Annotated in this window: 40 protein-coding genes and 4 pseudogenes; 20 read left to right on the top strand and 24 right to left on the bottom strand. The window is 43.0% G+C overall.

The window, feature by feature from the left end; translation table 11 throughout:
- Positions 1–276: 276 nt before the first annotated feature.
- Positions 277–456, bottom strand: a complete 180-nt coding sequence (locus ACM0OZ_RS34295; RefSeq protein ID WP_414587298.1) for a hypothetical protein — start codon at positions 454–456, stop codon at positions 277–279.
- 82 nt (positions 457–538) lie between these two features.
- Between ACM0OZ_RS34295 and ACM0OZ_RS34290 the strand changes: the two genes are divergently transcribed.
- Positions 539–745, top strand: coding sequence for a hypothetical protein (locus ACM0OZ_RS34290; protein WP_041041270.1), 207 nt, complete (start codon positions 539–541; stop codon positions 743–745).
- Positions 746–1081: 336 nt separating this feature from the next.
- Here the strand turns inward: ACM0OZ_RS34290 and ACM0OZ_RS34285 are convergent, their stop codons facing one another.
- Both ACM0OZ_RS34285 and ACM0OZ_RS34280 read right to left on the bottom strand, forming a co-directional pair.
- The gene (locus ACM0OZ_RS34285; protein WP_414587297.1) at positions 1082–1285 is read right to left on the bottom strand and encodes a hypothetical protein; all 204 of its coding nucleotides are present in this window, start codon (positions 1283–1285) and stop codon (positions 1082–1084) included.
- A gap of 487 nt (positions 1286–1772) precedes the next feature.
- Positions 1773–1955, bottom strand: a complete 183-nt coding sequence (locus ACM0OZ_RS34280) for a hypothetical protein (protein ID WP_414587296.1) — start codon at positions 1953–1955, stop codon at positions 1773–1775.
- Positions 1956–2208: 253 nt separating this feature from the next.
- On the opposite strand from ACM0OZ_RS34280, the gene purM reads away from it, so the two are divergent.
- Positions 2209–3234: a phosphoribosylformylglycinamidine cyclo-ligase gene (gene purM, locus ACM0OZ_RS34275; protein WP_414587295.1), complete on the top strand. Its 1026-nt coding sequence runs from the start codon at positions 2209–2211 to the stop codon at positions 3232–3234.
- A 339-nt stretch (positions 3235–3573) separates the two neighbouring features.
- Entirely contained in the window at positions 3574–4260 is a 687-nt protein-coding gene (locus tag ACM0OZ_RS34270) for a PHP domain-containing protein (RefSeq protein ID WP_414587294.1), read from the top strand.
- Between the two features lie 241 nt (positions 4261–4501).
- Here the strand turns inward: ACM0OZ_RS34270 and ACM0OZ_RS34265 are convergent, their stop codons facing one another.
- The 4 genes from ACM0OZ_RS34265 to ACM0OZ_RS34250 form a co-directional block, all read right to left on the bottom strand.
- On the bottom strand, positions 4502–5977 hold the full coding sequence (locus ACM0OZ_RS34265) for a hypothetical protein (RefSeq protein WP_414587293.1): 1476 nt from the start codon (positions 5975–5977) through the stop codon (positions 4502–4504).
- A gap of 180 nt (positions 5978–6157) precedes the next feature.
- Positions 6158–6778 carry an IS607 family transposase gene (locus ACM0OZ_RS34260; protein ID WP_414587292.1) on the bottom strand — a complete coding sequence of 207 codons (621 nt, stop codon included), beginning with the start codon at positions 6776–6778 and terminating at the stop codon, positions 6158–6160.
- 80 nt (positions 6779–6858) lie between these two features.
- Entirely contained in the window at positions 6859–7476 is a 618-nt protein-coding gene (locus tag ACM0OZ_RS34255; RefSeq protein WP_414587291.1) for a Uma2 family endonuclease, read from the bottom strand.
- 28 nt (positions 7477–7504) lie between these two features.
- Positions 7505–8422: a LysR family transcriptional regulator gene (locus ACM0OZ_RS34250; RefSeq protein WP_414587290.1), complete on the bottom strand. Its 918-nt coding sequence runs from the start codon at positions 8420–8422 to the stop codon at positions 7505–7507.
- Positions 8423–8696: 274 nt separating this feature from the next.
- On the opposite strand from ACM0OZ_RS34250, the gene ACM0OZ_RS34245 reads away from it, so the two are divergent.
- Positions 8697–9371, top strand: coding sequence for a cysteine hydrolase family protein (locus ACM0OZ_RS34245; RefSeq protein WP_414587289.1), 675 nt, complete (start codon positions 8697–8699; stop codon positions 9369–9371).
- 13 nt (positions 9372–9384) lie between these two features.
- Entirely contained in the window at positions 9385–10854 is a 1470-nt protein-coding gene (locus ACM0OZ_RS34240) for a ketol-acid reductoisomerase (RefSeq protein ID WP_414587288.1), read from the top strand.
- A 143-nt stretch (positions 10855–10997) separates the two neighbouring features.
- Here the strand turns inward: ACM0OZ_RS34240 and ACM0OZ_RS34235 are convergent, their stop codons facing one another.
- From ACM0OZ_RS34235 to ACM0OZ_RS34225, 3 genes are all read right to left on the bottom strand, one after another.
- Entirely contained in the window at positions 10998–11861 is an 864-nt protein-coding gene (locus tag ACM0OZ_RS34235) for a DUF5895 domain-containing protein (RefSeq protein ID WP_414587287.1), read from the bottom strand.
- A 331-nt stretch (positions 11862–12192) separates the two neighbouring features.
- Positions 12193–13797: a bifunctional pantoate--beta-alanine ligase/(d)CMP kinase gene (locus tag ACM0OZ_RS34230; protein ID WP_414587286.1), complete on the bottom strand. Its 1605-nt coding sequence runs from the start codon at positions 13795–13797 to the stop codon at positions 12193–12195.
- Positions 13798–14056: 259 nt separating this feature from the next.
- Positions 14057–15166, bottom strand: a complete 1110-nt coding sequence (locus tag ACM0OZ_RS34225) for a septal ring lytic transglycosylase RlpA family protein (protein WP_414587300.1) — start codon at positions 15164–15166, stop codon at positions 14057–14059.
- Between the two features lie 863 nt (positions 15167–16029).
- Here ACM0OZ_RS34225 and glsA point away from each other — a divergent pair.
- The 7 genes and pseudogenes from glsA to ACM0OZ_RS34190 all read left to right on the top strand — a co-directional run.
- Positions 16030–16992 carry a glutaminase A gene (gene glsA, locus ACM0OZ_RS34220; protein WP_414587285.1) on the top strand — a complete coding sequence of 321 codons (963 nt, stop codon included), beginning with the start codon at positions 16030–16032 and terminating at the stop codon, positions 16990–16992.
- A 535-nt stretch (positions 16993–17527) separates the two neighbouring features.
- Positions 17528–17962 (top strand): response regulator, encoded by a 435-nt coding sequence (locus ACM0OZ_RS34215; RefSeq protein ID WP_414587284.1) that lies wholly within the window; start codon positions 17528–17530, stop codon positions 17960–17962.
- Positions 17963–18374: 412 nt separating this feature from the next.
- Positions 18375–18632, top strand: a complete 258-nt coding sequence (locus ACM0OZ_RS34210; protein ID WP_414587283.1) for a hypothetical protein — start codon at positions 18375–18377, stop codon at positions 18630–18632.
- Positions 18633–18833: 201 nt separating this feature from the next.
- Entirely contained in the window at positions 18834–20135 is a 1302-nt protein-coding gene (gene iscB, locus ACM0OZ_RS34205; protein ID WP_414587282.1) for an RNA-guided endonuclease IscB, read from the top strand.
- Entirely contained in the window at positions 20132–21097 is a 966-nt protein-coding gene (locus ACM0OZ_RS34200) for an ATP-binding protein (RefSeq protein ID WP_414587281.1), read from the top strand. The genes iscB and ACM0OZ_RS34200 overlap by 4 nt, the downstream gene beginning before the upstream one ends.
- 4 nt (positions 21098–21101) lie before the next feature.
- Complete coding sequence (locus ACM0OZ_RS34195; RefSeq protein WP_414587280.1) at positions 21102–24428, top strand: tetratricopeptide repeat protein; 3327 nt, start codon at positions 21102–21104, stop codon at positions 24426–24428.
- Positions 24429–24869: 441 nt separating this feature from the next.
- Positions 24870–25049, top strand: a pseudogene (locus ACM0OZ_RS34190) (hypothetical protein); the annotation flags it as partial.
- 139 nt (positions 25050–25188) lie between these two features.
- Here the strand turns inward: ACM0OZ_RS34190 and ACM0OZ_RS34185 are convergent.
- Positions 25189–25476, bottom strand: coding sequence for a DUF6679 family protein (locus tag ACM0OZ_RS34185; protein WP_414587279.1), 288 nt, complete (start codon positions 25474–25476; stop codon positions 25189–25191).
- Positions 25477–25729: 253 nt separating this feature from the next.
- Here ACM0OZ_RS34185 and glgA point away from each other — a divergent pair, with 253 nt between their 5' ends.
- The 3 genes from glgA to ACM0OZ_RS34170 all read left to right on the top strand — a co-directional run bounded on the left by glgA (position 25730) and on the right by ACM0OZ_RS34170 (position 29005).
- Positions 25730–27208 carry a glycogen synthase GlgA gene (gene glgA / locus ACM0OZ_RS34180; protein ID WP_414587278.1) on the top strand — a complete coding sequence of 493 codons (1479 nt, stop codon included), beginning with the start codon at positions 25730–25732 and terminating at the stop codon, positions 27206–27208.
- Positions 27209–27311: 103 nt separating this feature from the next.
- Positions 27312–28073, top strand: a complete 762-nt coding sequence (locus ACM0OZ_RS34175; protein WP_414587277.1) for a protein-L-isoaspartate(D-aspartate) O-methyltransferase — start codon at positions 27312–27314, stop codon at positions 28071–28073.
- Between the two features lie 74 nt (positions 28074–28147).
- On the top strand, positions 28148–29005 hold the full coding sequence (locus ACM0OZ_RS34170; RefSeq protein WP_414587276.1) for a macro domain-containing protein: 858 nt from the start codon (positions 28148–28150) through the stop codon (positions 29003–29005).
- A 55-nt stretch (positions 29006–29060) separates the two neighbouring features.
- Here ACM0OZ_RS34170 and ACM0OZ_RS34165 read toward each other — a convergent pair whose 3' ends face one another.
- From ACM0OZ_RS34165 to ACM0OZ_RS34155, 3 genes are all read right to left on the bottom strand, one after another.
- Positions 29061–30497 carry a hypothetical protein gene (locus tag ACM0OZ_RS34165; RefSeq protein ID WP_414587275.1) on the bottom strand — a complete coding sequence of 479 codons (1437 nt, stop codon included), beginning with the start codon at positions 30495–30497 and terminating at the stop codon, positions 29061–29063.
- A 93-nt stretch (positions 30498–30590) separates the two neighbouring features.
- Positions 30591–31568 carry a 2-hydroxyacid dehydrogenase gene (locus ACM0OZ_RS34160; protein WP_414587274.1) on the bottom strand — a complete coding sequence of 326 codons (978 nt, stop codon included), beginning with the start codon at positions 31566–31568 and terminating at the stop codon, positions 30591–30593.
- A gap of 623 nt (positions 31569–32191) precedes the next feature.
- The gene (locus ACM0OZ_RS34155) at positions 32192–33028 is read right to left on the bottom strand and encodes a uroporphyrinogen-III synthase (RefSeq protein ID WP_414587299.1); all 837 of its coding nucleotides are present in this window, start codon (positions 33026–33028) and stop codon (positions 32192–32194) included.
- A 147-nt stretch (positions 33029–33175) separates the two neighbouring features.
- On the opposite strand from ACM0OZ_RS34155, the gene ACM0OZ_RS34150 reads away from it, so the two are divergent.
- Complete coding sequence (locus tag ACM0OZ_RS34150) at positions 33176–34591, top strand: 1-acyl-sn-glycerol-3-phosphate acyltransferase (RefSeq protein ID WP_414587273.1); 1416 nt, start codon at positions 33176–33178, stop codon at positions 34589–34591.
- Between the two features lie 129 nt (positions 34592–34720).
- Here the strand turns inward: ACM0OZ_RS34150 and ACM0OZ_RS34145 are convergent, their stop codons facing one another.
- Entirely contained in the window at positions 34721–36271 is a 1551-nt protein-coding gene (locus ACM0OZ_RS34145; protein ID WP_414587272.1) for a GMC oxidoreductase, read from the bottom strand.
- A gap of 336 nt (positions 36272–36607) precedes the next feature.
- The gene (locus ACM0OZ_RS34140; RefSeq protein WP_414587271.1) at positions 36608–37705 is read right to left on the bottom strand and encodes a serine/threonine protein kinase; all 1098 of its coding nucleotides are present in this window, start codon (positions 37703–37705) and stop codon (positions 36608–36610) included.
- Positions 37706–38358: 653 nt separating this feature from the next.
- Between ACM0OZ_RS34140 and ACM0OZ_RS34135 the strand changes: the two genes are divergently transcribed.
- Positions 38359–38598 carry a hypothetical protein gene (locus ACM0OZ_RS34135; RefSeq protein WP_414587270.1) on the top strand — a complete coding sequence of 80 codons (240 nt, stop codon included), beginning with the start codon at positions 38359–38361 and terminating at the stop codon, positions 38596–38598.
- Positions 38599–38726: 128 nt separating this feature from the next.
- On the opposite strand, the gene ACM0OZ_RS34130 is transcribed toward ACM0OZ_RS34135, so the two are convergent.
- The gene (locus ACM0OZ_RS34130; protein ID WP_414587269.1) at positions 38727–39200 is read right to left on the bottom strand and encodes a peptidoglycan-binding domain-containing protein; all 474 of its coding nucleotides are present in this window, start codon (positions 39198–39200) and stop codon (positions 38727–38729) included.
- Positions 39201–39304: 104 nt separating this feature from the next.
- Between ACM0OZ_RS34130 and ACM0OZ_RS34125 the strand changes: the two genes are divergently transcribed.
- On the top strand, positions 39305–39487 hold the full coding sequence (locus ACM0OZ_RS34125; protein WP_414587268.1) for a hypothetical protein: 183 nt from the start codon (positions 39305–39307) through the stop codon (positions 39485–39487).
- Between the two features lie 75 nt (positions 39488–39562).
- Here the strand turns inward: ACM0OZ_RS34125 and ACM0OZ_RS34120 are convergent, their stop codons facing one another.
- The gene (locus tag ACM0OZ_RS34120; RefSeq protein ID WP_414587267.1) at positions 39563–40819 is read right to left on the bottom strand and encodes an RNA-guided endonuclease InsQ/TnpB family protein; all 1257 of its coding nucleotides are present in this window, start codon (positions 40817–40819) and stop codon (positions 39563–39565) included.
- Between the two features lie 181 nt (positions 40820–41000).
- Between ACM0OZ_RS34120 and ACM0OZ_RS34115 the strand changes: the two are divergent.
- A pseudogene (locus ACM0OZ_RS34115) lies at positions 41001–41603 on the top strand (hypothetical protein).
- 193 nt (positions 41604–41796) lie between these two features.
- On the opposite strand, the gene ACM0OZ_RS34110 reads toward ACM0OZ_RS34115, so the two are convergent.
- The 4 genes from ACM0OZ_RS34110 to ACM0OZ_RS34095 all read right to left on the bottom strand — a co-directional run bounded on the left by ACM0OZ_RS34110 (position 41797) and on the right by ACM0OZ_RS34095 (position 46623).
- Entirely contained in the window at positions 41797–43386 is a 1590-nt protein-coding gene (locus ACM0OZ_RS34110; protein WP_414587266.1) for an alkaline phosphatase D family protein, read from the bottom strand.
- Between the two features lie 597 nt (positions 43387–43983).
- Positions 43984–44754, bottom strand: coding sequence for an SDR family NAD(P)-dependent oxidoreductase (locus ACM0OZ_RS34105; protein ID WP_414587265.1), 771 nt, complete (start codon positions 44752–44754; stop codon positions 43984–43986).
- Positions 44755–44964: 210 nt separating this feature from the next.
- Positions 44965–46347, bottom strand: a complete 1383-nt coding sequence (gene mnmE, locus ACM0OZ_RS34100) for a tRNA uridine-5-carboxymethylaminomethyl(34) synthesis GTPase MnmE (protein WP_414587264.1) — start codon at positions 46345–46347, stop codon at positions 44965–44967.
- Positions 46348–46395: 48 nt separating this feature from the next.
- A complete protein-coding gene (locus tag ACM0OZ_RS34095; protein ID WP_414587263.1) occupies positions 46396–46623 on the bottom strand; it encodes a hypothetical protein in 228 nt (75 codons plus the stop codon).
- Positions 46624–46881: 258 nt separating this feature from the next.
- Between ACM0OZ_RS34095 and ACM0OZ_RS34090 the strand changes: the two genes are divergently transcribed.
- Positions 46882–47073, top strand: coding sequence for a hypothetical protein (locus ACM0OZ_RS34090; protein WP_414587262.1), 192 nt, complete (start codon positions 46882–46884; stop codon positions 47071–47073).
- 74 nt (positions 47074–47147) lie between these two features.
- On the opposite strand, the pseudogene ACM0OZ_RS34085 reads toward ACM0OZ_RS34090, so the two are convergent.
- Both ACM0OZ_RS34085 and ACM0OZ_RS34080 read right to left on the bottom strand, forming a co-directional pair.
- Positions 47148–47323, bottom strand: a pseudogene (locus ACM0OZ_RS34085) (RNA-guided endonuclease TnpB family protein); the annotation flags it as partial.
- Positions 47324–47595: 272 nt separating this feature from the next.
- Positions 47596–48468, bottom strand: a pseudogene (locus ACM0OZ_RS34080) (DUF3387 domain-containing protein).
- Positions 48469–48523 lie beyond the last annotated feature (55 nt).

Below are 48523 nucleotides of genomic sequence, written 5' to 3'. Positions count from 1 at the left end.
CTCACGAGATTCTGATACTCACTCACGAGTATAAAAGACTCGCTCACCAGGTTCTAACACTCGCTCACGAGTATAAAAGACTCGCTCACCAGCTTCTGATACTCACTCACGAGATTCTAATACTCCCTCATGAATATAAAAGACTCGCTCACGAGATTCTGATACTCACTCACGAGTATAAAAGACTCGCTCACCAGGTTCTGATACTCGTTCACGAGTATAAAAGACTCGCTCACCAGGTTCTAACACTCGCTCATAAATATAAAAGTACTAGGTTTATTCCGAAAAACTGGTAGATGCTAGGGTATATTCTGTAATACAGAAATATTTAGTGTTCGATGAGTGTCCATCTGTGGTTCCTATTTCCTGATGTATTGCACTCAACCCCCGAACCACTATATAAGTGACACTAACAATCAGATGCAGCCGACTCGCCATCAGAATGTCGATGATCATATCATGATCACTGGGGGCGGCTTAACTAGGTGGAATGACTTTTAGCAAAGCCCATGCAAAATCTACAAATTCAAAATGGCATATGGATAGTACAAATCTAGCGCAATACATCGAAGCAACTGGCAGTATTGCCAAACCTTGGCTATTAGTGCAACTGCGACTGAAAAAACTTCAAGAGTGTCGAGCCACACTTTCAGAAAATGAGTACGCTCAACAGCTAGAAGACATTCACCAAGACTTGATGAATTTGGGGGAATGGTGGCGCGGTATCGAAGATGAGGTATTTTAACTGATTCGGCAAGAAGTCCCCCACTTGACGTTGGTTAGTGGTGGGATGAATTGTTTGTTTGGTAACATGAATATATCTTCAGCAGGTCTACATGGTGATGCATGGGCTGATGACAGTCGCGCTAGGTGTGCGCGAGAAGTAGTCCTTGCACGTTGATGTTAGCGTTCGCGCAGCGTGTGCCAAAGGCACTCAGCTCCTCACGAAGTGAAGCACTCGCCCACCGTTTGCCAATAGGCATCCAGAAAACAAGAGTGCAAGATGCCTATTGGCATTACTTGGTTGTTATAAAGGGTAGGTTGAAAACCCTGTGGCTTTAGCCCAGGGATGAAAACCACTTTAAGGTAGGCTAAAGCCTACCGTGATGCAATGTTTTCTAATTAACTCTTCAAGGTATTCGCTAGCGCTAACTTTTTGTTTTACGGCTAATTCTTGCACCGAGTACCATGCATCGTCTGTTAACCAAATCGTATGTTTTCTTTTTGGTTGGTTATGTAAAACCGGAATATTTCTTACCCTTTTTTTGCCTTTTCCTGTTGCCATGTATAGAACCAACTGCTATACTAAAACTATAGCACAGGTAGAATATCCGCTAGCACGTGACTATACAAACCTGGGGTGTCTCCACACGACTGGCTAGGAAACAAAAATGCTCGGAGGGTAGGGAAAGTCCTCCTAAAAAACCCAGTCGCTACCTAATAAGTTGCGCGTGAACCTAGAAAAGAAACAACTTAAACAACAGCGTACGGCGTGCCCCGCCGGAACGTAGGGAAAAGAGAGGAACACGCTAAATAGCGCACTCTCAACAAAGTACCTGAAAGCTTGGGGACAGATGCCCTCTAGGTATGAGCGTGAACTGGCTCAACATTTGGTCAACTACACGACGGATGTTTGGTTTAGATATTGCCCGTGTACCAGTCGGCGACTGGGAATAGGGACACGTTCGCGCAGCGTCTCCGTCAGGAGAAGGTTTACGGCTTGCTGGACGAACCAAGAATCCCCTGGCTTTTCGTTAAGATGAGCGCAAGCGTTATCTTAACAGCCAGGGGAGTGTCAATACAACCGCAGTCCGCAAAAACCAAGCGGCACGAACAAAAATCAATATCTGCCAAGGGATACGCAGGGCGGCTGCGCGGGTTCCTCCGTGAGAGGATAAACGGCTTTCATCCGAGAGACGCTGTGTAAGACCATCACCGGATTTGGTTCCGGACATTTAGCGATAAATGTACCTAACGTGGCAACGGTGAAGCAGCGCTGAAGACGGGTTTCCCGTCGCAGGCGACTGCTGAACCCGAAGGGCGAATGAGACGCGTATCTCTTTCAGAGACGCTGAGCGCAAAGCGCACGCTCCGCGAACGCGAAGCATGCGCCGTCTTCGCTTAGCCCCCACCATACCGCTTGCGCTTGGTGGGTACTTCACACTTATGATTATTGATTAACTTTAATTAATAGCGGTGTTTTAACTGATGGATTATAAAGATGCTGGAGTTGATGTTGAGGCTGGTCGAGAGTTTGTCAACCAAATTCGTAATTTAGTTCACAGCACCTTTAGACCGGAAGTTGTTGGTGGATTGGGTGGCTTTAGTGGCGGCTTTCAACTACCAAGTGGTTACAAGGAACCTGTTTTGGTTTCTGGGACTGATGGTGTGGGAACAAAGCTGAAAATCGCTCATGCTCTCAATCGTCACGACACCGTTGGCATTGATTTAGTAGCGATGTGTGTTAACGATGTGTTGACATCTGGCGCAGAACCGCTATTTTTTTTGGATTATCTGGCGACAGGTAAACTAGACCAAGAGCAGCTCACAGGAGTGGTTGCAGGTATAGCCTCTGGGTGTCAGCAGGCGGGTTGCGCTTTACTAGGAGGAGAAACCGCAGAAATGCCGGGTTTTTACCAGGTTGGTGAGTATGATTTAGCTGGGTTTTGTGTAGGAATTGTGGAAAAAAGCCAGATGCTGGATGGTTCCCAGGTACAAGTGGGAGATGTGGCGATCGCACTGGCTAGCAGTGGTGTACACAGCAATGGCTTTAGTTTAGTCAGGAAAATTGTCAGCGAAAAAGAATTTTCCTGGAGCGATCGCCTAGAAATATTTGATTCACAAACATTAGGAGAAATTTTCCTCACACCCACGCGTATTTACGTCAAACCCGTACTTGCTGCGCGTCAAACGGGTTTAGAAATTCATGGTATGGCTCATATCACGGGTGGAGGATTGCCAGAAAATTTACCTCGTTGTTTAGGTAAAGGACAAGCTATTAAGATTGAGGGCGATTGGTCTATCCCACCTGTATTTCAGTGGTTGGCGGAAGCTGGCTCAGTCAGTCCGCAAGCTATGTATAACACTTTCAATATGGGGGTAGGATTTGTGCTGCTAGTACCTCCCCATCAGGTACAACAAGCAATAACCTACTTTGATTCACAAAACGTAACAGCTTTTACAATTGGTGAGGTAATTAGTGGCTCAGGTGAATTAATTGGATTGCCAACATAAGTGATAAGATTTATACACTATAGAATTGATTCTTTTTTGTGTTTTAAAGTGCTTATTTGCACTATATTTAATATTTATTAAATATTTGTCAAGGTAGGAAAATGTGGATTTAACCGGCATGAGTTGCAACATTTCTTACTTTTGCTTATAAAACGAATCGAAAATACGCATGATCGTTAGGCTTTGAATTTGCTAACGTAGTCTTAACATATTGAAAAATTTTGCCAATGATGCCCAGAAAATAGGTACCACCACTCGTTTGCGGTGCTGGTGCATTCTGGGCTGTTGATGTCGCGCTTTTTCGTGTAAAAAATCACCTAATACAGAAAAGAGGGGGTTATGACTGTCAATATTGTTGAGGTATTTACCTCTAGTGAACGATTAAAGCAAGTATTCCAGAGCATTGATGCAAAAAGTTGCCCGACGTGTTTCAACTTTCACATGCACACTGTCCACTCAGATGGCAGGTTGCACCCCTTTGCATTGATGGAGCAAGCTGTCACCATAGGTCTAAAAGGGCTTGCGATTACCGACCATCATAGTATAAGTGGCTACGAAGCAGCTTTAGACTGGTTGGAAAACTGGAAGTGGAACAACCCAGGCGCAAACGCTCCTCACCTCTGGAGTGGCGTAGAAATTCATGCCAATCTTTTAGATATTGAAGTTCATATTTTGGGTTATTCTTTCGAGCCAGAACACCCCAGTATGAAACCATACATCCAAAGAAAAATTACTACAGGTGAAGAATATCAAGCAGCTAACGTAATTGCTGCCATCCAGAAAGCGGGGGGACTGGCGGTACTAGCTCACCCAGCTCGTTATAGGCGATCGCATTTTGACTTGATTCCTGCTGCTGCACAACTGGGTATCAATGGCGTTGAAACTTTTTACGCCTACAACAACCCCAACCCTTGGAAACCTAGTGCCGTAGAATCGATGCAGGTGCAACAATTGGCTAGTGAATACGGTCTTTTGAACACCTGTGGTACCGATACTCACGGTTTAAACCTGCTCCAGCGGTTGTAAACATGGAGTTTAGTGTTTTAGCAATACTCCTGGTTCAACAAGCCAGGGGCTAAAAACAGATTATTATATTGGATTTGAGATGATCGATTGTAAAAGTTAGAGTTAGAATTTTGCTAAATTATTGCTGAAATTGGGATAGTAACCAAGCACCCACCGCTTCTAAAAATCTACGCATATCTGGGCAATAATCCACAAATCTCTGCAGAGGGAAGTTAGCGGTTTATCTTCCTTGAAATCATCTTTAGCGCTTTGGCTTACTCTGAACAGATTGTTCTGCCCATTGTTTGACCAAAGACCCCCAGTTAGAGACAGCATAGAAGTTGTGACGCTTCATGCCGGATTTCTTAATTGCGTTATTCAGTTGATTCCACTGTGACCATACGTGCTTTCTATCCTTCACGGGCAGATAGGCGGTTATGGTCACAGGAATATTTTCAGTCAATCTCATGGCACGTCGTGCGATAGCCATAGCAGCAGCTTCATCACTGGCTAGACCATATTGGCGAGCATACTTCACCAATCCAATAATACTGGTGTAGGCGGGATTCACCTTCATGAGATAAATCCCCCGATTACTTAAAATACTTTCTAGCAACTCGTAGAATCGGCTATAAGCCCAGCCTGAGAGCATTCGAGCGTATTTTCGTCCTCGTTCGCACAAGAGCTCTTTCTTGGCAGAAAAGTCCAGCCTTTCGCAAGCAACGGGACACGCGAAGGTCTCACCTAAAGTTGCCAATTGCAAGCAAGCATCGACAATTTGAGCATCTTGTAAGCCAGACGGCAGTCCCATCTGTAACGGTATTTGTCCATGAGCTTTCAGATTGCCGTTAGCGTCCACATATGCCCAACCAATCGATCCGGGATTCATATCAATCCCAATACAGCCATAAGCGGAGTGTCTGGAAACACGTTCTACAGGCGCTGGAGTAAACTGCACTGCGGCATTCCATTTCCCGTCCTTGCGGAAGAACTGCCAGGTCTTAGAACCATCTTTGGGCAATCTGTTGATTTTGCGTTCAAAGTTACCTAATTTGGTTTGAACATATTTCCCAAACTTAGCTTCTAGGCAGGCAGGCACACGAAACTTGAGGATATCTCCATCCCATTGACAAGCTTGATTACCAAACGATTCATCTCTAGAACCAACTACAAATACTTGTGATTTTGAGACGACGGTTTGAATGGGCGCTGTCTTTAAATGCTCTAGCTGTTTGGTTAATTGGTAAGCACGACGCTTCTTGTTATGAATTTGAAATCGGAGGTTTTTCCAGTTAGTGTATCGAAATTTCAGCGAATATGATATCGGGAATCTACATCCGGTTTTAGATTTCTGCCAGTTCTTTTTAGCATAAAATTTGACAGCATCGTCTAGCTTTTTCTCTGATTTAGTAATCCATGAATTGATGGATTTTAGCTTACCCTCTAATGTTTTAATATGCCGTTGCCGATGCTCAATTGAAGCATCCACAGCGCCTTGAGCGTGACTAATTATGCCGTTAGCATGACGTTTTGAGATTCCGTAAGTTACTTGTAAATAACTGTTCCAGCCCGATTTCTCGAAGGTATCGACTGATTTAAGATGATTAACCGTCTCACACGCTGCTTTGTGGAATACCGGACTGTATGCAGAGAGGAACATCTCAAAATCAGTCATTCCCAAACTATTCAATTCTTCTGCTGGTGTCGGTAAACCTTTAACATACGTGAGAGTCGTCATTTATTTTACCTCATCAATAATACTGGATATCCCGTCGATTAGTTTTTGGTTTTTACGGCTTCTTGCCTCAGATCTTGCACCAATAAAAATTGATTTAATTTAATTACTCCGTATTAAATTAAAAGCCTTAATTTAGCGATAAAAACCGATAAAAATCAGGTAGCCTTATCGCGCATCTTTTTAGCTTATACGGTTTTTTACGGTTAGGTGCAAGATCTGAGTTGCGCCGTAAAGACGCGCTGAAAATACTGTCACTAGTTCAATCATGTCTTGTACTAGTTCTTGCTCGAAGGTAATTTCTTCAGTGGATTTATTGATAATTACTACTTCGGTCTCCATCTCCTCGCAGATAGCAAATACTAACTCAGAACCGAATCGTAACAGTCTATCTTTATGAGTCAATACGAGTCTACCAACATCCCCTTTTAGTATGCGACCAATAAGCTTCTTAATTCCTTTTTTGTTATAATTCAGACCACTTCCTAAATCTTGAATGGTTTCAAACTGCCAACCATTAGATCCGCTAAAAGCTTCTAAAACTTGAATTTGTCGGACTAAATCGTTTTTTTGGTCATGACCTGAGACTCTAGCATAGTTAATCGTTATGCGCTCATCCAACTTCTGCAAGTCTCTGGGTGTAATTCGTTTAATGTCTGCCAAATAAAAGCGTCGATGTCCGCTAGGAGCACGTTCATAACGTAGCTTTCCTTGGTCTGCCCATCTCCTAATTGTGTCTACCGAAACTCCTAATTCTTTAGCAGCATCCCCGATGCTAATTGTCACTGATTGAATGTCTCCCATATTGCTATTTCTGTGAGAGAATACATTCAATTATATGGGTATTCCGGAAGATTTACCAAGATATACCCAGATATTTTTATTCAGCTACTAGCCCTTCCGTGATTCATTTCACGAGTACGGCGGAAAGCTTCTTCCAGAAGAGAAATTGCTAACCCAGGTAGAACTTGAGACTGAGAAATTTTCCGACTCCCACCATTTTCTACAGCAAAAGCAATAACTTGAACATTTTGTACATCTATAATCCAGTATTCACCTACTCCTAATTCCTCATACAGAAGGCGCTTGTCACCTTTATCATCTGCAACAGAAGTATTTGCAACTTCAATAACCAAATCAGGGGCTGGATAGATATCAAGTTGGATTATCGAAGTACCCCAAGGAATAACTTCCGCGTTTTTACCAATGTAGAACGACGCATCAGGTTGCGCATCGTTATAGCCTGTTTTCCGGTAGGTGCAGTTATCATTGCCGTTCAAATCAATACCTTTGATGCTGGCAAACAGATGTACGGCATAAATAACAATCGAGTGGTCTCGTGAATGGTCATTACCTACTGGTGGGATCTCAATCCTCATTTTGCGGTTGTAGTAATAGCTCTTGGCTTTTTCATATACTGGATTTTCAATCGCCTGAAGATATTCATTCCAACTAGCTGCTACCCATGTATCAGTTGGTAATTTTGTTTGAAGGTTACTCATAAATCACCATATTGAGTTAAGGCTGTTGTTATATTGTGTCTTGAGCAGCATCTTCACAGGAACTTTGACTCACAACTTCTTTCATAACTTCAAGGAAGGTCTGCAAAACTGGTAATGGCTCATCTTGTTGCCACACTGCTACTAGCTGCACCTCTGCGTTTAATATATTGAGACTAATGTAGACAACCCCTACCCTGTGAATGTTACGGATAGAGGCAGGAGCGAGGGAAACACCCATACCAGCAGAGACAAGACCAAGGATGGTCTGCTTTTGGCTGGCTTTTTGCACCACTTTAGGGGTGAAACCTGCTTGTTGGAACAAACTGATGCACTGGTCGTAGTAGCCAGGTTCTAAGTGACGTGATACTAGAATGAAAGACTCGTTAGCCAGCATCGGTAATGCTAACTCTGGCTGAGTTGCTAGTAGATGAGTTTCTGGCAATATGACAACAAGTGGCTCTCGTAGAATTGGTTGAAAACTCAAGGTGGTGTCAGGTATAGGCGGAATCATTAAACCAAGATGGATTTGCTGCTCTTGCAGTGCCTGTACTTGAGCAGTCGTTGTCATTTCCTCCAACTCCAGTTCCACGCGTGGAAAGCGCTCTCGAAAAATCCTCAAAGCTTTAGGTAAAACGCTATAGGTAGCAAAACCAGAGAATCCTACCTTCAGCCGTCCACTCTCTCCGTGAGCCACTTGCCTTGCTATCTCTACAGCCTGAGCGGCTTTTAACAGAATCTGGCGTGCTTCTACCAAAAAAGCTTTTCCTGGTTCCGTTAACTGAACTCGCCGCTTAGTACGGTGAAACAAGAGTACGCCTAATTCATCCTCCAATTGGCGGATTTGTTGGCTTAGAGGTTGCTGAGTCATGTGCAGCCGTTCTGCAGCTCGACCAAAGTGCAGATCTTCTGCCACAGCAACAAAATAGCGTAAATGTCGCAGCTCCATTTGAATGTTTTAAGTGTTAATTGTCTATAAAAAATGTGTTAGACAGTGAAAAAAATAGCACTTATATTAATAATTAACAACGTGAACGGACAAGAAACTAGCATCAATAATATTTTTTTAAAGATAGTTACTAAAAATTTAAAACTACAGAAACACACAGATTAACAGAAAAAATATCTGTGTCTATCTGTGTCCATCTGTGGTTAATTTTCCCTAAAAATCGTTTTTAAAACATTAAATATTCAAAAATTCCAAGATTTCAGGATTTCATTTCATGACAGACGATACTAGTCCTTATTGGGAAAATGCTGCTTTGCTTACTATAGATGTGCAAAATTCTTTCGCACTACCGGGAGCTTGTGCAGAAATTCCTGGCACATGGGAAGTGATACCTAAAATTCAGCAGTTAGTACAAGCATTTAGACAAAGCAATAAACCAATTATCCATGTTATCAGGATTTATTTACCTGATGGTTCTAACGTGGACTTGTGTCGCAGACAAGACATTAGAAATGGTAAGCAAGTCGCACTTTTTAGTAGCGATGGAGTAGAACTTGTGAACGAATTAAAACCATCAACTCAAATCATCCTTGATGTGGATAAGCTCATGTCTGGAACTTTTCAAGCAATGAGTCATCATGAATGGATTATGTACAAACCAAGATGGGGGGCTTTTTATCAAACCTCTCTTGAAAAACATTTACGTGAGTCTTTCATTAACACTTTAGTGGTGTGCGGTTGTAACTTTCCTAACTGCCCACGCACTACGATTTATGAGGCGAGTGAACGAGATTTTCGAGTCGTTTTCATTCCAGATGCCACATCTCAAGTTTACGAACGAGGTTTGCAAGAGCTAAGGAATATTGGCGTGAGTTTGGTGAGTGCTGAAGAGTGTATTGCTAAAGTTATGCAAACTGTAAAAATATCCTGTAAAAACTTTCATCAATGAAGAGAGTCTGACTATGAATTTGGAATTTAGCACGAATACTTTTGAAAAAGAGAAGATTGTCTTAGCAGGTACAGAAGAATATATCGTTCGAGGAGGACGTCATCTTTTTCCAATTTTACCTAAAGCTTTTGAAGGGATTCAGCAAATCGGAGTGATTGGTTGGTCATCTCAAGGTCCTGCTCAAGCACAGAACTTAAGAGATTCTCTGGCAGATAGTAACATTAAAGTCAAAGTAGGTCTTCGGAAAAATTCTTCTTCTATTCCATTGGCAGAAAAAGCTGGCTTTACTAGAGAGAACGGCACATTAGGAGAAATGTATGAAGTGATTTTCGAGTCGGAACTATCAATCATTCTTATTTCCGATGCTGCACAGGCAGAAAATTACCAGCAGATTTTTGAGGCAACACGTTCAGGAGCAACACTTGGATTGTCTCATGGATTTTTGCTCGGACATTTAAAAAACATTGGTGAATCATTTCCTGAAAATATTAATGTAATTGCTGTTTGTCCCAAAGGTATGGGATCTTCTGTTAGGCGACTTTATGAACAAGGCAAACAAATTAACGGAGCAGGTATTAACTCCAGCTTTGCAATTCATCAGGATATCAATGGAAAAGCAACAGATTATGCACTTGGATGGGCAGTTGCAATTGGTTCTCCGACAATTTTCCAAACGACCCTTGAATCAGAATATAAATCTGATATTTTTGGAGAAAGAGGAATTCTGTTAGGAGCGATTTATGGCATTGTAGAAAGTTTATATCGTTGGTTTATTCATCATGGATATTCTCAGGAAGCAGCTTATGTAAATTCTGTTGAATCTCTCACAGGAACAATCACCAGGATAATTTCTAAAAACGGAATCTTGTCTGTTTATGAATCTCTCAATGATACCGACAAAGAAACCTTTAAGAAAGCTTACTGTGCTGCTTATCATCCGGCTTTTGAAATTTTAATGGAAATTTATGATGAAGTTGCTTCTGGAAACGAAATTCGCAGCGTTATTGCAGCAACTCATCGTCATCAGCGTTACCCTTTAGGAAAAATTGACGGCACACAAATGTGGCAAGTTGGCATTCATGTTCGTACCAACAGACAATCCGAAAAACTTGCCATTCATCCTGTAGCTGCTGGAGTTTATATCGCTACTATGATGGCTCAAGTAGACTTACTCAAGGAAAAGGGGCACCTTTATTCTGAAATTGTGAATGAATCGATCATTGAAGCTGTGGATTCTCTAAACCCTTATATGCATCAAAAAGGAGTTGCTTTTATGGTTGATAATTGCTCTATCACAGCACGGCTTGGAGCTAGAAAATGGGCACCACGGTTTGATTACGTATTATGTCAACAGGCTTTTACTGCATTGGATGATGATAAACAAGTAGATGAAAGACTATTTGACAACTTTTTGAGGAATGACATTCACCAAGCTTTCTCAGTTTGCGCCCAGTTACGACCTTCTGTTGATATTTTTGCATAAAATATAGCAATCCCGAACAACAAGATTCCCGACTTCTTAAAGAAGTCGGGAATCTGAACATACGCGATTTTTACAAGTCTTTTAAAAAAGATTGTCGCTAGTTCTCTTCCTCCGTGAAGTTTGAATTTTGAATTTTGAATTGCTTAATATGGTGGATAATCATCTTCATCAGAGTAAACGTAGGAACTAGAAACCCCCGCCATCTCCATCCGAGGTGTTTCTGCTTTCATCGTTTCCTTACCAAAGTCCTTATACTCTTCAAAAGTCTTACAGATAATTCCAGACTCTTGCGAGTCTGAAGCAATCAGGTACTGTGTTAAGGTAGCGACTGTAGGATGTTTATAGTCCACAGTTGAAGCTACTAAAACTATATTCGGTTCAATTCCTCTTTCTTCACAGTTAATAATCGGGGAGAAAATTCCGTGGGCGTGGAATAGGGAACCTTTTGGTGTGAGAGGCTGCTTGCGGTATCCAGCATAAGCCTTTTCTAATTCGGCAAGGAAACCACCAGTGACTCTACCTTGTTGGTATTCACAGTAAGCTTTACTGAAACTTGCTCCTGCGGCTCCATTTACAGTTAGCTGTAGCGGTGATTCATGTAAGAAATTTTTATCTTCTCCTACTAAATAAATTAAATAGCGAGTAAATGTTTTAAATTTAAGTTTGTCTGCTAAAAAAGCATCGTAATTGTCTTTGAGTGTACCCAATTTTACTCCAGTTTCCCGGTCTTTGACAGATAACGGTCCCCGACGGACTACGACTAACCGTGGAGTGGTGGTCATATATACCGTTTCGACTCCGGAGCTAAATTCATGCTCGATTTGCTGCCAATTGTCGTCGGGCTGAAAGCCTACAGCGTTGGCGTTATCCAGCTTAATTGCCAAACCGTGAGGTTGTAACCCATTTGTGCCATAGCGAGGATTTATCATCTGACACCAAGGGAGTACTTGAGAAGCTGGTGCGTTGTACTTCTCGTCCTCAAAGTCGAATTTTGCAGATAATTTCATCGTCTTAGGCGGTTGTCAATGTTTTGCAGATCAAGTTTACACGGTTTAGCAATGCTTGAGACTTCGATGCAGTTAGTGGCTTTAGACACAATTGATCTAAAAGTGAAAATACTCTATCACTTATTCAAGAAGTCACGCACAATCTAAACCTGATTTTAACAACTGCCTGTCAAAGCGCCCATGTAGAGTATTTTTGGCGCAGATGGGTAAATGCGCTACAATCAGTTGAATAAACCCGATTTCTAAGAAACCGGGCTTTTATGCTTTGAGCCAGAAATCAAATCAACACTGTATTTGTGGCATTCGGTTGAAAATTAACAGCAGGGGCAAACTATTGAGATAATCGCTGCTGGTAATAGTCAACAATTTGTTCTGTGACTTCAGAAACGCTCAAACCATCAGTTTTAATTTCAACGGCATCTGGTGCTTTTTTTAAGGGGGAAACTTTACGCGTGGTGTCTTTCCAGTCGCGTTCAGCGATGTCCTTTTCCATCTGCTCTAAACTCACTTCAGGTTGACCCTGTTTTTTAAAGTCTTGCAGGCGGCGACGTGCACGTTCACTGACAGAAGCAGTTAGAAAGATTTTCAGTTCGGCATCGGGGAAGACGTGAGTACCTATATCCCGTCCTTCTGCAACCAAACCACCTTTTTTGCCCCAGCTATGCTGTTGTTTAACCAGTGCTTGACGCACGGGGGTCTGTGCTGCTACTGCTGAAACTTTAGATGTCACTTCTAGAGTGCGAATTGCTTGTGTAACATCAGTCCCATTAATCCAAACCCGCATCGGTGATTGCAAGTTCTCGGTAGGAGTCAGTTCAATGACACAGTGGTTAGCTAATTCAGCGATCGCACACTCGTCGTCAAGGGCAATTCCCTTTTGCAGTACCAGCCAAGTGACAGCGCGGTACATTGCTCCTGAATCTAAATACACTAGACCCAGGTTTGCCGCTACTTGACGAGCAACAGTGGATTTTCCAGCTCCTGCTGGTCCATCTATAGCGATGATCGGCTTGCGATCGCGCAGAATGGTATTATCAATCAAACGTGTAGAACCTAGGCGAGCGGCGATCGCAAGCATTCCTTCCTCCTGAACTTTTTCTTCTATAAGCATCAACGTATTTGGTTCAACCAATTCAATATATTCCACTAAGACAGAACTAACCATTGCCACTTCTTGCTGCACCACTCCTATAAGCGCTTTTGCATCGCGTTCTCCTGCTTTGAAAGCTGTTTGCGCCTTCTGCAAGCCACCATACAACACTGCTGCTTGCTGCTTTTGTGTTGCAGTCAAATATTGGTTGCGAGAACTTATAGCAAGACCAGATGCTTCTCGCACCGTAGGACAACCAACAATTTCTATCGGAAAATTCAAATCAGCGACCAGCCGTTTAATAATGGCAAGCTGCTGACCGTCTTTTTGACCGAAGTAGGCTCGATCAGGCTGTACCAAGTTGAAAAGCTTGGTCACAATCGTAGCTACACCCTGAAAGTGACCCAGCCGAGAACGACCACACAAGCCAGATATCATAGCAGATGGTGGAATAACTTGTGTAACTTTTAATTCTTGTATATTCTTCTCGGCAACTCCTACCTCTTCCGGAGTAGGAGCAAAAATTGCATTTACCCCTGCTTGTTCGCAAAGTAATTGGTCCTGGTCAAAAGTGCGAGGATAGCGTTGGTAATCTTCGTTGGGACCAAATTGCAGCGGATTAACGAAGATACTCACAATCACCGTGGCATTTTCGTGCCGCGCCCGTTGAATCAAGCTTAAATGACCTTCATGCAACGCTCCCATTGTCGGAACCAAACCAACTGCTGTCTTGGATCTACCAGTCACCTCAAATGGCAACGGCTGCGGTTGATCCACAAGCTGGTTTTCAAAACGGTGTTTAGCTAAATAGCAGCGTAAAGCTGCGACTGTTCTCAACAGGCGCACAAAAATACCCCTAGTTTTCTCTAGCTCTCCCCGTTAGTTTATATCTGAAAGCGAGGAAGAGACCAGCAACTAGGGGAACGAGGAATAAGAAGGTGAGGGAATGAGGGAATGAGGGAGTGAGGGAAGTGAGGGAGATGAGGGAGATGAGGGAGATGAGGGGGACAAGGGGATAAGGAGGTGTTTTCTCCCTTGTCTTCCCTGTCTTCCCCTGCTAAAAAACTGCTTCCTCTGGTCAAGAGCTCCCTTACTCCCTATACTCTTACCTACCTAGGATTTCTACCCGCACTGGTGCAACGCCACTGCCCATCATTCCCAAAATCCGTGCGGCGGCAACAGAAAGGTCAATAATTCGACCACGAATGAAGGGTCCTCTGTCATTAATCCGCACCACTACAGAACGACCATTGCGGGTGTTGGTAACGCGGACTCGCGTACCAAAGGGTAAGTGGCGATGGGCAGCTGTTAATCCTTCTGGATTAAACCTCTCACCGGTGGCGGTACGATTGCCAGAACCATCATAGCCGTAATAAGAAGCCATACCTTTAGCGCTGGCTATCACTTGTCCGGCAATCTGTTGTGGCAAATTTGGTAGAGATATTGGCGATGAGCGCTGGGGTAAATTGGCAATTTCGTTCATAGGAGATGCATTGCCTATGAGTCTGCGCAAGCGATTTGTTGCTTGCAGTGCATCTTTTGCTCGATCATTGGTTGTATCTGCAAGCCGTGTATCGCCATCGATTTCCACGATTTCTTCGCCATTTGCCTTGATGATATAGCGACCTTGTGGCCGTTGCTCACCAAGTTGGTTGTTTTTCTGCTGGCTCTCATTGGCTGTGGATTCGCCTCCTGCTTTCCAACTGACTGTAATCTTGCTGGCGTCCACCTTGTCCCAGATCAGCTGGTTTATCCTAGCTGCTACAACTGTTGCCCTCTGAATTGGGTCATCTTTGGTAGAGTTAGCCTGGTTATTAATATCCACGCTTGCCCCAATTGATGCTACCTTCGTTGGGCTGCTTGCATTTGTACTGACAAGCTGTGCGCCGTTCTCGTTACCAAATGCACCCATTTTTGTCTCTGAACTGGCAACTGACTTGTCACCAACAAAGGTAAGAACGGGGATGTTGCGAATATAGAGCGTTGCCGCCTGACGCCCTGCCACTTGATGAGTATGAATTTCAGTCATCACAGCAGCATCTGAAGCAGGGTTCTCTGCTGGGGATTTATACTCTCCTACTTTCACCACATCACCAGAGGCAATAGGTAGCGAAGATGGAGCCGCTTTCTTGGCCGTCTGAGCGCGACCTACTGACGGTATCCCAAGAACAGTAGAAAATAGAGCGACAACAGTCCACAAATGTTTTTGATTCATGCGTCCGATATTAAAGCGACTGAAGAACAAAAGTTCCATAAATTGGCGGGATTTTGCACCACTGATGAGTGACATATCCCTAAAACTCCAACTCGTTCTGCTTTCACTTTTTGCTTTTAACTGCAACAGACTACCACGAACCTATAGGGTTGCGGATCGGGGATCTAGCGTAATCCTTGGTAAATTTATCAAATTCAAACTCACCTTTTAAGCCCAAAACCTTACTCAAAACAGCTTTTTGGCTGTGTAACAGTTTTTTGTTTGATTAAAAATTTTATTATTAAAAGCTAACAATATTTGGTAATTAAATTGTTCAGGGTAGCGTACGCGCTTGTTTATAAAGAGAATTAATGGTATTTGCTTTCAACAGCGGCTTATACTACCATACTTTCACTTAATTTCCAGTAGTTTTACTTGAACAATAAGTTTCAAGATAAAATCAATATTTTTAGTTATTTTGATAACTAGATATAAACTATATGTTTAAGTATCGTTGGCTAAGTACTAGCTTTTAAGCCCTTGTTCAGGCTTTGTTTGCAAGCAATTACCCTGTTTTCGCTTCAAATAATGACAGCAGTATTCAAGTTAACTTTAAAATAATTATCATTTGTAACTAGCTGGATATTAGATGAGTGATAATGTGCATGTTTCTTAAACCTTCTTGAAATTTTAGTAAAATAAATTACATAGTATCTGAACTGACAAAACACGAGGCTAGATGTTACTTGCATGAATATTTTTGACCGTAAAAGCAAAATTCCTGATGAGAATATTAACTAGATTGGCTTATGCAAATCGGATACATCAAAATATGTAAAGTATAGAAGAAAAAGCGTAATTTTTAACACCCAACTGTCAGTTTCATGGCAAAGCAAGAAGATTCACAATTTCAATCTTTTGTTGAGGACTTGCATTCAAAGTACCAGTCCCTACAGGATGGAACTGTAGCAAACTACATTCCTGAACTAGCAAAAGTCAATCCAGACTTGTTTAGCATTTGCATCGCGACCGTCAATGGCGACCTTTACGAAGTTGGGGACTACAATCAGCTCTTTACGATTCAATCGATTTCCAAAGTGTTTGTTTACGGACTGGCGCTTGAGGATCATGGACGAGATTACTTTTTGACAAGAGTAGGCGTAGAACCGACAGGGGACGCATTTAACGCAATTGTCCTCGATGAGAAATCGAAGCGACCATACAACCCAATGGTGAATGCGGGAGCTATAGCAACTACCAGCTTAATCAAAGGGTCGGATGCTACTGAACGTCTCAACCGAATGCTAGATATGTTCCGGGAATATACTGCTCATAATGTGTTCGTTGATATCTCAGTATTTACCTCAGAGCGTATCACAGGACATCGTAACCGCGCAATGGCACATCTCATGCTGAATTTCGGCATGATAGAGCAAAGTATTGACGAGGCGCTAGACCTTTACTTCCAGCAATGTTCTGTCATGGTGAATTGCCATGATTTAGCACTAATGGCGGCGACACTTGCCAACAAGGGTATCAACCCGATTACAGGAAAACAAGCCGTGGATAGCCGTTACGTTAAAGACATTCTCAGTGTGATGTACACCTGCGGAATGTATAATTTTGCAGGCGAATGGGCATATAAGGTTGGGATTCCGGCAAAAAGTGGAATTTCTGGCGGGATTATCGCCGTTATTCCAAATGTCATGGGAATTGGAGTGTTTTCACCACGACTCGATTCACGCGGTAATAGTGTTCGGGGGGTTAAGGTTTGTGAGGAACTTTCACAGCAGTTTGGTTTACATTTGTTCGAGTGTGCAAGCAATAGGTTAAATTTTGGTAGTTAGTATATAAGGAAAATGCTATCGCTTTAGTGCGATCGCATTTTGGCACTGCGCAAGAGCGCAGCGCCACTCTAGTTTTTTAGATGATGGTGCTATCAGGTTTTTAAGCTGCTGAAAAAATAATCATTTCGTTGCGTTTTAGCAAAGACAGGCTATCCGTACATTTCTCGTTGTTTGCTACTGACAGCCCTCCTTCGAGTCCTGTGGTAGTGTAATAAGAAGTAAAAGGCTGACTGGTGTAGGGCGCACCGGAAAAACGCTTCGCTCGCTCCATCCAACCGCACAGCTTTATAAAGATTAGAGCTATCTGTGAGCAACTGAATGTTTGGGACAGTTGAAATTAAGCTTTTCCAGCCGCTTCAATAGTAACCAACCGCTAAAATCCTCGAATGACTTAAGAGTTTTGTGGAAATGGCAGATGCTTCACAGGAAATAAGACTAGTCATTAATTTACAACGCCCACTGAGTAGCTAGTTCGTACCTAGCTCCCAGCAGGACTTCCCCCTAATTGAGTAAGCAATGAGGAGACGATATTATCGTGTCAAACGATTCTGAAAATGTTCATCCTAACGACGATATAGATGATTTTCAGCCTTTAGCAGGGTTACGGGTACTTGTAGTCGATGATGATGCCGATAACTGTAATTTAATCGCTTTTATTCTTGAAAGCGCTGGTGCCCAAGTGATGATGGCAGCATCGGCAGTAGAAGCGCTACAGGTTATGGGACAATTTGAACCAAATCTCTTGATTAGTGATATTGCTATGCCAGAAGTTGACGGCTATTCCTTAATTCGCAGAGTTAGAACGCTTGATCCTCCCTTGGGAGCGATTCCCGCGATCGCTATAACGGCTATGGACATACAACAAGGAGGTAACCTTGCTTTCATGTCTGGGTTTGAAGCTTACCTGATGAAGCCTGTAGAACCAACAGAATTAATCACAGAAATAATAAAGTTAATAGAGTTATCTTGACTGCGATTAAATCGCTCGCGTCGTGTCTCCTCCCTTGTCTAAAGCACTAAATATTTTTACCCAAAATATCACTCTTTGGTGCCGTTAACTACATTTTCCAACAGTGTGAATCGCAGCTAATAATATGGTAACTGCGTCACTAAACTACTGCAATCACTCCTGCACTTTGATTCGCCAAGCAATTGAGCGCACACATTGCATAGGTTCCTGGTTCAGGAGTAGCAAACGGTGTACCATTAAACAAATGTAGTTAGACGAACACCTTATAGTGTGCAAGCAATAGGTTAAATTTTGGTACTTGATACCAACAAGGCTTCGCTAGTCCTATCAGCACTGACGTAAGAACGTTTGGTAAATCGTACGTTAAGATTGACGTACGTTAAATTTGACGTATGTTAGTAAGGGTAGAGATATGGTGATACCGCTGAAATTGAGGGCTAACCCTGGAGGGCAAATTTCGCCAGATGAGGTTATTGGACGAGATAAGCTGATTCAGCAGTTTTGGGAAATTTTGGAGAGACAAAGCCTGATGCTGAATGCAGAACGGCGGATGGGCAAAACTTGCATTATTAAGAAGATGCAAGCAGAAGCACCAGAGGATAAGTTGCCGATCTACCATGACTTAGAAAAAGTGCTATTCACCAAACAGTGGACAAAGCTAGACAACTAGCTCATCCATTGGACAGATAGCCATGCTCAAGTCTTAACTGACTACGTTTTTTGGGTCATGACATCTGCAAGTGCTTTCCAGCTTGTAGCTCTGTCGTTAGGAATTAAACAGGTGTATTTGGTTAAACCAGTGTTTCTAGCCGAACAAGCTCTTAAAACATGAGCAAGGAAAACATTACCTGAGCAATCAGAGGACTATAAAATGTCTAATTTCGTTTTTGTAATTGATACCAACAAACAGCCATTAGACCCAATACCACCAGGACAAGCAAGGAGGTTATTAAATCAAGGAAAAGCAGCAGTTTATCGTAGATACCCATTTACAATAATTTTCAAATATGCTGTTGATAACCCAAGAAGAAGTGAACATCAGCTAAAAATCGATCCAGGTTCTAAAGTAACTGGTTTAGCTATTGTTCAAGGAGATTGGGTAATTTGGGGGGCTGAAATCCAACATAGGGGTCAACAAATCAAGAAGGATTTAGAAGCTCGTAAAGCTGTCAGACGTAATAGGCGCAATCGTCAAACTCGTTACAGACGACCTCCAATCAAAAATAGAGGCAAACGCCAAAGATCTGCTAGAAGGCTCGCTCCCAGCTTAAAATCTCGCGTTCACAACGTAATGACTTGGGTAAATCGAATTAAAAGATATGTTCCAATTACAGGAATATCTCAAGAATTAGTCAGGTTCGACACTCAAAAATTAGTCAATCCCGAAGTAATGGGAATTAAGTACCAGCAAGGTGAGTTATTCGGGTACGAAGTTAGAGAGTATTTACTAGAAAAGTGGAGTAGGCAATGTGCTTACTGTGGTGCTAGCAATACTCGACTAGAGATAGATCATTTACATCCGCGTTCAAAAGGAGGGAGTGATAAGATTTCTAATTTAGTTATATCTTGTCATGACTGCAATCAATCTAAAAGCGATAGAGATATTCAAGAATTTTTGGCACAGAAGCCAGATACTTTAAATCGCGTATTAGCCCAGGTTAAACAGCCATTAAAAGATGCAGCAGCTGTTAATTCTACTCGTTGGGCATTATTTAACGAATTGCAGCAAACAGGATTACCCGTAGAAGTGGGGACTGGTGGAAGAACCAAGTACAATCGAATTCGACTTGGATTTGATAAGCAGCATTGGTTAGACTCGGCATGCGTTGGTATTGTTGACCAATTAATCTTGATGACTAAGCAACCGTTATTAATTGTTGCTAAGGGATGGGGTAATCGTCAGATGTGCATAACAAATAAGCACGGTTTCCCCAGGCGGCACAGAGAACGCCAAAAAACATTCTTTGGATTCCAAACGGGGGATATGGTTAAAGCTAAATTGCCAAAAGGTAAATTTGCAGGAACTCATGTAGGACGGTTAACAGTGAGAAAATCTGGCGTTTTTGAGATGATTACACACATTGGTAAAGTCAGTCCAGTCAGGCATAAGTACTGTCAAGCCATGCACCGTAATGATGGTTATATGTACCGTTTTTCCACTATTGTCCAATGAATCGGGGATTAGAGACGATGCGATCGCCCTTGGAGTTTGTCGAGACTGTTTTGCAGGATGTGGAAGAATACTTAAGCGGCTTACGGCGAACAGCAAGACGGACGCGTCAGCTATTGACACAAATAAGTGGTACAGAAGCTATGGGTGTCAAGTTACCCGAATTTGCTGCTCCCCACTGGAAAAGACTGCTCACTGAAACTATAGCCGATTTGGTTGAGAATCAAGAGCGCAAAGTCATTCTGCTTTGGGACGAAGTTCCATATATGCTGGGTAATATTGGCAATCAAGCGGCGATGGAAGTTTTGGATACATTGCGTTCCATCCGTCAGATGTACCCCGATGTCAGGATGGTGTTTACGGGTTCCATTGGCTTGCATCATGTGATTGCTGATTTGAAAAAAGAAGGATACACCAACGAGCCGACAAATGATATGTATGCAGCAGATATACCGCCACTGTCCCATGTTGATGCTACTGATTTAGCCCGTAGGTTACTTCTAGGAGAAAATATTGCAGTCGCTGATTTGTGGGAAACTGCTAGTGCGATCGCACTAGCAGTAAATGGCATTCCCTTCTACATTCACCACCTGATTATTAAACTAAAAATGCGGGGCGGAAAGGTGAATGCAGCAACTATTACTAAAACTATCGAAGATTGTTTATTAGATCCGCTCAATCCCTGGAAGATGGATCATTATCGCGAGCGGATTGATAATTACTATAATGACGAGCAACGCCCTTATGCTCTAAATTTACTTGATATTTTGGCAGTTTCAAACCAACCTTTGTTATTTGATGATTTGTTTCAAAATCTCAAGCAAGAACCAGAAACACAAAACAAAGAAATCGCACGCACTGTATTAAGACTTTTAGAACGTGATTACTATATTATTCGACAAAGCGAGGGATATGGCTTTCGCTATGGGCTGATTCAACTTTACTGGAAATTATTGAGAGGTTGAAAAAATGAAAAGCACCTTTCTCTCTCGCTTTACCCCCAGTCTGATGACGCCAGAAACCTTGGAAGCAATTTTTGTGCAGCGTCATCAGTTGGCAGACTATTTAGTTGAATTGATTCGTGAAAGTGTACTGACGGCAAATAAACATTTTCGCCTATTGGTGGGGATGCGGGGTATAGGTAAGACGCACATGGTAACACTGGTTTATCATCGCGTCTCCAAAATGAAAGACTTAGATGATAAGTTAGTTATCGCATGGCTGAGAGAGGAAGAGTGGGGCGTTACATCCTTTTTAGATTTGCTGCTGCGGATATTTCGAGCGCTTCAAAAAGAGTATCCAGCAGAATATAATGCTAAATTAAATCAGCAAGTTGAAGCACTTTATCAGTTATCGCAACAAGAAGCTGAACATCAAGCAGCAGCATTACTCAGGGAATTTGTTGGGAAACGCACGCTGCTGCTGTTGATGGAAAACCTAGATGATTTGTTTGACGGGTTACGTGATATTGGGCAAAAGCAACTCCGGGCTTATATACAGAATTATTCATTTTTAACAATTCTGGCAACAGCACAAAGCTTATTTGATGGTATCATCCGCAAAGATGACCCCTTCTATAACTTCTTTTATGCTCACCACTTAGAAGAGTTAACGCTAGATGAAGCTGTAGATTTGTTAAGGCATATTGCCCAATTAGAAGGGGATAAGGAACTAGAAGATTTTATCAAAACGCCAACAGGACGCGATCGCATCCGTGCCATTCATCACCTCTCTGGTGGAAACCCCCGCGTCTATGTCATTTTCTCCCAGTTTCTTACCCGCAAGTTGCTAGATGAACTGGTGGAACCATTCATGCGGATGCTAGATGATTTAACGCCTTACTATCAAGCGCGGATGTCGTGGCTTTCGCAGCAACAAAGAAAAATTATTGAATTTCTCGCTGACCGCCGCCGTGCTGTTACTGTTAAGGAGATTGCCCAACGCTGTTTTATGAGCCATCAGACAGCATCAAGCCAACTAAAGGATTTGCGCGAGAAGGGCTACGTTAATTCTGAATCTATTGGGCGTGAGTCATTTTACGAATTGCGGGAACCGCTGATGCGGTTTTGTTTGGAGGTGAAGAAGCAACGGGATGAGCCAATAAAGTTATTTGTAGATTTTTTGCGAATTTGGTATACGCGTGTAGAGTTGCAACAGCGATTGGGACAGGATATTGATGAAATCAGGAATAATGGATGGTTTAATGATTTAGGACAACAGTTCAATGAAGCGCCAATTGATGATTTTGCTTACGAACAAAATCATTCCAGGTATCAGCAACGTCTAGAACCGCTTCCACCTGATGCTGTAGTAGAGCGAGAATATGTGCTTTATGCACTCCAGGCAATGGAAGATGATGATGATGACCCTCGCGTAGCGGCGTACTGGCAGGAATATGAAAATTGCTTTGAGAAGAAAGACTATGCCAATGCTTTGCGATATGCAGAGAAACTGGTGGAAATTCGTGGTCAGGCAGAGGATTGGTTAGAACAGGGACGCTGCTTAAACGGTCTTAAACGCTATGAGGAAGCTTTAGCATCCTTAGACAAAGCTATTTCGCTTGACCCCAATTCTGGGCGCGCTTGGGGACGCCGAGGTCGGTCACTACACAACCTCAAATGCTATGAAGAAGCCTTGGCATCCTTGCAAAAAGCGATTGATCTCGACCCAAATGATGCTTGGGCTTGGAATCAGCGGGGCAATGTGTTAGCTAACCTCAATCGCAATGAAGAAGCTTTGGCATCTTTGGATAAAGCGATTTCGCTTGACCCCAATTATAAGTGGGCTTGGGGTCAGCGAGGCGATGTGCTAGGCAACCTGAAACGCTATGAGGAAGCTTTAGCATCCTTGGACAAAGCGATTTCGCTTGACCCCAATTCTATGAGTGCTTGGTTGGTACGAGGAAGGACACTTTCGTTCCTTAAACGCTACAAAGAAGCCTTGGTATCCTACGACAAAGTGATTTCGCTTGGCTTTGATCATGATAGCATTTGGTTTTTGCAAGGCTGGGTACTGAAGAACCTACAACGCTATGAGGAAGCCTTAGTATCCTTAGACAAAGCGATTTCGCTTGACCCCAATTACAAGTTGGCTTGGGCACACCGAGGCGATATGCTAGGCAACCTCAAACGCTATAAGGAAGCCTTAGTATCCTTAGACAAAGCGATTTCGCTTGACCCCAATTATAAGTGGGCTTGGGGTCAGCGAGCCTGGTCACTGAAAAAACTCCAACGCTATGAAGAAGCTTTAGCATCCTTGGACAAAGCGATTTCGCTTGACCCCAATTATGATTGGGCTTGGGGTCAGCGAGGCGATGTGCTAGGCAACCTGAAACGCTATGAGGAAGCTTTAGCATCCTTGGACAAAGCGATTTCGCTTGACCCCAATTCTATGAGTGCTTGGTTGGTACGAGGAAGGACACTTTCGTTCCTTAAACGCTACAAAGAAGCCTTGGTATCCTACGACAAAGTGATTTCGCTTGGCTTTGATCATGATAGCATTTGGTTTTTGCAAGGCTGGGTACTGAAGAACCTACAACGCTATGAGGAAGCCTTAGTATCCTTAGACAAAGCGATTTCGCTTGACCCCAATTCTATGAGTGCTTGGCGTGAGCGAGGCAGGGTACTGGACAATCTTCAACGCTATGAAGAAGCTTTGGCATCCTGTAATAAAGCGATTGAGCTTAATCCCAATTATGCAAATGCCTGGGGCAGCAGAGGCTGGATTCTAGATATACTCGGACGTCACGAGGAAGCCTTGGCATCCTGCGATCGCGCGATCGCACTAGGCGAACAATTTTCTTATGTTTTCTTCAACCGAGCGATCGCAATTCTAGGACTGAATCGTTGGGAGGAAGGCATCGCAGCATTAGACAATGCACTTGAGCTTATAGAATCTACAGAGAAGGCGTCTGCGGAGGACACTGAATTAATTTTACGTAATCTACTTAACAGCACAAACGATGCAGCTGTGTGGAGAACGCGCATCACAACCCTAGTAGAACTTTACGACAAACATCAAGTCGCCTTAGCATTAGCGCAGGGACTTGTGCGAGAAAAAAGCATACGTGCGTTGATGTCAGAAATGGTAAGTGACAAAGCAGCGCAGAAATGGCAGGAAGTTTGGCAGGAAGTTGTAGCGAGTCGCCCTGAATTCCAAATTCCTCTCCGTCTTCTCAATGGTGCTGTCCGCTATCGGGAGACAAAAGGCGATAGGCGTGTTTTGCTCGAACTGCCTATAGAAGAACGCAAGCTGTTACAAGAGGTGCTGAGTACAGTGAAGCAAGATAATAACTAATACCAATTTGAAAAAAGAATGCGACAGATACACACTCCCAAACCCTCGTTATCTTAGGCTTTCTTAATTTTGAATTTTGAATGAGCGAATGCGTGAATTGGTAAAACGCCATCCTTCCTAAACTCGCTACCATCATTACTATAGCAGTTCTCAATTGGCTGTAATACAGATTGCTTGTAGGGGCACGGCATTGCCGTGCCCCTACCGGGCTGCGTGTATTCTATGCAATTAAGAAGAATGCAGAACCGCAGCTAGGAACGCAGTTGGGTCCCCACAAGGAGAAGTCCGGGGGATTTGCGAGGTGGAAAAACTTTCTTTTTTCTCCACGGATAAATCCGGGGGCAGCCATACCAATACGACTAAACCAGAACTCTCGACTCATAACGAGAAAACGCGTTTAATATTCTGACGAATGAGTTCTGTACCTATCGTTCTTTTTTGGTGACAATTTTCGGTATTGTTTCTAATGGAAAACTGTGGCAATTTGGCAACCTAAAAGCAGATATTTTTACCAAAAATACCACTTTTTACATTATTCAAGAACTAGATAAACTCTTTGCTGCTGTTAACTACATTTTCCAACAGTGTGAATCGCAGCTAGATAATATGGTAGCTGCGTAATCTCAACTCACTGCACTTCCCTACTCCTGCACTTTCATTCGCTAACGTCTCGACTGCACACACTACGTAGGTTGCTGGTTCAACAGTGGCAAACGGTGTACCAGTAGACAAATGCAGTTAGACGAAGACCTTATAATTGCTATCTCTCTTCCTGCTCTAGTAGCTTGGAAAGTCTATTTTTAATTTCTTGTACTTGCTTATCGCCCCTAGGTAGTGTTAACAGACGAACTTCAATCTCTGCAATATTATCAATCCGAGTGGTCTTCTCCCAAACCCTGTTCTCTACCTCGGATTCATGTTCGTAACGAAATGTTACAGTGTCATAATTAACATCTAAAATTTCTACGTTCTTTAACCAGCCGTTACTGCTTTTGACAAAAAGCCATACGTTAGGCAGACCGATGAGTTCTCTGAGTTTACTCTCCATATAAATAATACTTTGTTTGTGGTGGAACTACTATGCTTACAAAAATTGTCAATCTAGCTTAAGACATATTCTTACATGATTTTCTCATTTTGAAAAGCTTCTTGTCAAAATATTTTTGGCGATAGATGATACAAATCACGTTATGACCGAAGATTTGTACCTAACAGACGGTACTAGACTTGCCAATGGATACATCTTTTCTGTAATGATAGAAAAGATAATAAAAGTAAATTTTTATTAAGCGAGGATAAAGATGTACATCGTACAAATTGCCTCGGAGTGCGCTCCTGTCATCAAAGCTGGAGGTTTAGGCGATGTCGTTTACGGACTCAGTAGAGAATTAGAAATCCGGGGGCATACCGTCGAAATCATTCTGCCGATGTACGATTGCATGCGCTACGACCACATTTGGGGGCTTCATGATGCTTTCATGAACTTGTGGGTACCCTGGTATGGCGCTGCAATTCACTGTTCAGTCTATTGTGGCTGGGTACACGGACGGCTGTGTTTCTTTATTGAACCCCACTCAGGAGATAATTTCTTCAATCGGGGCTGCTACTACGGTTGCGGCGATGACAATATGCGGTTTGCCTTCTTTAGCAAAGCCGCTTTGGAATTTCTGCTTCAAAGCAACAAACGACCTGATGTTATCCATTGCCATGACTGGCAGACAGGGTTGGTTCCAGTCATGCTCTATGAAATCTACAAATATCATGGCATGGAGTACCAACGGGTTTGCTACACCATCCACAACTTTAAGCATCAAGGCTTTGCCGGTGTCGATACTCTTCGGGCAACGAATTTAAACCGGGAGTCTTACTACTTCCAGTATGATAAGCTGCAAGACAACTTCAATCCCTTTGCCCTGAACTTTATGAAAGGCGGCATTGTTTACTCCAATGCAGTGACGACAGTTTCGCCACACCATGCTTGGGAAGCTTCTTACACTGACATTGGCTATGGATTGGGTCATAGCTTGCACTTATACCAGGATAAATTCACTGGTGTACTCAACGGCATTGATTATGATTTTTGGAATCCTGAAATAGACCGCTATATTCCCTATCCTTACAGTAAGGACAATTTTGAAGAAAAGGCAAAGAACAAAAAAGCCTTACGCGATCGCCTGCTATTGCAGGATGTTGATAAGCCAGTCATTGCTTTCATTGGTCGTTTAGATGAGCAAAAAGGCGTTCATCTTGTCCATCACGCAATTTATTACGCCCTCCAGAATGGAGCGCAATTTGTGCTGTTGGGTTCAGCAACAGAATCAGGAATCAATGCCCATTTCCGCCATGAGAAAAACTTTTTGAACGATAATCCTGATGTTCATTTAGAACTTGGCTTTAACGAAGAGTTATCCCACCTGATTTATGCAGGGGCAGACATGATTATTGTCCCTAGCAATTACGAACCTTGTGGACTCACCCAAATGATTGGGCTGAGGTATGGCACTGTACCCGTAGTTCGGGGAGTCGGTGGGCTAGTCAATACTGTCTTTGACAGAGACTACGACCAGAATAAGCCTCCGGAAGAACGCAATGGCTATGTGTTCTACCAGTCAGATTATCCTGCCCTTGAGTCGGCAATGGAACGTGCTTTGAAGTTGTGGTACAACAATCCAGAAGAGTTTCGCAAACTTGCTCTTCAAGGTATGGAGTATGACTACTCTTGGAACCACCCAGGAGAAGAATACGTGGAGATATACGACCGTATCCGACACAAATGGTAGTTCTGTAATCTACGACTGCGGCAAATGATATTACCCAACTCTCCTACTAAAGGGGGGTTGGGTAAATCTTTGATTGGCATAACATGAAGAATCGGGAGGTTTTATGCTTCGGTTACTGTTTGTGTCATGGCTGTGCCTCACATTGCTTTGCCTACCTGCGTGTGCAGTAGAAATACCTTATAATAATTCGTCTAGTGTCTCAATTCAGAACGTCAACTATCCTAAGGACGAATTTCAAACCCAACGCCTACAAATGATAGAAAAACAAATCCGGGCGCGTGGGATCAAAAACAAGGCTGTCTTAAAAGCTATGTCTAAGGTGCCGCGTCATCTGTTTGTAGATCGATCTTTTGCAGATTTAGCGTACCAAGATCATCCTCTCCCGCTCGCTCATAACCAGACCATTTCTCAACCGTATATTGTCGCATATATGACAGAGGCAGCTGAAATTGCCCCGAAGGACAAAGTGCTGGAAATTGGAACTGGTTCTGGATATCAGGCAGCTGTCCTTGGTGAATTGGCTAAAGAAGTTTATACTATCGAAATTATTCCTCAACTGGCTAAAAGTGCGCGCAAAACTCTCAGTCAGCTAGGCTATCGAAACGTCCATGTCAAAACTGGTAATGGGTATGAAGGCTGGGCAGAATATGCACCCTACAACAAGATTATTGTGACTGCTGCACCAGACGATATTCCTGGAGCTTTAGTTCAACAACTGGCGATCAATGGAAAGATGGTGATTCCAGTCGGAAGCTTGGAGCAGGAAATGATGGTCATTACCAAGACACCAAATGGATTGCGAAAGGAGAAAACCATACCAGTGCGGTTCGTGCCGATGACGGGACACTCGCCTAATGTTAGATAGGATCTAAATGAGAATAAAATAATACTTCTAATGACCTAGAGTCAAATACAAACTTTATTGTTTGAAAGGTGGCTATGGCAATTAATATTTACTTAAAATTATTTAGAAAAGTTGGCTTTCAACGAATTTGGAATTCATTTATCGGCAACTTTGGTCTTCTCTGGTTACTGCTCGAACCCGCTGCACTATTTTTACCAGACAAACTAAATTTTGGCTGGGCAGGTTACTTTGGACTAGGTAGTATCTCCTTGATTCTTGCTATCATTCAGCGGTTTCCCAAAAGAAGTTTTTGTAGTAAGTTATCTTCTCCCGATTCAGAAATTGAAGTCAAAATCGGAGATATATTTGATGAAAAAGCTCACCTCGTAATAGGTGCTAATGATGTTTTTGACACTGAATTAGGAGAAATAATTAAACCTGAGAGCGTTCAAGGACAATTTCTTACAAAAGTTTATAGAAGTGACATAAGATTACTAGATAAAGAAATCGAATCGGCTCTCCAACCATTAAGTCATCTACGACAAGAAGAGCGAAATAAAACACGCGGTAAAACAGGACGATACCCCATTGGTACAACTACTGCTTTAGGTACGCATGATAAGCGTTACTTTTTAACTGCTTATGGATACATGAACAACAATTTAACCGTAGAGTCTAACTCTGATTATATCTGGCGTTCGCTCTCGTCTCTTTGGCGAGAAGTTCGTCTCAAAGGTCATACTATGAATGTTGCAATTCCAATTATTGGTTCTGACCTAGCTCGCACAGGATTACCGCGAATGGCACTAGCTAAACTAATTATTACTTCATTTATAGTTGCATCTAAAGAAAAGTTCGTCACAAGAAAACTGACTGTAATGGTGTATCCAAAAGATTTAGATTCTGTAGACTTATATGAATTAGAAGAATTTTTAACATCAGCTTGCTTTTAAAACTTTGATAGTTAAAATCAATTTATTCTGCACTTATTTCCAGTGCACTTTCACTTTATGAATCCAGAGCACATTTACCTTTTACTTGTATTACACTAATTTCTTTATTATAGTGAAATTGTCGTATTTGTCCGCGAAAGTTTACGGATACAACATTCTTACTAATAAAAAGAATTTTTAATTCCAATATGTGTTCGACTATATTATTAATTTTTAAAAAGCATACTGCCGCTAAACGTGCATTGATTAAAAACATCTGTGGTTCCGTAATCCACTTTTTCCATACATTAGTAATAATATGCCCTTTTGATTCGACTAGGTAGTCGTTTTCTCGTATAATATAATCCGGTGTTGATTGATAAGCTTTATCTGCACTTTTCGGAATTTCGTTTAATAATAAAAACCGAATCTGTGATTCAGCAACCTGCTCGAAAGTATAGCCATAATAATTAATAATATTGTAACTATACGACTGTGGTGTTGGCTTTAGCGTAACTATATAGGAAGTTTTACCTTTTATAGATTTAGTCTCAACATTTTCCACCTGCACCATATATGCATCATTTTGGTAAGCATAGATAATTTGTCTTCTGGTGTGATAATGACTAATTGATTGTAGATCGCGTAAATTCGCCTCCTGTTCTGCACTTACGATTGGTATATTAAGGACAAGGTTTTTATTGGCGTTCATTTCAACTGATTGGGTTTCAAATAAATAGTCATTAAGTAAAACCCAAGCTCCAGAATTACTTATACTTTTACTTGTTTTAGCTTTTGATTTAGTAGTTGATTTCTTATAATTTTTAATAGTGGATATTTGCCTTTTAGGTATTACATTGGAGCTTACGCCTACTTGTTTCGGATCGTCATAAGTCTTTAATTTACTTGCAGATGCTTTTTCCGTTGATAATGAACTTGTATTCGTTTTTGAACTGGTACTGCTCTTTTTTACTCTTTTTTTCCTACGATTAGTTAACCATAGAGTAATATGTTCGCGTAATTTATTGCGGAACTCAGAAGGGTTTTTATACTCACGAAATAATCCCCATCCATTTTTACTATAACTATTTTTAAATCGCTTAACTTTTCCTTGCTGTTCTAATTCAATTTTGGTTTTTACCCCTTCAGTCATTGACCGAAAATAAAACCATATTTCGGGTTGATCAATTCTATTAAAAGTTCTCCTAGCTCGTTTAAATTCTTCAATTGTTCCGGATATATCACGCTTTGTTGGAGTTCCAACGCGGTTCCACATAATCCCAATAAACAATACGTAATCGGACATTTTGCCTATCTGCTCGTTGATAATGGCTTGACCGTCTTTACCATATCCAGGATAAGCATTCTCGGAGCGAATCACCTCTAATACAACACCTTTATCGGGAGCTACAGTACGATTTATCTCTTCGACAACTTTAACAACGTGATTTCTTTCCGTACTCACATCGCCAGGAGAAGCAAGAAAAATTTTTAACTTTTCTACTTGGGGCATAGCTAATTCCTTCAGTATAAAATGAGGCTAGCTGGATAATAATATCAAAAACTTTCTAAACGGGGTACGAGAATCATCGCCCCTATCCTCTTATTAATAAACTTTAGGATTGACACAATGAGGCAATCGTTCCCCCTTCAACCCAGCAATTAGATTAGCGATCGCCATGTTTGCCATTTTTTCTCGTGTTTGAAGGCTGGCACTGCCAATATGAGGTGTAATAATCAGATTATCTAAGCTCAGTAAGGGACTATCAGTTGGTATCGGTTCTGGGTCAGTGACATCTATGGCAGCACCTGCAATTTGACCACTCGTAAGCGCTGTGTATAATGCTTCTGGGTCTATAATTGCTCCCCGCGCTGTATTGATGACAATGGCAGACTGCTTCATCAATTCAAACTGGCGATCGCCAAAAAGATGATAAGTCTCGTCTAACAAAGGTGTATGAATTGTCACAAAATCAGATTCTTGCAGCAGACGTTCAAACGCTGTAAACTCCACACCTAAAACTTTTTCTAACTCCTGGTCACATCTGTGTCTGCTAGTATAAAAAATTTTCATATCAAACCCTTTAGCACGACGAGCGATCGCCTGACCAATGCGCCCAAAACCGACAATCCCTAAAGTCGCACCTGTGATGTTCGGTCCCAATAACAAATTTGGTTCCCACGTCCGCCACTGACCCCCACGAGCAAATCGATCCGCTTCTACCACTCGCCGTGCAGCCGCCATGAGTAATGCCCAAGTCAAGTCAGCAGTCGCATCTGTTAACACACCGGGGGTATGACCAACTGGTATCTTCCGTGCAGTAGCAGCAGGAATGTCAATATTGTCGTATCCAACTGCCATTTGGCTAATAACTTTAAAAGAGGTTCCGGCTGCTTCTATCAGTTGCTGATCAATCTGGTCTGCCAGCAAGCACAGCAAACCATCAATTGTTTTGACCTTTTTTAGTAAAACTTTATAGGGAGCCGGTTGGCGTTCTTCCCAGACTTCAATGGTAGCAATATGACCCAGTTGCTCTAATTGAGTGGGGAGGCGGCGAGTGATGAAAACTTTGGGTTTGGACATGGTTGAGGGTTTGTTGGGTTTGCTTACACTCAAGCCAACTTAGTTTAAAGTGTTTTGTTAAGAATATGTAAAACAGAATATGTTATTAGCTACAGACAAAAGAATTTTTGCATATTTAAGTATTTTATGACAGCCTACTTACTGAATCTTGATCCTTTGGGGATAAAACAATGCAGTTCGTAAATTTTTCTCAAATATTTCTCTAGGTAGGTTTCGTAAAAGAACAAACATTGTTAGCCACGATATCAGAATCCCCGCCCGTGTATCCGTCGCAGCAGCGCTAAGCTCAAAAGCACGCTCCGCGTTAGCCCTTGGCGTGCGCTTGCGCTTACGCTATCGCACCAAGTCTTACCGTTCCCTTGGCTGTCAACTTGCTGGTTCAGGGCAAAAAGCGTTAAATAGCATAAAATAGCGCTAAAAAATTGGCATAATTAGTACAGGACTCATATCATGTCCGGCAAAGTACCCATAATAAAAATTCTATGTAGTAAGGACTTAACTGCTTGTTTTCATGGAAGAGGACGCGCATTCCTCACTACACATTTAGTAAGGTTATTTAATCGGACTTGATATAATTTGCTCTCATCTCTTGTTGAGTGGATTGGACAAGTACGCTGGCTGAATCAGTGAAAAAAGTGAGCGATCGCCTCAGCAAACCCCGCAAATGAACTATAATCCTGAGCAACTATCGAGACATTTAAACCTAATTTCTGGGCATTGGCTGCCGTATAAGGTCCAAAACAGGCGATACGCGTAGCGTCAAGCCTCGGGCTTATCGCACAATGCTCGTAATTACTTTTTGCATCAACCATTTGCAAAAAAGCTGCGACTTCCACAGTACTACTAAAGGCAATGACATCAATTTTGCCTTGCCGAATCAGGTTTAACTCAACCTCGTAGATATTTTTGTCCAAACACCGCGTCCTATAAGTTGGTACACAAGTCACCTTCATGCCCAATTTTTCTAAACCTGCAATAAAGTTTGGAATCACATCGGGTTCTGGTACACCGACAACTTCTGGAACCGGAACGAGTACACTTTGCTGGGCAATATTTGGAATTTTAGCCAATTCAGTAATGATTCCGGCGGGGCTGGGTTGTGTTGGTATTAAATCGGCTTTGATGCCAAAAGCTGCTAATCTTTCCGCGTCTGTACCTATAGCACAAAAAAGACAATTTGTCAAAGAAAAAAGGTTTAGCCCCAAATCTTTCAGGCGTTGGAAAAATGCTTCGATACCGTTTCTACTGGTAAAAGCAATCCAATCAAATGTGTCGATTTGTTGCAGTGCAGCATCTAACTCAGTAAAGTTTTCCAGCAGACAGGTTTCGATGGTTGGCATCAAAATCGGCAAACCGCCTTGGTTGATCAGTTGCTCAGATAACCTGACGGCGTAGTTACGAGGTGCGGTAACGATAATTCGCTTACCGTGTAAGGGCAGTTGTACGGTTGGAGTCAGCAGTTTAATTTACCTCCTTGCACAAGATAATAAGGAACCGTAAAGGCGGGTATGAACCGCAAAGGCGGCTTTCCAGAGGGAAAGACTATAATTTAAGGACTAAGGGCTTAAAGTTTACCTATTTTAAGCAACACGACCAGGAGAGCCATCTTGCCGCATTCGATTCAACTCGCTCAACCGCCCCTAGAGTTTATTCCCGAGCGATTTAACCCATTAGTATACTATATTACCCAAAGGTTACTGCCAGTCCTGATGCGGTTTCGGATTCGACCGTGGTTACCTGCTGGGATCGCACAGGTTGAAACTGTGAATGTTGAGGTGCTAGTCAATCTTTACCAACAATTCCAAGCTGGTAAAATTCGCTTTTTGATAGCATTTCGCCACCCAGAGGTTGATGATCCTCTTTGCATGATGTATTTACTCTCCCGTGCTGTACCGAAAGTTGCTCGTCAAATGGGAATTTCATTACAGCATCCTATTCATTCTCACTTTCTCTATGACCGAGGGATGACTTTGTGGGCTGGGGATTGGCTGGGTTGGTTCTTTTCTCGCTTAGGAGGCTTGCCAATTCATCGAGGTAAGCGGCTAGACAAGGTTGGTATGAAGACAGCGCGGGATTTGTTTGCTAATGGCAAACTGCCAATAAGTGTAGCTCCCGAAGGCGCAACTAATGGACATAGCGAAATTGTTAGCCCCTTGGAACCTGGCGTAGCTCATATGGGCTTCTGGTGTGTGGAAGATTTGGTCAAAGCTAACCGAACTGAGGAAGTTTTCATTGTACCGATTTGCAATCAATATCACTACATCAATCCATCTTGGGGAAAACTAGATTGGCTTTTGGGCAAATTGGAAGCTGATTGCGGTTTACCAGTGCAACAACTTGGTGAATCAAACCTCGTTGAGCCAGAAAAAGTTTTTTATGAGCGACTCTTTCGCCTCGGTGAACATGTCCTTTCCCAAATGGAACAGTTTTACGCTCGCTTTTCCCATCAAAGTACACCAATTGTCAAGCAAACAGATCCATCTGCAAGTCGTAACGAGGTACTTGAGGCTCGACTCCAAACGGTATTAGATAGGTCACTACAAGCAGCCGAGCAATATTTTGGTCTTGAATCCCACGGAACAGTGATTGAGCGCAGTCGCCGAATAGAGTCAGCAGGCTGGGATGATATTCACCGCAAGGATTTGCCAAATTTACACGCATTATCGCCCGTAGAACGGGGCTTGGCAGACTGGATTGCTGAAGAAGCATCTCTGCGGACGCTACATATGCGCCTAGCGGAGAGTTTTGTAGCGGTGACAGGAACTTATGTTCTAGAAAAACCTACTTTTGAGAGATTTGCCGAAACATCCTTAATCTTGTTCGACCTGATCGCCCGGATAAAAGGGGAGAAAAACCCTGCACGACCTCGCTTAGGTTGGCGAAAATCACGGCTAACAGTAGGTGAGCCAATTTCAGTCACACAACGTTGGTCAACTTATCAGACAAGTCGTCAAGCAGCAAGAGTTGCGGTTAATGACCTGACGCAAGATTTGCAAGTGGCGTTGGAGAAGATGATTTCGTAGATTTGTTGGGGAACTTGGGGGCGATGTCTAAGGAAAAGCCGCAATGTTGCACATTGTCTTTATTGCAGGCTCCTTTTCTTTTTATACTAGTACACTTGCCCTGTTTTTCCAGTGCTTATCAAGTGCGAATTAAGCGGAAATATCCCGGATAATTCGGTCCATACAGCGTTCTGCCAAAGCTGCAATCGTAAAGGAAGGATTTGTACATGCTGTAGAGCCAGGAATAAGAGCACCATCGACGACATAAAGCCCTTGATAATTATTGACTTGCCCGTATTCATCACATACTTTCCCTAAGACTGCTCCTCCCAATGGATGAGCTGTTATGGCATCACTAACTTCAGACGTAGTTATATTAGAGTTTTTCTGCTGAAGAATTCTATAAGTCAGCTTTGTGGCTGATAGCACTTTAGGGTCAGAAGCCCAGGTTAACTTGACAGAATCACGCTTACCATCATACTCAAATATTCCCCTTGGTTGGGGTATTGCTAAACCAAGAAGTTGTGTTGTTCCGTCAGCCCCAAAAGGATCTAGAATATCCTCCAGCACGACCGGACCTAGAGGGTTGTCGAAGTGTTCGAGAACAGCAGTTGCAGGTCCCCCTTTACCCGATACAGGTGGCAAATTTGAAAGAATAGTAAGGCTATCTCCATTAGTGCCCCAGTATTTGCCAACATTGTCATTCAACTTAGGTAGTGTGCCTGTTGCTTTAGCTTTGACCAAAAGTTTGGAAGTGCCCATCGAACCTGCGGCTAAAAACAAATAGCGACAGGTGAAAGATTTTTCTACAACAGTTTGTCCTGTTTCATCAATTTGAGTACATAAAACCCGGTACCCATGTCCAGGTACTTCAGTAATTGTCGTTGCTAAATGTAAAGGCAGAATTTCTACAAATCCCGTTGCTTCTGCTTTAGCTAGGTAGTTGCGATCAAGGCTGTTCTTAGCTCCACTATTGAAACCAAACCAATGATTACCAATAATGGCAGAAGGCTTTTTGGTTCCATTGATTTCTTCACGAACTATATTCCAATCTACTGATATATCATATACACGATTGGGAAAGCCAGCAGTAGTTGCTTGTTCAAGGAATAACCTCGTTCTATCGTAATAAAAAGTTGCCAAAATGTCTGGGGGAATAGGTGCTGGATTCAAGATAGAACGCACGCGAGGGTAATAAACCTCATCCAATTCTTCATAGTTGATTGAATGAGAGAAAACTTTATAAAAGAGTTCACGAGTAGGCTGATAAGTGACTGCATTGTAAACGAGCGACCCACCTCCAACGCCAGCTCCACAAGCAACGTTAATACCCTCTTCAACCAGAAACTCTAAAATTCCCGTGTATACATCTATAGGTGCCCCATAGTAAGTTGTTTGACTAAGCCAAGCGCTTCGACCATCAGGCTTTTCAAACGTCGCAAAGGTATTTTGCTCTGGTGTAATCGCCCAACGACGACCTCGCTCTAGTACGACTGTATTGATACCTGCTTCCCCCAAACGTAGAGCTGCAACAGCTCCTCCAAAACCACTGCCAATAATTAGAGCATCTACAGCTTCATCCTTTACAGTTTGAACACTAGCACGAGTCAGATGAGCAGTAGCTAGTGAGGTCACTAAAGCAGTGGAGAATAGAGCAGAATTTTGAAGAAAGCGACGACGGCTGTAAGGCTTATGAAGCATACATAAAAATCCTTATATTGACAGGAATTTAGTTTTTGTGTATAACTCCCCCTGATTTACTCAAGGAAGTTAAGCCTTTGAGCAAACCTTTCCGTATTCTTACTAGGTGCAAGTAAATCGACGTTATGCACTTTCGGGAGCCATCAGACATCTCCGAAAAATACCAACACGGTTCAGTAATACGCTTGTAGTTTATAGCACTGCTACAAAAATTGCAATAACGCAACTGGTGCAAGATGTTAGTTGAGGGACTTGGAGGCGATCGCTGTCCAAATCGAACATGAATTGATAATAATCATGTTTATCGCCACGACAAAGGATTAAGACAAACAGCGCTTAATCATCATCATCATCATCATGCTCATCATCATGCTCATCGTCGTCCTTGTCATGTCGGTCGTCTGCATCATTGTCTTCCCTGTCGAATCGGTGATTTTTTTCCTTGTCGTATCTCTTAATTTTGTGGTGCTCATGCTGTTCATGAGTATCTGTAGAATTAGAGATACTGGAAATGATGCTTATTGTGCCAAGTAGGCTGACCAAGCCAAGGGTACCAAGCCCAACTACTTTGGCGATTGAATTGAGTTTGCCGTGCTGCACTAGCTTTCCCACTTTTGGGTTGCCAACAAGATCAATCGATTTTAGTGCTGAAAGAGCAGTAGCAGCATTATTGAAGCGATTTGTGAGATCGGGTGCGCTCATCTTTTGCAGCCAGTTGATAAACTTTGGATGGAGCGAAGGTAGCAACTGTTTGACATTGATACGATAAGCCGAATCTATTAAGTCACCGACTTGAGTTGAGCGGGTTTGTGTCAGCAAGCAGATGAGCGTCACACCGAGACTATAAAGGTCGGAGGCTTCGGTTAGCTGGCGATTGAAGAGTTGTTCGGGTGGCATAAAGCCCAGTGAACCCTTAACCGTGCTACTTACTGCTACTTCTCCACCTCCCTGACGCGCAAACCCAAAATCAACGAGATAAACCTTGAGTTTCTCCTGACGCTCAACCAAAATATTCTCTGGTTTAATATCCCGATGAATCACGGGAGGATAAGTGGATTGCAGGTAGACTAAAACATCTAATATTGCTACAGCAATTTGCTTGATTTCCTCTGGTGTCCACTGGTAGGGTTCAGCTAACGAGGAAGCAGGTTTATATTCCTGAACTAAGCAAAAGCCAGATGGGGTTTCAAAGGAATCAAGATAGCGGGGAATGCTGGGATGATGCAGTTGTTGCAACACTTGCATTTCCTGTTGATAGGCATCGTAGTCTGACCAAGTGGCTCCAACTGTTGCGAACTGAAATTGCTTAATGACTACGGGCGTCTGAGTAGTTGTATGGGTTGCGAGGTAAGTCACACGACCACTGGTGCTGTTTTTCCCCAGTATGCGCTTAATTTCATAGCCTTGCTCGGAAAAATCTGGGAAGCTGCTCATGAGTTTGACGCTGCACGGTTGTGTTGTCTTTTGACACTCTCCGCCCTATAAGGGCGAAGATTCTTGCGTCACGGGGATTCCAATGAATTTACCCCTTGCTCTTGCATCTTGACCGTGTGCCCCACGGCTGCAAGTCCGCGTATCGCGACTACTTGAGCGGCTGCAACATCTCTATCGGTCGTATAGCCGCAATTTAACTAATTCGGCGTAAGTCCCCCACTATAACGGTACCCCGTTTAGTGGCGGGATATAAGCCGGACAACGACGAGGGCATCCCCAACCGAATCAATCCTGTGGATTGATAGGGCGCGGGATGTCCGAGAAGTTGTTAATCTCTGGGGTCGGTAGTCGGTCAATCCAGTCTTCAACCAATTGAGTCATCGTCTTTTCCTTAGTAGCTGCATATAATCTAAGCTTATTTAGACGACGTTCAAATATCCGCAAATTCAATCCTTTTTTATTCATGCTTAGCTACACAACATCTACATATATGATAGTATATAAATGGTTGCTGACCCACCCACTCGGCTGCAAACAAAGGTCACAGTAGCGGTCATACGCTTACCATGGTAACTAGCGAGAGAAAGGGGGAAAGATTCCGGTCACTGGTACGCATCGGTTACGCCCTGCGGTAAAAGATAAGCCACACAGGAATGTACGGAAAAACAATTACTGCCTTGGGAAGCAGGGCGGCTGCCTGGGTTCTCACGAGTGAGGAGATAAACGGTGAAAACCGAGAGATGCGGCGTAAGACTCAGACCGGATTTGGTTCCGGATACTCAGCAATGAGTATACCCAACGGAGCGGCGGCAAATGAGACAGGAAGCCCCCACCATACCGCTTGCGGTTGGTGGTGGGTACTTCACTTACTTACCCTACCGCAAATTCCGTAAATTTCGTGCTCGAGGGAGGGTGGAATGCCAACACAATATCCTCTACCACTGAAAAACAAAATTAAAAGCTCCTGCTGCGGCAGGAGCTTGCAAATAAAGTTATGGGAGAAATAGAGAAGTCATTAGTTTTAATCAGCTGTCAGGAAAGTCGCTAGTTTGCTCAAAGCTTCCCATGTCTTGTCACCAATAATGCCATCAACAACCAGGTTTTTATCTTTCTGAAAAGCTTTTACTGCTGCTTCTGTTTTCTCTCCAAAATTGCCATCAATTGCACCGGTTTCATATCCGCCATCTTCCAAGACTTTTTGGACAATCGAAACTTGTTCGCCAGTGCTACCACGACGCAAAGTAGGTTTATCCACTGGGGCGTTAGCACGCAGAGATTTCCAGGTGAGAGGACCAACTATGCCATCTTGTTTGAGAAGGAATTGGTATTGAATAATTTTTACACCATCTTCTGTCTTGGGACCAAAAACGCCATCAACCTTGACATCCTGCTTACGATTGAGCCTTTTGTTCAACAGTTTTTGTAACTCTTTAACTTTTTCGCCTTCAGAACCAAGCTTTAATATGGGGTCATTGGTGGTATTTAGTGCTACCATAGCTAACTTATCTCGAATGAACTACTGATAAATTCTTCACCTGCGTCTATGAAGATTTCGGATTTGGCTTGGTACACAAAAGGGTACTATTGGATATTGCAGTGATGAGTCTGCGTAAAGGGGATTGGGGATTGGGTATTAGGGATTGGGGTAATGGTTATCAAACGAAAAATTATGTCCGCGGCAATAAAGTCCCTCCCCAAGTCGGGAGCATTTCCAATCTTGAGCCAGTCCCCAGTACCCAAGAATTGATGTATCCCAGAATAGGCGGGATACACTACGAGTGACATCCTCCCCCACTAACCGCAAGCGGTATAGTGGGGGCTTCCAAGATTCACATCTTAGATTTCCTGGTTGCTCTCTTATGCGCGAAGCGCACGCACTCGCGTTCGAGATTTCGCCACTTGCCTAGACTGACTTGCATCAGCCCCCGACAGATCGACTGCACAGGCTGTTTCCATTCCCGTCTGCCCGACGGTACTAATGAGGGTCATTCCTCGGTTTCTAATATTTTGACCTGCTGCCACATCCCTATCAGTTGTGTATCCACAGTGTGAACAGCTATGAACTCTAACGCTCAGGTCTTTTTTGACTAAACCACCGCATTGCGGGCATTCCTGAGAAGTCCCCCTGGCATCAACTTCAGCAAAGAACTTTCCACGCTTCCAGCAGACATACTTAACGATAGTTCTGAATTGTCCAAATCCAGCATCAAGCATATGCTTGCCAAACATGCCTTTAGCACTGATGCGGTAGTCCAGGTCTTCCATGAAAATCATGTCGCCAGCATCACAAAGCGCATGGGCTTGCTTAAAGTGAAAGTCCTTCCTTGTGTTGTCAATTTTATGGTGTAGTCGAGCAATCAAGAGTCGTTGTTTTTCGTAGTTTTTCGACCGCCTTTGTAATCTCGCTAATCTGCGTTGCAGCAATTTCAGCTTGCCTTGCAGCTGCTTGAAAAACTTTGGCGGTTTACTTTGAACACCATCACTGGTTGCCAAAAACTTCTCCACTCCAATGTCAACTCCAATGGGATGACCATGTGGAACTGGATCGGGAACTGTAACATCACATTGAAGAGCGATAGACGCATACCACTTATCTGCCTTCCTCAAGATTTTCACCTGTTTGACCAAAAATCCGGTAGGGATTGGTCTATGCAAGTTAATTGGGATTACTCCGATCTTCGGCAGTTTGATATGCAAATTCGTTACTGGATTCTCCTTGAATTGAGGAAAAAGTAACGACTTAAACTGTCCATGTTTTTTGAATCGAGGAAAGCCAAAACCTCTCTCCTGAAAATATTCCCAGCCTCTATGCAACTGTTTAACAGCTTGCTGAATAACTTGAGAAGGAACTTTTCCAAGTCTGGGAAATTCTTTCTTAGCTTTCGGCAAGTTATTCAGTTGATAGACTTCGCCAGGAAACTTTAATTCAGAAGTGAGGATATATTCTCTTTCAATAGAACATCTATCAATCAAACACTTACGACCAAGGCACCAATCTTTTATTTCTCGAAGAGCATAGTTGTAAGCTCCTCGACAAATCTCCATCCACTCAATTAACGTTTGCTCTTGAGTGGCATTTGGATAGATTCGGTAGCGGTGAGTAAGTGTTATCATGTCAGTATTGTAGCCGATTTACTAGACTAGTGACAAGTAGTAAATGTTAATATTAGGGACATCGAGTCCCTAATATTAACCTGGGGGAGTCCATGTATCCCACACCAAATCTGCATATTATGGTGTGGGTCTTATAGCTCCCCCAGACCCCTACACAAGATAAATAGCAGGAGAGACTAAAGTGTCCTACAGTGAGTTCACGCTCAGAAAGGTAAAACAAGCCTTTGGTCTAACCACCCTAGAGGGTAGCCGATTTTTGACGGATATCACTCCTATTGCACCCAGTGCAACTCTCTCCGACTTTTTAGAGGAAAGTTTACCACTGGCGATCGCTACTGGCACGGAAAAAGCTCGTTCTGAATTAATTATCAGTCCTATTTTGGTTGAGGTGCGGAAGATTCTACAATGACAAATCAGCATTTTCTCAGGTGCTGAGTTTACTGTTGATCCAAAAGCTGGACTCAATGGGGTGTGCGATTTCCTTATCAGTCGTTCCCCGGAACAGTTAGAAATTGAAGCTCCAGCAGTCGTTATTGTTGAGGCAAAAAAAGCGGATTTGAACAGCGGGATTGCACAGTGCATTGCCGAAATGGTTGCTGCTCAAAAGTTTAATGAGGTAAACGCTCAGTTCATTCCCAGTATTTATGGCAGTGTGAGTAGCGGTACTGTCTGGAGATTTCTGAAACTTGAGAGACAGATGGTAACAATCGATTTGACCGATTACCCACTTCCTCCAGTTGAGCAAATTCTGGGAATGTTAGTGTGGATGGTGCAGAAGGGATAAAATCATACTGCCTTTTCACCCAAATATTACCCATTATGGCAGCTTTCGGGGGGAGAGAAAATAGGAAATTTTACACGCTTGATGGGAGTAAAAAACATGAAAGCGCGAACAAGACAAAAGTTCTTCGCGCTCTTTGCGACGCCAGTCGCCTGCGGAGGGAGACCCTCCTGCAGCGCTGGCTCGTCTTTGCGGTTTATTTTTCCGGTGGTAAATCTACACTGTAGAGGGTTTTTCCTTCCAAGTTAATTAATGCGACTGTCATCACTTCTGTATAACCATCAATTTTGACTGTCCCAAAAAATTGCAAACCTGCACTTGGGGGTCGATTTGGTGTCAAATCTGTAGGTATAGTAAGAAACTTCACCTCTGGACCAAAGGTATTGTCAAGTCTATTTGGTCCAAATGTGCCAGAGTTGAGAGGACCTGCAACGAACTCCCAAAAGGGTTTGAAGTCTTGAAACAGGGCTTTGTTGGGGTCGTAGTAGTGCGCTGCTGCGTAATGTACGTCTGCTGTTAACCAAACAACATTCTTAATATCGGCTCGTTTGATGAACCGCAGTAAATCAGCTAATTCTAGTTCCCGTCCCAAAGCTGGTCCGTCTCCGTTGGCTAAGTTCTCAAAGGCGGTGGAACCGTCTGGAACTACCAGTCCAATGGGCATGTCACTTGCAATGATTTTCCATGTTGCTGTTGATTTGCGTAGTTGATTTTTCAACCAACGTATCTGTGCATTACCTAGAAATACTGTTTCTGGGCTTTCTTCTGTCTGGCGATTTTCTGTGTTTGGTCCCCGGTAACTGCGCATATCAATCATGAAAATTTCCAAGTTAGGACCATACTTGAAGGAGCGGTAAATTCTGCTAGGCTCATCCCCATCAATCCGAATCGGGAAGTATTCCAAAAATGCTTGATTTGCCCGTTGTGCTAATAAGGAAACGTCCTTAACTGTGTAGCGATTATCATCGAGTATCTCGCCTGGATACCAGTTGTTTGTTGTTTCGTGGTCGTCCCATTGCGCTAGTATCGGAACTTGGGCGTTGAAGCGACGGACGTTTTCATCCAATAAGTTGTATATATAGTTACCCCGATATTCTGCCAAGGTTTCGGCAACTTTGGATTTTTCTGGTGTGGTGATGTTTTTCCAGATGCTACCGTCATCTAGCTTGACTTCAGCTTGGATGGGATTATCGGCATAAATAGTGTCGCCGGAATGGATAAAAAAGTCTGGATTGACTTGCCGGATGGTTTCGTAAATTTTCATGCCGCCAAACTCCGGATTAATACCCCATCCCTGACCAGCAGTATCCCCTGACCAAGCAAAGAATATCTCTCGCCCATATGCAGGGGGAGTTCGGAAAGTACCTACAACAGGTTCTGAGTAGATTTTTGTATCGTCTAAGTCTTGGAAAGTTACCTTGTAAAATATCTGCTGACTTGATGGCAGGTTTTTGAGATAAACTTTTGCTGTATAATCGCTGGCTTCAAGGGCATTTGGTCCAACAACACGCTGTGCACCACGGAAAGATTCATCTGTTGCGTATTCTACAACTATCCGGGCTGGGCGATCGCTCCGACTCCAAATCACAGTTCTATTGCCGTTGATGTCACCACTGGCGACTCCATAAGGTATGGTGGGGCGCAGTTTATCAGATGTGATTATGGCAGGTGCTTGAGCGAAAACTCTTGATTTTGATAAAAGGTTTGTGGCAATAATTCCACCACTGGTAAGGGCTGAACGTAGCAAGAACTGGCGACGATTTAGCTTGAGTCGATTGGATTGCATAAAATTAGGAAGTGTCGTTAAAAGTGCTACATCAAATTGAATGAACCGAACCACAACGTAGACGCGCAGCGGTGAGACAGCGCTGCAGGAGGGTTTCCCGACCTAAGCGACTGCGTTCGCCGTATCCCTTACGGGACGCTCTGCGCTCAGGCGTGTCGAAGACATACCCGAAGGGCGTGCCGCAGGCTACCAAAAAGAAACAAAGCAGACGAAGAGATTTTCGTGACTTTTCAAGGGTTATTTTTAAGGAAAAGCTGCTACATATTTACACACTTTGCGCCCTAACTCTACAAAGTTTATTTGTGCGGAATTCACTCAAATTTTTAACCGGATTTTAACCAAATCTAAACGAAATCATTAGAATAACAAAGCATTAATCACAAGAAATTTATCATATCCGATAACCCTTTAAACAAGACTATTTTTAGGGGCACAGTATGCTCTGCCCCTACTTTGTTGTGTATGCAACCCAAAACCGTTACAAATAACCTTTATTTAACCTTATTTATCTCTAAATTTAACCTTACACCTTTATAAGGTTAGATGTTTTGGAATACTAATTTTTATTAGGTAATAACTCTTTTCTTCCCCCTATTTTTACCAAGGCAAGCGGCTACCATCCCAGGAAAAAAACTGCCCGCTATCGCCATCCTGAAGCTGTTCGATGATAGTTAGCAATTGGTTAACTGTGCGTTCCACTGAAAATAATTTTTCAGCAGGTACACTTGCCTGAAATGGACGAGAAAGGCGAGTATCCGTTGTTCCAGGGTGTAACATAACTACTACAGTCTTAGGGCTAGTTCTTTTATACTCAATTGCTGCTGTTCGCATTAACATATTGAGTGCAGCTTTGGAGGCTCGATACCCATACCATCCTCCCAGTTGGTTATCACCAATACTGCCTACCTTAGCAGAAATACTAGCAAAAACGCTGCGCTCATTATGACGGAATAGGGGTAACAGGTGTTTGGCAAGCAGGATAGCCGCAATACTATTGACTTGAAAGTAGCGCATCAAATACTCTGGATTGATACGTTTTAAACTTTTTTCTGGTTGCAATGTCTCCTCATGCAGCAATCCTACACAGTTGACAACTAAGTGAAGCTTGTTTACTGCTGCACTTATTTGTTGAACAACTTCAACAATCTGTGATTCATCAGTAATATCCATCGACAGACAAATTAATCTGTCAGAATATTCATCTTTGAGATTTAATAATTCGGAAGCAGACTCTGGCTGACGATAAGTTGCATAAACCTTGGCAAACCTGTTATCTTGCAGTAATTTTTGTACAAAGCCTAAACCAATGCCTTGGCTTGCTCCTACGATTAATGCATTGGCGTTGTTAATTCCTTCAAGAAAAGACATTGATTTTTATTCACAAACTTTGTAAATAAATCTAAATTATCTAGTGGCAGATGAAAAGCCTGCCTTAGTTTCATATACGACTACAACTTCATATCAACGAACCGCGAAGACGCCAAGAGCGCTAAGAAAATTCTTCTTCGTGCCCTTCTCAGTAGCGGAGACGCTGCACGCCGAGAGTGCCTGCGCTTTGCGCTTACGCGTCTTCGTGGTTTATTTGCCAATACAAAATCTACTAAAAATTCTATCAAGTACGGATTCTGTTACTTCTTCACCCGTAATTTCCCCTAGAGCTTGAATTGCACCTCTAAGGTCAATTGTCCAGAAATCAAGAGGTAACTGTTGGACAATTGTCGCCTGCACCTGTTCTAGGGATGTTTTCGCTTTTACCAATGCTGCTGCTTGTCGTTGGTTGATTGCTAAATCCAAATCAGCAGCTTGTACTTTTCCAGCTTGCACTTGTTCCAAAATCGCTGCTTCTAGACCTTCAATACCTTGATTTTGAGCGGCTGCTGTTTTGACAATGTGATTGATACTCTTTGGATATTGCACTCCTTCTGGTGATGCTAGGTCGATTTTGTTAATCACCAAAATTAATGGACGGTGTTGCACTTGTTCGTAGATTTCTTGGTCTGCTGCTGTCCAACCTGTTTGAGCGTCAATGGTCAAAAGCACTAAGTCGGCTGCACTTGCAGCACGACGGGAACGCTCAACCCCTATCTTTTCTACTTGGTCTTGTGTTTCGCGAATGCCTGCTGTATCTAGTACTTGCACGGGAATTCCGCCGACAACCAACTGCGATTCCACAACATCGCGAGTTGTACCTGGTAGCTCAGTGACGATCGCTCGATCACTTCTGCTCCAAGCGTTCAATAAACTCGATTTTCCGACATTCGGACGCCCAACGATCGCCACTTTCAAACCTGTGCGCAGCAGTTCACCTTTGTCAGCGGTTGCAAGAATTCGGGATACGTCTTTTGAAATTCTCTCAATTTCTGATATGATGACGTTATGATCCAACGGGGGTAAATCTTCCTCAAAATCTATCCTTGCTTCGATTTCTGCCAAGATATCCAAACAGCTAGCGCGTAACTGACGGATAGGATGAGCTAATTTTCCCTGCAAACCCGCGAGTGCTGTTTGTGCTGCTTGAGGCGATCGCGCTCCTACCAAATCGGCAATACTTTCTGCTTGAGTTAAATCCACTCGCCCATTCAAAAACGCCCGCAGGGTAAATTCTCCTGGTTGTGCTAGTCTTGCACCATTTTCCAGACACAGTTGCAATACTTGCTGCACCGCCATGATTCCCCCGTGACAGTGGAATTCCACCACATCTTCACGCGTGTAGGAACGAGGTGCTTTCATGATAAGCATTAGTGCTTCATCCACGACTTGCTGAGTTTGGGGATGACGGATGTAACCGTAAAGGATGCGGTGAGATTCCCAAACTTGACGCCCTGGTGCAAAGAAAAGAATTTGGGCGATAGGCATTGCTTGCAAACCAGATACGCGCACAATTCCAACGCTCCCCTGTTGCGGAACAACAGCAGTGGCGATCGCGGCTATGGTTCCAGTAGTAGCAAAGATTTCCGACATTTGCGCCCTTTTAACAGTTATCAGTTATCAGTTATCAGTTATCAGTTATCAGTTATCAGTTTTATCGTTGGGGGAAACACCACACTCCTGTGCACAGAAAGCGTTGGTGGTGAGCCACTGCGGTCTTGGGGTTTCCCCAAGTAGAGCAAGTGGCGTTCGCGTTCGCGGAGCGTGCGCTTTGCGCTCAGCGTCTCCGTTCGCCGTTAGGCGTGCCGCAGGCTCAGGAGATACCCGGAGGGCGGGTTTAAATCCCCCACCAGCCCGAGAAAGCGTCACTGCGTAGGTAGCTGTTCACTGGTTTAACCAAGACATTGAATCTATCTTTGATTGTAGAGAAGTTGGATCATAACATTTCTATAATATTTTTGATTTTTGATTTTTGATTTTTGATTTGATTTTAGAAATGTTGCATACAAGCTCACACAAGGCAGTGACAAGGTTAAGATTTACTAGACAAAGACAAGTCTTATTGTTTCACAATAAGAATTGCTGTAAATTACTGCCGTTCTCAAAATGACAAACGAGGAGGTTTGCGTGGAAGAGGATAAAGTCAATAATCCTGAAACCAAAACCAACGACAACGCTGTAGATGAGAAATCCTATGTAGAGGCTGCATCAAAGTTCATCCAAGAGACTCCTTTAGACAAAATGCACGAAATAGCTGAAGCAGCACGACTCAAAAGACTCATGGAACCTCCCAAATGGGTTTTTCCCGAAGATACTTAAGAGTCATTGACACTCCCCTGGCTATCAAAACATCACTTCGCTCGTTTTGATTTAAAGCCAGGGGATTCTACATTCTACGTCAGAACTTGCTCTACCAGGTTTTCACCAAGTAGCGTAGTGGTTCCGACTCCTGTAGCGTTACTTCGGGAGTGACCAACACTCACGCTTGTTTAACAAGATTCAGAATATTTATTGCTGCATTAGTATCTCTTTGGAGGTACGACCCACAACTACACTTATGCGTACGTGTAAAAATATAAAAAAGTCATATAATTTTAGAGCTTGAAAAGCTTCCAATTACGTTCATAATTTCCTGAGCCTCAAAAAATAAAGTTGTATACTTTCCGAAGTATTCGTCATATCGAGCAATAAAAAAGTTGTATAATGTTGCGAAGCCGCGCCCTTTAAGCTTTTCAGGTAATTGATTTCCATGTTTTACAGGCGATGGGCGTTCGCGTAGCGTGTCCGCAGGACTTAGCCCCACCTCCGGTGATCGCATCCTCCTACAATCCCCTCTACCTCTCACGCAGCCCAATTTTTACACAGGGACTCTGCTTGTTCCAGCACCGTCACTGTCGCCTTTTCCTGCTTGTCTGGTGGATAGCCGTATTTCCGCAACAAGCGCTTAACTAAGCGTCGCAGGTTCGCTTTGACACTTTCTTTCTGCGTCCAGTCGATGGTAACGTTGCGGCGGACTGTATCTACAAGTTCACGAGCGATCGCCTTTAGTATCTCATCACCCAAGACACTCACTGAAGTATCATTGATATCTAGAGCATCATAGAAAGCAAGCTCATCTTCTGTTAATCCCAGGTTGTTGCCTCGGCTTGCAGATGAGCGAATTTCCTTTGCCAGTTCTATCAATTCGCTCATCACCTCGGCTGTTTCAATCGAGCGGTTCTGGTATCTTTGAATTGTCTGCTCTAGCATTTGGGCGAAGGAACGGGACTGAACAAGATTACGACGCGAGCCTCCTGCGGAGGAGCTACGCTAACGCACTCTAATCTCATCATTAATCAGCTTGTGCAACATCTCCAAAGCTAGGTGTCGCTGGGGTAAACCGCGCACATCTGCTAAAAATTCATCCGAGAGGATGGAAATATCTGGTTTGTGCAAACCTGCGGCGGTGAAGATGTCTACGACTTGATTGCTATCTACAGACGTGGAGACTATTTGCTGTACGGCTGTGTCTAAATTTTCTGGGCTTTTACCGCTAACTGTAGTATGTTTCATCATCGCAGCGCGGATGGCTTGGAAGAAACCGACTTCATCCCGAATTGCCAAAGCTTCTTCATGGGGAACTGCTAAGGCAAAGGCTTTGCTAAGTTCTGTAACTGCTTTGAGAAATTGTTGCTTGCCGTGTTCCTGTTGTGAGAGAATATGGTCTAAAGACAATAGACATCTCCGAAAAATGCCAATACCTCTCTATAGCTGGCTTTCAACAGGCGAT

It is taken from the genome of Scytonema sp. PCC 10023, assembly GCF_963920835.1.
Taxonomy (GTDB): domain Bacteria; phylum Cyanobacteriota; class Cyanobacteriia; order Cyanobacteriales; family Nostocaceae; genus Kalymmatonema.
The sequence above is the reverse complement of the archived record's forward strand: the minus strand, read 5'-3'. Positions and strand labels throughout refer to the sequence as shown.

What these genes read in the sequence shown, in the direction of transcription:
- ACM0OZ_RS34170 (WP_414587276.1), top strand. Translation starts at nt 28,148, where the DNA reads ATGGCAATTAATATTTACTTAAAATTATTTAGAAAAGTTGGCTTTCAA.
- ACM0OZ_RS34195 (WP_414587280.1), top strand. Translation starts at nt 21,102, where the DNA reads ATGAAAAGCACCTTTCTCTCTCGCTTTACCCCCAGTCTGATGACGCCA.
- glsA (WP_414587285.1), top strand. Translation starts at nt 16,030, where the DNA reads ATGGCAAAGCAAGAAGATTCACAATTTCAATCTTTTGTTGAGGACTTG.
- ACM0OZ_RS34160 (WP_414587274.1), bottom strand. Translation starts at nt 31,568, where the DNA reads ATGTCCAAACCCAAAGTTTTCATCACTCGCCGCCTCCCCACTCAATTA.
- purM (WP_414587295.1), top strand. Translation starts at nt 2,209, where the DNA reads ATGGATTATAAAGATGCTGGAGTTGATGTTGAGGCTGGTCGAGAGTTT.
- ACM0OZ_RS34165 (WP_414587275.1), bottom strand. Translation starts at nt 30,497, where the DNA reads ATGCCCCAAGTAGAAAAGTTAAAAATTTTTCTTGCTTCTCCTGGCGAT.
- ACM0OZ_RS34260 (WP_414587292.1), bottom strand. Translation starts at nt 6,778, where the DNA reads ATGGGAGACATTCAATCAGTGACAATTAGCATCGGGGATGCTGCTAAA.
- ACM0OZ_RS34295 (WP_414587298.1), bottom strand. Translation starts at nt 456, where the DNA reads ATGATCATCGACATTCTGATGGCGAGTCGGCTGCATCTGATTGTTAGT.
- iscB (WP_414587282.1), top strand. Translation starts at nt 18,834, where the DNA reads ATGTCTAATTTCGTTTTTGTAATTGATACCAACAAACAGCCATTAGAC.
- ACM0OZ_RS34145 (WP_414587272.1), bottom strand. Translation starts at nt 36,271, where the DNA reads ATGCTTCATAAGCCTTACAGCCGTCGTCGCTTTCTTCAAAATTCTGCT.
- ACM0OZ_RS34185 (WP_414587279.1), bottom strand. Translation starts at nt 25,476, where the DNA reads ATGGAGAGTAAACTCAGAGAACTCATCGGTCTGCCTAACGTATGGCTT.
- ACM0OZ_RS34140 (WP_414587271.1), bottom strand. Translation starts at nt 37,705, where the DNA reads ATGAGCAGCTTCCCAGATTTTTCCGAGCAAGGCTATGAAATTAAGCGC.
- ACM0OZ_RS34245 (WP_414587289.1), top strand. Translation starts at nt 8,697, where the DNA reads ATGACAGACGATACTAGTCCTTATTGGGAAAATGCTGCTTTGCTTACT.
- ACM0OZ_RS34125 (WP_414587268.1), top strand. Translation starts at nt 39,305, where the DNA reads ATGAGTCTGCGTAAAGGGGATTGGGGATTGGGTATTAGGGATTGGGGT.
- ACM0OZ_RS34265 (WP_414587293.1), bottom strand. Translation starts at nt 5,977, where the DNA reads ATGACGACTCTCACGTATGTTAAAGGTTTACCGACACCAGCAGAAGAA.
- ACM0OZ_RS34255 (WP_414587291.1), bottom strand. Translation starts at nt 7,476, where the DNA reads ATGAGTAACCTTCAAACAAAATTACCAACTGATACATGGGTAGCAGCT.
- ACM0OZ_RS34175 (WP_414587277.1), top strand. Translation starts at nt 27,312, where the DNA reads ATGCTTCGGTTACTGTTTGTGTCATGGCTGTGCCTCACATTGCTTTGC.
- glgA (WP_414587278.1), top strand. Translation starts at nt 25,730, where the DNA reads ATGTACATCGTACAAATTGCCTCGGAGTGCGCTCCTGTCATCAAAGCT.
- ACM0OZ_RS34130 (WP_414587269.1), bottom strand. Translation starts at nt 39,200, where the DNA reads ATGGTAGCACTAAATACCACCAATGACCCCATATTAAAGCTTGGTTCT.
- ACM0OZ_RS34285 (WP_414587297.1), bottom strand. Translation starts at nt 1,285, where the DNA reads ATGGCAACAGGAAAAGGCAAAAAAAGGGTAAGAAATATTCCGGTTTTA.
- ACM0OZ_RS34135 (WP_414587270.1), top strand. Translation starts at nt 38,359, where the DNA reads ATGTACGGAAAAACAATTACTGCCTTGGGAAGCAGGGCGGCTGCCTGG.
- ACM0OZ_RS34105 (WP_414587265.1), bottom strand. Translation starts at nt 44,754, where the DNA reads ATGTCTTTTCTTGAAGGAATTAACAACGCCAATGCATTAATCGTAGGA.
- mnmE (WP_414587264.1), bottom strand. Translation starts at nt 46,347, where the DNA reads ATGTCGGAAATCTTTGCTACTACTGGAACCATAGCCGCGATCGCCACT.
- ACM0OZ_RS34235 (WP_414587287.1), bottom strand. Translation starts at nt 11,861, where the DNA reads ATGAAATTATCTGCAAAATTCGACTTTGAGGACGAGAAGTACAACGCA.
- ACM0OZ_RS34200 (WP_414587281.1), top strand. Translation starts at nt 20,132, where the DNA reads ATGAATCGGGGATTAGAGACGATGCGATCGCCCTTGGAGTTTGTCGAG.
- ACM0OZ_RS34280 (WP_414587296.1), bottom strand. Translation starts at nt 1,955, where the DNA reads ATGTCCGGAACCAAATCCGGTGATGGTCTTACACAGCGTCTCTCGGAT.
- ACM0OZ_RS34250 (WP_414587290.1), bottom strand. Translation starts at nt 8,422, where the DNA reads ATGGAGCTGCGACATTTACGCTATTTTGTTGCTGTGGCAGAAGATCTG.
- ACM0OZ_RS34210 (WP_414587283.1), top strand. Translation starts at nt 18,375, where the DNA reads ATGGTGATACCGCTGAAATTGAGGGCTAACCCTGGAGGGCAAATTTCG.
- ACM0OZ_RS34225 (WP_414587300.1), bottom strand. Translation starts at nt 15,166, where the DNA reads ATGAATCAAAAACATTTGTGGACTGTTGTCGCTCTATTTTCTACTGTT.
- ACM0OZ_RS34110 (WP_414587266.1), bottom strand. Translation starts at nt 43,386, where the DNA reads ATGCAATCCAATCGACTCAAGCTAAATCGTCGCCAGTTCTTGCTACGT.
- ACM0OZ_RS34270 (WP_414587294.1), top strand. Translation starts at nt 3,574, where the DNA reads ATGACTGTCAATATTGTTGAGGTATTTACCTCTAGTGAACGATTAAAG.
- ACM0OZ_RS34290 (WP_041041270.1), top strand. Translation starts at nt 539, where the DNA reads ATGGATAGTACAAATCTAGCGCAATACATCGAAGCAACTGGCAGTATT.
- ACM0OZ_RS34120 (WP_414587267.1), bottom strand. Translation starts at nt 40,819, where the DNA reads ATGATAACACTTACTCACCGCTACCGAATCTATCCAAATGCCACTCAA.
- ACM0OZ_RS34240 (WP_414587288.1), top strand. Translation starts at nt 9,385, where the DNA reads ATGAATTTGGAATTTAGCACGAATACTTTTGAAAAAGAGAAGATTGTC.